Annotated in this window: 40 protein-coding genes, 1 tRNA gene and 4 pseudogenes; 25 read left to right on the top strand and 20 right to left on the bottom strand. The window is 67.2% G+C overall.

Translation table 11 applies throughout. The features are described 5' to 3' along the window. The first annotated feature begins 753 nt into the window (after positions 1–753). The 3 genes and pseudogenes from WS69_RS32965 to WS69_RS32960 all read left to right on the top strand — a co-directional run bounded on the left by WS69_RS32965 (position 754) and on the right by WS69_RS32960 (position 1,914). A complete protein-coding gene (locus tag WS69_RS32965) occupies positions 754–1,113 on the top strand; it encodes a hypothetical protein (protein ID WP_156437945.1) in 360 nt (119 codons plus the stop codon). A 335-nt stretch (positions 1,114–1,448) separates the two neighbouring features. Then, positions 1,449–1,763 (top strand): annotated as a pseudogene (locus WS69_RS05110) (helix-turn-helix domain-containing protein); the annotation flags it as partial. A gap of 65 nt (positions 1,764–1,828) precedes the next feature. Beyond that, a tRNA-OTHER gene (locus WS69_RS32960) sits at positions 1,829–1,914 on the top strand. A 183-nt stretch (positions 1,915–2,097) separates the two neighbouring features. On the opposite strand, the gene WS69_RS05105 is transcribed toward WS69_RS32960, so the two are convergent. Further along, positions 2,098–2,634, bottom strand: coding sequence for a GNAT family N-acetyltransferase (locus WS69_RS05105; protein ID WP_059469726.1), 537 nt, complete (start codon positions 2,632–2,634; stop codon positions 2,098–2,100). A gap of 345 nt (positions 2,635–2,979) precedes the next feature. On the opposite strand from WS69_RS05105, the gene WS69_RS05095 reads away from it, so the two are divergent. Next, entirely contained in the window at positions 2,980–3,396 is a 417-nt protein-coding gene (locus WS69_RS05095; protein ID WP_059469709.1) for a DUF1801 domain-containing protein, read from the top strand. 50 nt (positions 3,397–3,446) lie between these two features. Here the strand turns inward: WS69_RS05095 and WS69_RS05090 are convergent, their stop codons facing one another. The 3 genes from WS69_RS05090 to WS69_RS32955 all read right to left on the bottom strand — a co-directional run bounded on the left by WS69_RS05090 (position 3,447) and on the right by WS69_RS32955 (position 6,210). Further along, a complete protein-coding gene (locus WS69_RS05090) occupies positions 3,447–3,863 on the bottom strand; it encodes a cupin domain-containing protein (RefSeq protein WP_059469708.1) in 417 nt (138 codons plus the stop codon). A 554-nt stretch (positions 3,864–4,417) separates the two neighbouring features. Then, positions 4,418–5,422 carry an SMP-30/gluconolactonase/LRE family protein gene (locus WS69_RS05085; RefSeq protein WP_082715950.1) on the bottom strand — a complete coding sequence of 335 codons (1,005 nt, stop codon included), beginning with the start codon at positions 5,420–5,422 and terminating at the stop codon, positions 4,418–4,420. Positions 5,423–5,601: 179 nt separating this feature from the next. After that, positions 5,602–6,210, bottom strand: a complete 609-nt coding sequence (locus WS69_RS32955; protein ID WP_156437944.1) for a hypothetical protein — start codon at positions 6,208–6,210, stop codon at positions 5,602–5,604. A 306-nt stretch (positions 6,211–6,516) separates the two neighbouring features. On the opposite strand from WS69_RS32955, the gene WS69_RS05075 reads away from it, so the two are divergent. Then, complete coding sequence (locus WS69_RS05075) at positions 6,517–7,413, top strand: helix-hairpin-helix domain-containing protein (RefSeq protein ID WP_059469706.1); 897 nt, start codon at positions 6,517–6,519, stop codon at positions 7,411–7,413. On the opposite strand, the gene WS69_RS05070 is transcribed toward WS69_RS05075, so the two are convergent. Both WS69_RS05070 and WS69_RS05065 read right to left on the bottom strand, forming a co-directional pair. Further along, positions 7,383–10,220, bottom strand: coding sequence for an AMP-binding protein (locus tag WS69_RS05070; protein WP_059469724.1), 2,838 nt, complete (start codon positions 10,218–10,220; stop codon positions 7,383–7,385). The genes WS69_RS05075 and WS69_RS05070 overlap by 31 nt on opposite strands. A gap of 371 nt (positions 10,221–10,591) precedes the next feature. Beyond that, the gene (locus WS69_RS05065; RefSeq protein ID WP_059469723.1) at positions 10,592–10,813 is read right to left on the bottom strand and encodes a hypothetical protein; all 222 of its coding nucleotides are present in this window, start codon (positions 10,811–10,813) and stop codon (positions 10,592–10,594) included. A gap of 167 nt (positions 10,814–10,980) precedes the next feature. On the opposite strand from WS69_RS05065, the gene WS69_RS05060 reads away from it, so the two are divergent. Then, the gene (locus tag WS69_RS05060) at positions 10,981–11,289 is read left to right on the top strand and encodes a hypothetical protein (protein WP_059469705.1); all 309 of its coding nucleotides are present in this window, start codon (positions 10,981–10,983) and stop codon (positions 11,287–11,289) included. A gap of 587 nt (positions 11,290–11,876) precedes the next feature. Further along, a complete protein-coding gene (locus WS69_RS05055; RefSeq protein ID WP_059469704.1) occupies positions 11,877–12,515 on the top strand; it encodes a response regulator in 639 nt (212 codons plus the stop codon). A gap of 2 nt (positions 12,516–12,517) precedes the next feature. On the opposite strand, the pseudogene WS69_RS30140 reads toward WS69_RS05055, so the two are convergent. Beyond that, a pseudogene (locus WS69_RS30140) lies at positions 12,518–12,715 on the bottom strand (UxaA family hydrolase); the annotation flags it as partial. Between WS69_RS30140 and WS69_RS05050 the strand changes: the two are divergent. After that, positions 12,666–13,054 (top strand): annotated as a pseudogene (locus WS69_RS05050) (alpha/beta hydrolase); the annotation flags it as partial. The pseudogenes WS69_RS30140 and WS69_RS05050 sit on opposite strands and share 50 nt — an antisense overlap. Before the next feature lie 374 nt (positions 13,055–13,428). Then, the gene (locus WS69_RS05045) at positions 13,429–15,096 is read left to right on the top strand and encodes a phospholipase C (RefSeq protein ID WP_059469703.1); all 1,668 of its coding nucleotides are present in this window, start codon (positions 13,429–13,431) and stop codon (positions 15,094–15,096) included. A 4-nt stretch (positions 15,097–15,100) separates the two neighbouring features. Here WS69_RS05045 and WS69_RS05040 read toward each other — a convergent pair whose 3' ends face one another. Continuing rightward, positions 15,101–15,310: a hypothetical protein gene (locus tag WS69_RS05040; RefSeq protein WP_059469702.1), complete on the bottom strand. Its 210-nt coding sequence runs from the start codon at positions 15,308–15,310 to the stop codon at positions 15,101–15,103. Positions 15,311–15,383: 73 nt separating this feature from the next. Here WS69_RS05040 and WS69_RS05035 point away from each other — a divergent pair, with 73 nt between their 5' ends. Together WS69_RS05035 and WS69_RS05030 are read left to right on the top strand one after the other, a co-directional pair. Next, complete coding sequence (locus WS69_RS05035; protein WP_059469701.1) at positions 15,384–16,727, top strand: cytochrome-c peroxidase; 1,344 nt, start codon at positions 15,384–15,386, stop codon at positions 16,725–16,727. 336 nt (positions 16,728–17,063) lie between these two features. Further along, positions 17,064–17,387 carry an H-type lectin domain protein gene (locus WS69_RS05030; RefSeq protein ID WP_059469700.1) on the top strand — a complete coding sequence of 108 codons (324 nt, stop codon included), beginning with the start codon at positions 17,064–17,066 and terminating at the stop codon, positions 17,385–17,387. A 334-nt stretch (positions 17,388–17,721) separates the two neighbouring features. On the opposite strand, the pseudogene WS69_RS05025 reads toward WS69_RS05030, so the two are convergent. Together WS69_RS05025 and WS69_RS32950 are read right to left on the bottom strand one after the other, a co-directional pair. Next, positions 17,722–18,331 (bottom strand): annotated as a pseudogene (locus tag WS69_RS05025) (chloride channel protein); the annotation flags it as partial. Between the two features lie 86 nt (positions 18,332–18,417). Next, positions 18,418–18,648, bottom strand: coding sequence for a hypothetical protein (locus tag WS69_RS32950; RefSeq protein WP_156437942.1), 231 nt, complete (start codon positions 18,646–18,648; stop codon positions 18,418–18,420). Between the two features lie 31 nt (positions 18,649–18,679). Here WS69_RS32950 and WS69_RS05020 point away from each other — a divergent pair, with 31 nt between their 5' ends. The 4 genes from WS69_RS05020 to WS69_RS05005 all read left to right on the top strand — a co-directional run bounded on the left by WS69_RS05020 (position 18,680) and on the right by WS69_RS05005 (position 22,831). Beyond that, a complete protein-coding gene (locus WS69_RS05020; protein ID WP_059469699.1) occupies positions 18,680–19,396 on the top strand; it encodes a GntR family transcriptional regulator in 717 nt (238 codons plus the stop codon). A 155-nt stretch (positions 19,397–19,551) separates the two neighbouring features. Beyond that, positions 19,552–20,349: an SDR family oxidoreductase gene (locus WS69_RS05015; protein WP_059469698.1), complete on the top strand. Its 798-nt coding sequence runs from the start codon at positions 19,552–19,554 to the stop codon at positions 20,347–20,349. A 51-nt stretch (positions 20,350–20,400) separates the two neighbouring features. Further along, the gene (locus WS69_RS05010; protein WP_059469697.1) at positions 20,401–21,333 is read left to right on the top strand and encodes a 3-keto-5-aminohexanoate cleavage protein; all 933 of its coding nucleotides are present in this window, start codon (positions 20,401–20,403) and stop codon (positions 21,331–21,333) included. A 193-nt stretch (positions 21,334–21,526) separates the two neighbouring features. Continuing rightward, positions 21,527–22,831: an MFS transporter gene (locus WS69_RS05005; RefSeq protein WP_059469696.1), complete on the top strand. Its 1,305-nt coding sequence runs from the start codon at positions 21,527–21,529 to the stop codon at positions 22,829–22,831. Between the two features lie 44 nt (positions 22,832–22,875). Here WS69_RS05005 and codA read toward each other — a convergent pair whose 3' ends face one another. The 5 genes from codA to WS69_RS04975 form a co-directional block, all read right to left on the bottom strand. Then, a complete protein-coding gene (gene codA, locus WS69_RS05000; RefSeq protein ID WP_059469695.1) occupies positions 22,876–24,123 on the bottom strand; it encodes a cytosine deaminase in 1,248 nt (415 codons plus the stop codon). Beyond that, a complete protein-coding gene (locus tag WS69_RS04995; protein ID WP_059469694.1) occupies positions 24,123–25,355 on the bottom strand; it encodes a PucR family transcriptional regulator in 1,233 nt (410 codons plus the stop codon). Before WS69_RS04995 ends, codA begins: the two co-directional genes overlap by 1 nt. A 4-nt stretch (positions 25,356–25,359) precedes the next feature. Continuing rightward, positions 25,360–26,622: a cytosine permease gene (codB, locus tag WS69_RS04990; RefSeq protein WP_059469693.1), complete on the bottom strand. Its 1,263-nt coding sequence runs from the start codon at positions 26,620–26,622 to the stop codon at positions 25,360–25,362. Positions 26,623–27,151: 529 nt separating this feature from the next. Beyond that, positions 27,152–27,616, bottom strand: coding sequence for a VOC family protein (locus tag WS69_RS04980; RefSeq protein WP_059469691.1), 465 nt, complete (start codon positions 27,614–27,616; stop codon positions 27,152–27,154). Positions 27,617–27,735: 119 nt separating this feature from the next. After that, positions 27,736–28,890 carry a porin gene (locus WS69_RS04975; protein WP_059469690.1) on the bottom strand — a complete coding sequence of 385 codons (1,155 nt, stop codon included), beginning with the start codon at positions 28,888–28,890 and terminating at the stop codon, positions 27,736–27,738. 17 nt (positions 28,891–28,907) lie between these two features. On the opposite strand from WS69_RS04975, the gene WS69_RS35450 reads away from it, so the two are divergent. The 3 genes from WS69_RS35450 to WS69_RS32945 all read left to right on the top strand — a co-directional run bounded on the left by WS69_RS35450 (position 28,908) and on the right by WS69_RS32945 (position 29,911). Next, the gene (locus tag WS69_RS35450) at positions 28,908–29,141 is read left to right on the top strand and encodes a hypothetical protein (protein WP_059469689.1); all 234 of its coding nucleotides are present in this window, start codon (positions 28,908–28,910) and stop codon (positions 29,139–29,141) included. Positions 29,142–29,208: 67 nt separating this feature from the next. Next, on the top strand, positions 29,209–29,511 hold the full coding sequence (locus WS69_RS04965) for a DUF4148 domain-containing protein (protein WP_059469688.1): 303 nt from the start codon (positions 29,209–29,211) through the stop codon (positions 29,509–29,511). 232 nt (positions 29,512–29,743) lie between these two features. Further along, entirely contained in the window at positions 29,744–29,911 is a 168-nt protein-coding gene (locus WS69_RS32945) for a hypothetical protein (protein WP_156437940.1), read from the top strand. Here the strand turns inward: WS69_RS32945 and WS69_RS04960 are convergent. Next, the gene (locus tag WS69_RS04960) at positions 29,901–30,911 is read right to left on the bottom strand and encodes a LysR family transcriptional regulator (protein WP_059469687.1); all 1,011 of its coding nucleotides are present in this window, start codon (positions 30,909–30,911) and stop codon (positions 29,901–29,903) included. The genes WS69_RS32945 and WS69_RS04960 overlap by 11 nt on opposite strands. Positions 30,912–31,117: 206 nt before the next feature. Between WS69_RS04960 and WS69_RS04955 the strand changes: the two genes are divergently transcribed. The 3 genes from WS69_RS04955 to WS69_RS04945 all read left to right on the top strand — a co-directional run bounded on the left by WS69_RS04955 (position 31,118) and on the right by WS69_RS04945 (position 35,508). Next, positions 31,118–33,343, top strand: a complete 2,226-nt coding sequence (locus tag WS69_RS04955) for an FUSC family protein (RefSeq protein ID WP_059469686.1) — start codon at positions 31,118–31,120, stop codon at positions 33,341–33,343. 126 nt (positions 33,344–33,469) lie between these two features. Continuing rightward, positions 33,470–33,685 (top strand): hypothetical protein, encoded by a 216-nt coding sequence (locus tag WS69_RS04950; protein ID WP_059469685.1) that lies wholly within the window; start codon positions 33,470–33,472, stop codon positions 33,683–33,685. 173 nt (positions 33,686–33,858) lie between these two features. Beyond that, positions 33,859–35,508, top strand: coding sequence for a histidine-type phosphatase (locus tag WS69_RS04945; RefSeq protein WP_059469684.1), 1,650 nt, complete (start codon positions 33,859–33,861; stop codon positions 35,506–35,508). On the opposite strand, the gene WS69_RS04940 is transcribed toward WS69_RS04945, so the two are convergent. Further along, on the bottom strand, positions 35,499–36,629 hold the full coding sequence (locus WS69_RS04940; protein WP_059469683.1) for a DmpA family aminopeptidase: 1,131 nt from the start codon (positions 36,627–36,629) through the stop codon (positions 35,499–35,501). The genes WS69_RS04945 and WS69_RS04940 overlap by 10 nt on opposite strands. 29 nt (positions 36,630–36,658) lie before the next feature. Then, the gene (locus WS69_RS04935; RefSeq protein ID WP_059469682.1) at positions 36,659–38,065 is read right to left on the bottom strand and encodes an APC family permease; all 1,407 of its coding nucleotides are present in this window, start codon (positions 38,063–38,065) and stop codon (positions 36,659–36,661) included. A 149-nt stretch (positions 38,066–38,214) separates the two neighbouring features. On the opposite strand from WS69_RS04935, the gene WS69_RS04930 reads away from it, so the two are divergent. Together WS69_RS04930 and WS69_RS04925 are read left to right on the top strand one after the other, a co-directional pair. Then, the gene (locus WS69_RS04930) at positions 38,215–38,988 is read left to right on the top strand and encodes a helix-turn-helix transcriptional regulator (RefSeq protein WP_226382943.1); all 774 of its coding nucleotides are present in this window, start codon (positions 38,215–38,217) and stop codon (positions 38,986–38,988) included. Between the two features lie 194 nt (positions 38,989–39,182). Next, the gene (locus WS69_RS04925; protein WP_059469680.1) at positions 39,183–39,563 is read left to right on the top strand and encodes a COG4315 family predicted lipoprotein; all 381 of its coding nucleotides are present in this window, start codon (positions 39,183–39,185) and stop codon (positions 39,561–39,563) included. 773 nt (positions 39,564–40,336) lie between these two features. On the opposite strand, the gene WS69_RS04915 is transcribed toward WS69_RS04925, so the two are convergent. After that, entirely contained in the window at positions 40,337–41,854 is a 1,518-nt protein-coding gene (locus tag WS69_RS04915; RefSeq protein WP_059469678.1) for a CoA-acylating methylmalonate-semialdehyde dehydrogenase, read from the bottom strand. A gap of 219 nt (positions 41,855–42,073) precedes the next feature. Continuing rightward, positions 42,074–43,474: an aspartate aminotransferase family protein gene (locus WS69_RS04910; RefSeq protein ID WP_197419204.1), complete on the bottom strand. Its 1,401-nt coding sequence runs from the start codon at positions 43,472–43,474 to the stop codon at positions 42,074–42,076. Between the two features lie 58 nt (positions 43,475–43,532). Here WS69_RS04910 and WS69_RS04905 point away from each other — a divergent pair, with 58 nt between their 5' ends. Together WS69_RS04905 and WS69_RS04900 are read left to right on the top strand one after the other, a co-directional pair. After that, a complete protein-coding gene (locus WS69_RS04905; RefSeq protein ID WP_059469677.1) occupies positions 43,533–44,483 on the top strand; it encodes a LysR family transcriptional regulator in 951 nt (316 codons plus the stop codon). 721 nt (positions 44,484–45,204) lie between these two features. Continuing rightward, the gene (locus WS69_RS04900) at positions 45,205–45,699 is read left to right on the top strand and encodes a 2,4'-dihydroxyacetophenone dioxygenase family protein (protein ID WP_059469676.1); all 495 of its coding nucleotides are present in this window, start codon (positions 45,205–45,207) and stop codon (positions 45,697–45,699) included. Positions 45,700–46,469 lie beyond the last annotated feature (770 nt).

Here is a 46,469-nt window from a genome sequence, read left to right as displayed (position 1 = left end):
CGGTTGTTCCGATGCCTGAGGTTAACAGCTCGCCGCGAAAGTTAACAGCCCCACCGGGCCTTTTTGAAACCGTCTCTAAATGTGTCTATTGAATCCTGGAAATCCCGGCTCTGCCGCGGCTTTTCGTGACACCTCAATTCGGCCTATCGCAGAGGACGCGCCATTGTTGCGGGTGCGCTTGGTTCACGTGACAGCGCTTGAACGGTTAGGCGACGCCGACAATCTCGACGAAGCGCGATCCCGCTTACGATGCCGCCCGGGCGGCTCGACGGCGCACCCTCGCCCATTCTCATCCGAGACAGTCCAATCGAAATCGCCGTTCAGTGCCTTCGGCGCATCTCGAAGATCGGGCACCAGCCGTTCGCCGCGGCATCGCGACACGCACGGCATCATGCATTCGTTGCGGGCTTTTTCCGCCGCGCTCAGAAACGCGTCGCGATGATCTGGGGTGCCCTCGAGCCCCCCCCGTCCGGCATGCGCCGCAGATGCCCGCTTCTCACGAGGCGGCAATCGGAACGTCGTGGTCGAACAGCACGTCGGCGAGCGATTGCCCCGGCGGCACGAGCAACACGCGTTGCGAGCGCGCGAGCTCGATCCGGAACGCGCCGGCCTCGCCCGAGGCATCGCCGGCATCGGATTCGTCGCCCGCGATCGGCGCGCAAAAGTACTCGCGATGCAGCCGCGCATCGCCGAACGCCGGGCGCGCGATCGCGTCGACGCCGCCATGAATGGCGCCGGCCCGCAGAAGTGCAGATGCGCACGCGCGTTCATCGCGCCGACGATCGCCGCGATCGCGTCGTCCGTTGCGTCCGGCGTCAGTCCCGTGTGCGCCGTCGCGACGTCCGCCAGCCGCGACGCGAGCGTCAGCCGATACGCGGCCGCGCCGTCCGAGCGCACGAAGTAGTGGAATGCGAGCGGCCGCCCCGCGCGAATCAGGCTGTGCACCATCGCGAGCAGCGGCGTCATGCCGATCCCGGCGGCGAGCAGCACGGCCGGGCCGCCGTCCGGCGCAAGCGGGAAATAATTCAGCGGCGCGCCGATCCGCAGCACGTCGCCGACGCGAACCACGTCGTGCATGCGCGGAGCCGCCGCGCGACGCCGGCTCACGCTTGATCGCGATCTCGTACCCGCCGCGCTCGAACGGGTCGTTGCACAGCGAATACTTGCGTGTGAGCCCGTCGCGCAGATGCAGGTCGATATGCACGCCGGCCTCGAACGCCGGCAGCGGAAGGTCCGGCGCGTCGCTGACCGTCGCTGACGAGCCGCAGCAAAATCACGTCGCACGCGACGCGCTCGCGCGCGATCACGCGCACCGCAATCAGATCGTTGCCGATCATCGGAATCACCGTTCAGGAAAACCTACAGCAGCCCGATCAACCGCCATCACAGCGCATTGATCGGAATCACGAACACCACGCCCAGCAGCGCTGGTCGCGATGCAGTATCGGAGCGCCGCGCGTCGGGAGGTGATGCGGATCGTCGGGATGCTCTGGGACGATACCGAAGGCGTGCGGATCGGGATCGTCAACGACAACCAGCCGAACGAGACCTTCCAGATCTTCGAGGACGACGACAGCGCGCATGTCGCGGCATCGCCATTCCGGCTGGGCGAACTGCCGAACATCCGCACCGGAATCGCGACGATCACGACGTCGGCCGATGCGGTCGCGATGTATCGGAAGATGATAGACAGGCTATGGGCGGATGCGGCGAAAGGGGCCGACGGGGCGAAGGTGCTGCGCGACCTGCTTGATCGGGTGTAGCGGCCGGCTTCCGGGATACGCTGCGTTCACAAACGCGCATTCAATCGTTACAGCGGCGCCCCTTTGCCCAGGCGGCGGAATGGGCAGACGCACTATCTTGAGGGGGAGTGCCGACAGGCGTGCGGGTTCAAATCCCGCCCTGTGGGCACCAGGCTTTTTCTCGCGGCCGTCGCTTCGCGATTTTCCTGAAGGCGGCGATGCGCCCTCGTATCAGTCGCCGTCAAACCGGATAACGAACGAATTCCAGGCGAGGTAAGCCGCCCGATCCGCTACGGCTTTCCGGGCATCGGCAGGCGATGCCGGACGTCCGAAATTCGCCGATCCCGGATGCGCGTTAGTCAGTCGCCAATCGCGAATAGAGCGCAAAGTCTCCGGGTACGCCTCGCACCATGCGGTAGGACCGAAGCAAGCCTTCGTATCGGTAACCGCAATTGTGGAGCACGCGGCCCGAACGCGAGTGGGTCTTCAACACCGTGCCTTGAACACGAACAAAACCATACGCGCCGAACGACCAGGCGGTGACGGCGGCGCATACAGCGCTAGCGATCCCTCTTCCCCAATGCGAAGGAGAAAGGTCGTAGGCGATCTCTGCCGTGCGGTTCACATCGGAGACGGTATGGAACCCGATCGTGCCGATCAGTTTCCGGTCGTCATCTCCGATGATCGCCAGGCGCCGGACTGATTGAGCAGACGTCGATTCGAATCCGTCAAACATCGGCATGAGGTCTTCCCGGGATCGCAAGTCCCAGCTCGTATGCTCGAAGACGTGCGGGAGCTTCAGGTACGAATACCAGGCGTCCACATCCGAGCGTTCGAGTTGCCGAAGGGATACCCCTGAGTATCCTGATGGAGGAGCGGCGTCAATTCTCATCATGGAACCTCGGAGAGTCGGCGACTGCGTATTCTATCAGGCCAACCCGTCTCAATCGCGACGCTCGTGTCCGTGCGTCAACGATTGGGGTATCGAGCCGAACGACCGCCCTCGGCCGAAAGGCGAAGCGCGCGCGAGCGCAGCGGGAATCGAGTATTGTGCGAGGAGCGCAGCCAGCTGCCGAGGCCCCGCCCGCTCCGTCGTGCCCGCCGCGACGGCGTCAAAGTCCATGTAGGTGTCCGCCAAGCAGCCGACAGCAGCGAACACGAAGACATCCGACGCCCCCGAGCGCAGCGAAAAGCCTCCCCGAAATCTGAACGAGTCTGGAAGTCTCAGGAGGAGAACATGGAAAAGCCGAATTCGACCGAGGGCCGGTCGGCCTCTGAGCTGATCGACAAAAGAATCGCCGAGCTCGGAGACTGGCGCGGAAAAACCTTGAGCCGAATGCGCAAGCTCATTCGGGAGGCGGCCCCGGACGTCGTGGAGGAATGGAAATGGATGGGCACGCCCGTATGGTCGCACGGCGGAATCATCTGCACCGGCGAGTCTTACAAGTCGATCGTGAAGCTGACCTTCGCCAAGGGGGCATCGCTGGAGGATCCGGCCAAGCTCTTCAACTCAAGCCTCGACGGAAACGTAAGGCGCGCAATCGACATCCATGAGGGCGAGGCGCTGGATGAGCACGCGTTCAAGGCCCTCATCCATGCCGCGATCGCGCTCAATACATCCGGCGGAAAAGCAAAGTCAAAGCGAGCAAAGTAGGCCGCGGGATTCGCGCCCTCTCCGGACCGGGCAGACTCTCCGCGCGCGTCTCATCTCAGCGTGCTGCTCAACTTGCGGACGACCTTGTGAACGAACAGCACCGGCCTGGAGATAGGCGGACGCAGAATCGCATGCTTGCGGACGTACTCGGGCACGTGCCATTCGGCGCGGCTGCCGGCGTGGAACAGCGCGGCGTCGCCCGCCCGCAACGTGCGCGGCTCGTGGCCTTCCGACGTGACGATCACTTCGCCTTCGATCACATGTATGGTTTCGTCGCAGTCGAAGTGCCAGTTGAAACGCCCCGCGGTGCAATCCCAGACCCACATGGATGTCGTCGAGTCGGGACTGCAGGACCACTGACCGCTGCGCGCGACAGGATTCCCTTCGAGAATCCAAGCCGGGTCGATCGGAGAAGGTTGCAATACGACGTCGTCCAATCGTACGGCCTCGAAAACGGGACGGGACATGATCTACCTCTGCTGCGGTTCAATGCGGGAATCAGAAGAAAACACGGCTTTCAGGTACGGCGAGACTATCGCCGGTCGATATCCCTGAACGAACCGGAGGCAGCCATTGTGTAAGAAATCGTCACGCAATCGCAAGAAATAATTGACCGACTTGTAATAAATTAACAAGGCGGGGTTCGAACATGCACGCCGAGCGCCTGCGCGCGAATGTTCTCGTCTGCTAACGATCCGTCTCCGAGCCGGTGTCACGCGGTGCAAAGGCGTCGCAATAGCGGCGGCGCGCGCTCAATGACAGCGGGACGCCCGTTCGTGGCGGAAAGGAGAAGATCCCGCTCGAGCAGCGTGGCCGCCGGAAAACGCCGGCAGCCGAAGCAACTTGATGCTTGGCTTGTGAGCGCCCCTGCCGGCAGACGCCCGCACCGATCACACGCCAGCCGCGCCAAAACAGCAAAAGACGTGAAACGCCGTGCGCGCACGTTGTGCGGGCGGCGTATCGCACGCGATGCCGGAGATCGCGCCGCCGCAGCCGGCGCGCCGTTGCCCCGTCTTTCGCTTCAGCGCGAACCGCGATACGCAAACCTCGATGCCGGCAAGCCTGCATGTCGGGTGTCCGCGACGAACACGCCGCCCGCATGCGGATCGCTCGCCAGCGCGTCGTCGCTGAGACCGACGCGCGCGCTCGTCACGTACAGCCGCCCGCCGCCGTCGAGCGTCACACAGCTCGGCTGCGGCGTCGGTACGGCGATGCGGTCGGTCACGACGCCGCGCGAGTCGTAACGCACGACTCGCGCGCCGCCCCACTGCGCGTTCCACAGGCCGCCGTTCGCATCGATGGTCGAGCCGTCGGGCTCGCCATCCGCGTCGCCCAGTCGCACGAACGATCGCACGCGATCGACGCCGCCGCCCGGCCGGTAGTCGCAGACGTGGATTTCCCGCGTCGGCGAATCGCAGAAGTACATCCTCGATCCGTCCGGAGAAAACGCGATGCCGTTCGCGATCGCGACGGGCGGCAGCGCGAGCCGCTGCACGCTCAAATCCGCATTCAGACGATAGTAGCCGCCGATCGCGCGCGGCGCCCCGCCGCCCTCGTCCTTCGTCCCGAACACGAACGCGCCCGCGCGGTCGCAGCGGCCGTCGTTGAGCCGCGTCGGCAGATCGGGCTCGACGTCGACGATCCGCGTAAACGTACGACGGCGGACGTCGAAGAACGCGAGATGCGACGCGAGGCCGACGAGCAGCACGTCCGGATCGTCGGTGAACGCGAAGCATGCAAGGCGCTCGGGCATCTCCCAGGTTTCGGTCGCCGCGCTGCCGTGCGCGTCGTCTGCGCGGTATCGCCATAGCCGCGCGCCTTCGATGTCGGTCCAATACAGCGCGCGCGTCGCGTCGCACCACGTCGCACCCTCGCCGAGCGCGTTCCGGCAGTCGACCAGCAGCGTGGCGGCGGATTCCGCGTTCTCCGCGTTCTCCGCGTTCTCCGCGTTCTCCGCGTTCTCCGCGTTCTCCGCGTTCTCCGCGTTCTCCGCGTTCGGACGCGACGGTCGATTCGATTGTTCCATGCTGCCTCCAGATATCGTCGTCGTTCTCCGCAGCCGGATGGCTGCAGGCGTCGAGCGCGCGCGAGGCGGGATTTGTCGTTTCCGCTCGGCTGCTCGACTGCTCGCGCCGCCATCCGGCCAGGCGGCAACCGAACGAACCCCACTTGCGTCCTTTCATCCCGGGCGCAGCCGAGCGGCCGTCAGCCCCTCATCGCGCGCCGCTGATTGCGACGATACGGGTCGAACAGCACCGTGAGCAACAGAATGCCGCCGCGTACCAGATATTGGTAAAACACGAGGCGAATGCGCCTGCGCGAACGTGACGATCGGTGCGATTCGCGACGCCGCGCGAGAGATTGACGGCGCGGCGGTCTGACTACGCGTGCGCGGCGCGTGCCGCTGCGAACGGCTCCGGGCGCGCGCGGCAGACGGATGCGACATCGCAGACGTTCGCTCGACTCGCATGCGAGCGCCGCACGCGCACGAACGCGACGATCGGAAGCGGAAGCACCGTTCGATCCCGCGCGCGTCGCGCCGTTCGCCCGACACGGCGTCAGTGATTTCGTCATATCGCCGCCAGCGCGCGCCGGCCCGACCTCACGCGGCGCAAACCGCAAGCCATGCATGGCGACCGCTGTCGTTTCGGCCTCGGCAGGCCCATGCACGGCGACATGCCGATCGACGACATGCGGGACCGCGTTTCCGGATCGCGCTCCGTCGTGCCGGCCCCGCATCGCACGGCGGGAAACGTCGCGCACCGACAAGCGTCGCCACACGCATCCCAATCGCACACCGTTGACGATCGTCAATTTCCCGTGCATTCGTTCGATGAGAATTTTCCAGAGGATCGGTCGATCGCGGCGTGATGCAATGCAATGCGATGCGATGCGATGCGGATACGGATACGGCGCCGGCGCTCATGAGCCCGTGCCGTCCTCGACGCTCCGACTCGCAGCCGCGCGCGCAGCGGATTCGGCGGCTTCGAACGGCGCGCGCCGTTCGCCGTGCGCGCCGGAACCGCGTCGCTCGATCGCCCCACGCAACACGCAACACGCATTCGCATCGCTCGCCGACGCGAACCCCGGCCTCGCCGCGCAATCAACCGCCTTCGAACGATGCAGACTGCCCTACCTACCGCCGCGCCGGACAACCGGCGCATCGCGGACCGACTGCTCGAGGCGGCGCAGCTCCTCGACGCGCAGGGCGCGAATCCGTATCGGGCCGGCGCGTATCGCTCGGCCGCCGATACGATCGCGAGCCTCGGTCGCGACGTCCGTGAGCTATTCGACGCGGGCGGCATCGAAGCGCTCGACGCGCTGCCGCACATCGGCCTCGGCATCGCGCGCGCGATCGCCGAGATGCTGATCACCGACCGCTGGCGCCAACTCGATCGCCTGCGCGGCTCGGCAAGCCCGACGCTGTCGTTCCGAATGGTGCCCGGAGTCGGCCAGGCGCTCGCCGAGCGCATCCACGATGCGCTCCACATCGACACGCTCGAAGACCTCGAACTCGCCGTGCACGACGGCCGGCTCGCGACGGTCGAAGGGCTCGGTCCGCGACGGATCGCGGGCATCCGCGCAGCGCTCGAGGACTTGCTGAGTCGCCGGCGCGGCAGGCAGGCGCTGGTGCGTGGCGCGACGCCCGCGCAGGAGCCGCCCGTATCCGTGCTGCTCGACGTCGACCGCCTCTATCGCGAGAAGGCCGCGGCCGGCACGTTGCCGATGATCGCGCCGAAGCGGCTGAACCCGCGGCACGAAGCGTGGCTGCCGGTGTTGCACGCGACGCGCGACGACTGGCATTTCACGGCGTTCTATTCGCACACCGGACGCGCGCACGAGCTTGGCCGCACCGCGGACTGGGTGATCCTGTACTTCTACGACCCCGAACACGACGAGCATCAGCGCACCGTCGTCACCGAAACGCGCGGCGCGCTGATCGGCAGGCGCGTGGTGCGCGGGCGCGAGGCGGAATGCCGCGCGCATTATGCGGCCGGCGCGAACTCCACGCGCTGACCGCCGCCGTCGCGCAAGTCCGGCTCGCCGCAGTGCGCGAGAATCGCGCCGCGCGCGCGGTCGCGCAGCCGCGCCATCGCGCCGAAATCCGTGCCGTCGGGCCGGATCGGCGCGAGCATCGTCACGGTGATCTCCCCGCGGCGCGGCAGCCAATCGCCGTCGCGCAGCACGGCGCGCGCGCCGCTCACCACGACGGGCACCACCGGCCGCTGCGCGACGCACGCCGCGCGAAACGCGCCGAGACGGAACGCGGCGAGCCCCGCCGCGCGCGTGAACGTGCCTTCCGGGAAGAACAGCAGCGTATCGTCGGCGGCCGCCTGCGCGACGAGCCGCGCCTCGTCCTCGACGCTGCGGCTGTATTCGCGCCGCTCGACGAACCGCGTGCCGAGCGCGCGCAGGAAACGGCCGACGAACGGTCGCGTCGCGAGTTCGCGCTTCGCGACGAAGTGCACGGGGTGCGGCAGCAGCGCGAGCAGCGCAACGACGTCCATATAGCTCGTATGATTCGCGACGACGATCGACGGTCCGGCCGCGAGCGCGTCGGGATCGGCGATCAGGTTCGTGCGCACGCCGGCGAAACGCAGGAACGTATGGCACGCGTATGCCGCGAGAGTCCAATTGTCCTGAAGATCCTTCCGGTACGCGACGAGCACCCACAGCGCGGGCGCGAGCAGCGCCGCGAGCGCCCAGCAGTACAGCCCCCGGAGCACGTGTGCCGCGCGCCGCGATGCGCGCCGGCCGAACGGCGCGACGCTGCCGGCCGCCAGGTCGGCGAACTGCCGCCACGACGCGGGCGCCTGCGGCAGCCGTCCGGCATGGCGCTCGAACTGCTCGAGCGTCGCCGCGTGGCGAATCTTGCCGCTCGGCGTCTTCAGGATGCCGTGCGGCGCGACGACGCTCACCTGCTCGGCCGGCATTCCCCAGAGCGCGGCCGTCACGTCGTTGACGCTCGCGCGCAGACGCTCGCACGCGGCGTCATCGGTTGCGTCGCTCTCGACGAGAATCACGACGCGCTCGGTTCCGCTCACCGGATCGGCGCCGCCGCACACCGCGACGCCGCCCGTCACGACGCCCGGCAGCCGCTCGATCGCCTTCTCCAGCTCGTATGGAAAGAAATGCCGGCCGCCGCGGATGATCATGTCCTTCGCGCGTCCGGTAACGTACAGCTCGCCGTTGGCGACGTAGCCGAGATCGCCGGTATCGCGCCAGCTATCGTGGAACAGGCGCGCGGTCTGCGCGGGATTGCGGTAATAGCCGCGCGTCGCCGACGTGCCGCGAAACTCGATGCGCCCGACCTGCCGCTCGGCAACCTCGCGCTCGCCGTCATCGACGATCCGCAGCTCGGTGCCGTCGAGCGGATAGCCGCAGCTCGGCACGTCGAGCGCATTCGCGTCGCCGGGCGCGGGCGTCGCGCGGCCGCTCGCGTTGAGCGGTTCGCGCGCGATGCGATCGACCCACAGTCCGCGCGCCGGCGTCGGAAACGTCAATCCGAGCGTGTTTTCCGCGAGCCCGTAGACAGGCGCCAGCGCGCGCGCATCGAAGCCGCACGACGCGAAGCGCGCGGCGAACGCGCGCAGCGTGTCCGGATTGACGGGCTCGGCGCCGCAGAACGCAAAGCGCAGCGACGACAGATCGAATTCGGTCGGTTCGAGCGCGGCGAGACGCCGCGCGCAGCGCTCGTACGCGAAGTTCGGCGCAGCGGTGATCGTGCCGCGATACCGCGAGATCGCACGCAGCCAGAGCGCCGGCCGCGCGAGGAACGCGACGGGCGACATCACGATCGCCGGGATGCCGAAGTAAAGCGGCGCGAGCCACGCGCCGATCAGCCCCATGTCGTGATACAGCGGCAGCCAGCTCACGAGCACGTCCGTCGCGTCGACGCGCATCCGGTCGCCCATCGCGCGGATGTTCGCGAGCAGATTCGCATGACTGAGCATCACGCCCTTCGGCGTGCCGGTGCTGCCCGACGTGTACTGGAGCAATGCGACGTCGTCGGCGGCCGCGCGAAACGGCGGCAGATGCTCGCGGCCCGCGATCTGCTCGGGCGTGAACACGTGCTGCAGCGTGCTCACGCGCAGCTTCAGCAACTGCGCGATCGAGACGGCCGGGCGAAATGCGATCAGCGCCTTGATCTGCGCGTTTTCGAGGATCGGCGTGTGGCGCTCGACGTGCGCGTCGAGCTGCGCCAGATTGGCGGGCGGATAGATCGGCACCGGAATCGCGCCGCAGAACAGGATCGCGGCGAACGACACGAAGTAGTCGAGCCCCGTCGGCAGCATCAGCGCGACCGTGTCGCCGGGATCGATTCCGCGCTCGCGCAGGCCGTTCGCCATGCTCGACGCGCGCCAATACAGCTCGCCATACGTGAGCGGCGTCGCCGTCAGGCCGTCTTCGAGCAGCCGCAGATGGACGCGATCCGGATGACGCTCGGCATGCCAGCGCAGCGCGTCGATCAGCGTGTCGACGTCGACGGGCCATGCGGCGGCGGGCGACATCGACACGGCTTCGTCATCGGCGAAGGCCTGCGGTTGCGCGTGCGCGTGTGCGTCGGCCAGCACGCGCACGACGTCCGCGGGCGTCGCGGCGGATGCGAACACGTCGACCGGCAGGCGTACGCCGAACGCACGCTCGATTCGGTCGAACAGCTCCGCACGCGTCAGGCTGTCGAAGCCGAGATCGCGCTCGAACTGCGCGTCGAGCGTCGCGTGGCGATGGCCGTTCCGCTCGCCGTACAACTCCGCGAGCAACGCATCGAGCAACGCGAGCAATCGCGTTGCGTTCTCGGATAGGCGGTGCGTGTGTTCCATACTTGTCGCCCGTTGATTGATGAGGCTCAACGCACGCATCGGCGCGCGCCGGCTCGCTTCGCTTGCCTGACGCCGCGCTTTTCTGCGTTGCGTCGAATGCGCCGAACGCCGCGCGCGAGGCGGTCGGCGTGCGATGCCCCGCGTGAACGGCTGGCTGACGATGAGCGTGCGCCATCGCGCGACGCATGGCTTGCGTTGCATCAACAATGGGACGGAAACGCATGCGTTCCGTGCCGCATGCGAGATCGATCCGCCAAACAATGTGACGGTCGACAAAGGCATCATTCGTCGATCGCCCGACGACGTCATCACACGCTGCAATCGTCGTCCGACCACGCGCGAATCGCGCATGCGCCGCGACTCGCCGACGGTCACATCCGCTGTACGGCGGCCGACTTCGCGCACACGATCCGTTCGAGCAATTCACGGCCGCGCGACGTCAAGAGCGGCTCCCGTGCGACCGGCAGTCCGCGCGCCGTCGTCATCGCGAGTCCCATTTCGACGAGAGAAACGAATTCCGGGTCCGCCACGTCGACGTCTTCGGGCGAGCGAGCGATGCACAACAACGTCGAGAATTCATGCGGCGTCAACATGGTCATGTCTCCGACATCGAGCGGCGTCAGCCTGCGCCGGCCACACCGCCCTCGTTTCAACTGCGATGGGAAACTGCGTTCCATCGCACTGTGCAGGTCGGGACCGCGAAAGCAAATCGGCAATTGCGAGATAAGCACACAGCCGCTGTGCACCGACATGTAGGAATTTGCCGAATCCGCAGTCGATTCGATCGCGCAATGCGCTGCAGTTGTGCCACGGTTCGATCGATGCCATGCGCATGCCGATGCCAAACATCGACGTTTCAGAAACGCTTTCCTCGTTCCGACCCGCACCCGCCTGCGCGCACATGTCGCATCGTGCGCCGCGAGGCGATGAAAGCATGCGTTCCGTCGCGGCGCGATCGATTCACACGACCGAACCGGCCGGAACGCGTCGGCATGCCATTCGCGTCGACACGGCGTATCGCAATTCGTGGATCGCGTCGCCGGTACACATGCAAACGCGCGAGCAATGAGCGGATGCGGGAACTTGCGTGATCGTCGAGCACCGTGCATCGCATGCTTCGGATCACGAAGAACGGAAAGCGGCCTCGGCCTGTCTTCGCATTGCGCGAAAGCGCAGTCGTCCTACGGTATGAACAATTCGCAAAACAGCGCGCCGGCACGCCATTCGCGATTTCACCGATGCGATTGCGCGCGCAACGATCAGGATTGCGTAAGCATTCCGGCATAAAATTGAAACGTGGCGCTCGCATTTTGGCCACACGTCCGCCACCGGCGGGCGACGATCCCGATGATACGAACGAGAACCTGGAAGGCACGCGTCGCATCGCATGCCGCCGGGTATCGTCAGCGCCGCGCGGCTCGCTCGAAGCGGCGGTTTCGACTTTGCTTTTCAAGCCGTGGCGACCTGTCGCGACGCGTGCGACGCGCTCGGGGAAACCCGCTCGCCGCTTGGCGCGACGCAACGGCCCGGGGAACAAGCGTCCGGAGTTCGGCCGGCTCGCCAGATGCGTTCGCGCTTCGTCGCGACGCGGCGCGAACGCGTGCCGACTACCGAGACACGACGGCCATGGGATATTGGAGCTGCGAGACTTCACTGATGATCAAGCTGTTGATGGTCGACCGTCACGTCGTGCTGCGCGACGGCCTGCGACATATTCTCGAAAAATCGGGTGATTTCGAAATCGACGGGGAAGCGGGCGACGCGGCATCCGCATTCGAGCTCGTCAAGCACGGTCATGCCGATATCGCGATACTCGATCAGACCACCCTCGGCCGGGAATGCGCCGACGTGATCCATCGCATCCGCCAGGCGGCGCCGTCGATGCGCATCCTGTTGATGACCGCACAGACGAATCAGCGGCACGCGGCCGATGCGTTCCGGGCCGGCGCATCGGGCTACCTCACGAAGCAAAGCGGCTGCGAGGAATTGATCGCCGCGCTTCGCAAGATCGCCTCGGGCGGCGTGTACGTCAGCATGCATGTCGCCGAGCAACTCGCGGAGAACCTTCATTCGCAGTCGGACGCGCCGCTGCACGAGCGGCTGTCGAAGCGCGAATTCGAAGTGTTCCGCCACCTGGCGTCCGGCGACACGCCCGCCGAGATCGCGCAAGCGCTCGGGATCAGCGCGAAGACCGTCCGGATCTACAAGGCGCACGTGCTCGACAAGCTGGAACTGCCGAACGAATCGGCGCTCGTCCGCTACGCGATCGCGCATCAGATCGGCGAACCGTTGTGAGGGCGATCGACTCGAAAGCCGCGCGGCGGCCGCGCGACGATGCACGGCTGCGCGAACGCGACGACGCCATCGACGTTCGGAAACGCCGCGAGCCGTGCCGGCGCGAACCATGCGGCGATCTGCTTGATCACGGTCGCCGAGCAGTTCACCGACGCGAGGATGCCGATGAAGTTGCGCGACGCGACGCGTCCATCCGGACGACGCACGATGATGCCGTCGTTCGATCGCACGCGCACGCGTCTGCACGTCGTCGGCGCACATCCGGCGCAGACCGACAGCGAAGCGCTGTCGGTCAATCTGCACGTGAGCGCGCGCACGCCGCCGACGTTTCTCGCGCAAGCATTCGACGATCCAATCGCGCCGGACGACAACAGCCTGCCGATGGCGAGCGCGCTGCGCGCCGCGCAGGTACCCGGCGAGCTGCACGCGTGCCAGAGACGGGCGGCCATGGCTGGGGAATGGGCAAGCCGGGCAGCGTCGTGCACGCGTGGCCGGCGCTCTTCGAACAGCGGGCGCGGCTGAATCGACTTCTGCCATGACGCGATCGCGGGCGGCGCGCGACATGCCGCACGCCATCGCTCGCAGCAAGGCGAAGTAACGCCGCGTCGCACGTCGCGCGCCGTCACGTGCGCGACGCGCAACGACGCGGCGCAAGCCGCACGCATGCTCGGCTTGGCGCATGGCCCGCTTCCCCACGCCCCCGCCCGTAATGCCGCCGACATCCGCCTGTAATTTTATCGAAGGCACATCGCCTCCATAGCTTCATACCAAACTGGTCCAATGCAGCCGTTTCGTTTCCGGCGCACGGCGCGGCGCGCTCGTGACGCTAGCCCTTCCCGCGCAGCCGATTTCCGTCGCGAGATCCGCCACGGATTCGCGTCGCTCGAGCGGTCTTTCATTGGAGTCCTACCAGATGCTTCGTCGAGCCTTGATCGCCACCGCGTGCGTCGGATCAGCCATCGCCCTCTATGCGTGCGGCGACACCGACAGCGCGGCGCCCGTCACATCGCAAAACGCGTTGCAGACCGCGACGCCGATCAAGCATCTCGTCGTGATCTACGGCGAGAACGTGTCGTTCGACCACTACTTCGGCACCTATCCGAACGCCGCGAACCCGTCGGGCGAGCCGGCGTTCAGCGCCGCGTCGGGCACGCCGTCGATCAACGGCCTGTCGGGCCTGCTGCTGACCGCGAACCCGAACGCGACGAATCCGGCGAACGGCACGGGCGCGACGAATCCGTTCCGCCTCGACCGCACGCAGGCCGCGACGGCCGACCAGAACCACGCGTACACCGCCGAAGAGCAGGCGTACGATAACGGCCTCGCCGACCTCTTCCCGAAATACACCGGCAACGGCTCGAGCGGCGGCGCCGGCGCGTTCGGCACGACGGGCCAGGTGATGGGCTACTTCGACGGCAACACGGTGACTGCGCTGTGGAACTACGCGCAGCGCTTCGCGATGAGCGACAACGCATACACGTCGACCTACGGTCCGTCGACGCCGGGCGCGCTCAACGTGATCGCCGGCCAGACCGACGGGATGCAGATCGTGAAGACGTCGAAGGCCGTGTCGACGCTCGCGAAGACGTCGTACTACATCAACGACGGCCAGGGCGGCCTCACGATGATCAACGACGTCGACCCGGGCTTTGACGCATGCTCGAGCACGACCGACCAGGCGATGATGTCCGGCAAGAACATCGGCGATCTGCTGAACGCGCGGAACATCACGTGGGGCGGCTTCATGGGCGGCTTCAACCTGTCGACGACGAACGCGAACGGCACGACGGGCTGCAAGCGCAGCACGATCGCGACCGCGGTGAACGCGGCGACGTCCGACTACATCCCGCACCACAACTGGTTCCAGTACTACGCGTCGACCGCCAACCCGCAGCACACGCGCCCGAGCTCGGTCGCCGCGATCGGCGCGAGCGTCGAGACGGACGGCAAGACGGCCGAGCCCGCGAACCACCAGTACGATTCGGACGACTTCTTCGCGGCTGTGAAGGCGGGCAACTTCCCGTCGGTCAGCTTCCTGAAGGCGCCCGCCGCGCAGGATGCGCACGCCGGCTACTCGGATCCGCTCGACGAGCAACAGTTCGTGACGAAAGTCATCAACTTCCTTCAGCAGCAGCCCGACTGGCAGAACACCGCGGTGATCGTCACGTACGACGACTCGGACGGCTGGTATGACCATGCGTACACGAAGCCGACGCGCGCGTCGTTCGACGCGGTCGATCAGCTGAACGGCAACGGTGTGTGCGGCTCCGGCGCGGCGACGACGGGCGTAGGCGGCGGCGCCGTCAACGGCCGCTGCGGCCCCGGCACGCGGATTCCGTTCGTCGTCGTGTCGCCGTGGGCGAAGCAGAACTACGTGAGCCACGCGCTGATCGATCAGGCGTCGATCGTCCGCTTCATCGAGGACAACTGGCTGGGCGGCCAGCGGATCGGCGGCGGCTCGTTCGATGCGACGGCAGGCGACATCCGCGATCTGTTCGACTTCTCGGGCACGGTGAACACGACGCCGCTGTATCTCGATCCGACGCTCGGCACGAAGGTCGCGACGCCGCCCTCGATCTGACCGATCATCGGGCGTCGCGCGGCGCGCAACCGCTCGACGCGTCCGACCCGCAACCGGCCGGCGCGCACAGCGCCGGCCGCCGTCGTTCCGGCGGCGCATGCGCCGGATTTTTCATTCGCACGATGACGACCGAACGTTCCAGCATGGCCGAGCCGCTTTCCGCCCAGCCCGCCTCTTCTTCCCGCTCCAGCTCCGCCGGATCCGACCGGTCCACTCCGTTCGCCGAATCCGCCGCGTCGGCGCGTGCCGCCGCATCAGTCGACGCACCCCGCCGCAATGCGCGCGCCGTGCGTCACGCGCTGTCGCTCGCCGCGTTCGGCGCATTCGCATTCGCCGCATTCGCGCTCGCATTTCCCGAGCATGCGCCGGACGCGGTCGGCGCGATCGTCGAAGACCTGACGGGTGCGAATCCGCATCCGGTCGTGCTGCGCCGCCCGGCCGCCGAGCCGTTGAGCGTGGTCGCGCAGCTCGGCAAAACACTGTTCTTCGATCCGTCGCTGTCCGCGTCGGGCCGTCAGTCGTGCGCGTCGTGCCACAGCCCAGACCATGCATACGGGCCGCCGAACGATCTCGACGTGCAACTGGGCGGCGCCGCGCTGTCGCAGCCCGGCTACCGGCCGCCGCCGTCGCTGATGTATCTGTACCGTCAGCCGAACTTCAGCATCGGTCCCGACGCATCCGAGAACGACGACGCGGCGAGCGTCGCGCAGCAGGCCGCGTCGGCAGCGGGCGTCGTCCGCGCGCAGAAGACGGCGGGCGCCGACGCCGCGCCGCAACTCGTGCCGCAAGGCGGAATGTTCTGGGACGGCCGCGCGGATACGCTGCAGCAGCAGGCATTCGGTCCGCTGCTGAATCCTGTCGAGATGGCGAACGCGAGCATCGACGACGTCGCGCGCAAGCTCGCGAACGCGCGGTACGCGCAGCAGTTCCGGCAACTGTTCGGCCCGCGCATCTTCGACGACGCGCGTCTTGCGGTGTCCGAAGCGATGTTCGCGATCGCGCGCTACCAGGTCGAGGATCGGTCGTTCCATCCGTATTCGAGCAAATACGACCGCTGGCTCGAAGGCGACGCGCGCCTCACGCAGGCCGAGTTGCGCGGGCTGCGGCTCTTCGACGATCCGCACAAGGCCAATTGCGCGGGCTGCCATCTGTCGAAGCCGAGCGTCGACGGGCTGCCGCCGATGTTCACCGATTACCAGTACGAAGCGCTCGGCGTGCCGCGCAACCGCGCGCTCGCGCAGAACCGCAATCCGGCGTTCCACGATCTCGGCATCTGCGGGCCGTTCCGCGACGACCTCAAGACGCAGACGCAATACTGCGGGATGTTCGCGACGCCGTCGCTGCGCAACGTCGCGACGCGCCGCGTATTCTTTCACAACGGCGTCTATCACTCGCTCGATCAGGTGCTCGCGTTCTACAACGTGCGCAATACCGATCCGGGCAAGATCTATCCGCGCGACGCAAGCGGTCGCGTGCTGCAATACGACGACATCCCGCCCGCATACCGCGCGAACGTCGACGTCGCCGACGCGCCGTTCGACCGCAAGCCCGGCGATCGACCGGCGATGACGGAGCAGGACATGCGCGACATCGTCGCGTTTCTGAAGACGCTGACCGACGGGAAGCGCTGACCTTCACACGAAGCGCGGCGACGGAAATCGCGAACGATCGATTGCATTCACGATTTCCGTCTCGGCCGGCTCGAGAACCTGGGCCGCGTGCGACACGCTTCGGGCCCGCCGCATCGCACTCGCTTTCGTGCGCCGGATCGATCGCGGAACGGGGGCGTCTCCCGCTCGCCCCGCTCCGCGTTCGCGGCTTCCGCTCATCGACAGTCGACATGCGCAACCTACAAGACTTCCTGGTTGTTCCGCGCTTCGTACGGTTTCTATAACGTGCCTACGGTCGCCCGTCGCTCGACGCGTCCGTGCATCGCTCCACATCAATAAAACCATGGAGAATTCGACATGACGCAAAAATTCGTCGGTACGCACGTGGTCGGTCCGCGCGAGAAACTGCCGGCCAGCAAGCCGTGGACCAACACGCCGCTGACCGTCAAGATTCCGTTCCCGGCCCCGTTCACCACCAGGCCGATCGTCATCGCAAGTACGTTGCAGGATCCGAATCACACGCCCGCTTACCCCGACACGTTCGCGGTCACCGTGATCAGCGTCACCAACACCGATTTCACGGTCAACATCTGTCGCACCGATTATGTCGGCGCCGACTATACGACGAGCGGCTGGGGGCAGAATCTCCATCTGTCGTACATCGCCGAGACACCCGCCTGACGTGTCATCGCGCGCCGTGCTCGCGCCAAGCGATGCATAGCGCGTCGCTGCGCGGAATTCGGCGGTGCCCGTCGCATGCTCGATGCAACGGGCATTGCCGATCGTCACTGCGCGCCTCACGCTGTCGCCATATATGCGCGGCGCACCGTTCCTTCGATCCGTTTCCGCTTCATGCCTGACGTGCGAGAGGCGAAGCCGTCTTGCGCTCGGCGGATCATGCCTGCCTTCCGCGATCCGCATGCGGCATTCGGCCTGATACGCGGCGCGTCGTCGCACCGTCGGCGAGGACGATGCTATCGTCCGGTTCGATTCGGCGGATGCATGAGCAACTCGCTTCGAGCACGAAGAGCGTGCCGCCGAGCGGCACGTTGTAGACGGCGGCAAGCCCGGCGCCCGCGCCGCACGCGACCATCGCGCGCGCATCGCGTCGGGCTGCCTGCAGGCGATGCGCGAGCCACCCGGCCCACATCGCGCCGGTCTCGCGCGGCGCGACTTCGCGGCCGAGCGGCGAGCCGAGCGCAACCGTGACGATCCGCAGCAGCGCATGCACCATCGTGCTGACGACCGGCATCCGCGGATCGTCGGCGCGCACCGCGCGGCGGATGCTGACGAGCGGCGCGCCGAACCGGTACAGCGCCCACCAGCCTCCCCCTCGCGACGACGCCGCAGCCGATCAGCACGAGCATGCACCGCAGCGGCGGCGCGGCCGTCATGTCCTGCAGGAAGCGCTCGTCGCCGACGACTTGCGCGACGTCGTATCCGTACGCGACGTGCCGGATCGCATGCAGCAGCGGCGCGAGCAGCATCCCGCCGAGGCCCGCGCCGACGCCCGTCAGCAGCGTGACGGCCGCGAACTCGACGCGCGAACCGCGAGCAGCGGCGGGCGCGGCCGGAGCGGCCGGAGCGGCGGGAACGGACGAAGCGGATGCGATCGGGGTGGACATGAGCGATGACGAATCGAATGAGCGCGCGCATGCATCGACAAGCAAGCGCGACGGGAACGAATGGCACCATCGTATGCGCCGCCAGATCATGAAACGAATGGCTTTTTCTGATCCAGTGATGATTTCAGCGCATTCATTCCGGCGCGATGCGCCGCGGGCGCCTCACCGCACGCATGCGACGCGATCTCCCGCACCGCGCCGAAGCGACGTCTCGCTCGATGCGTCGGCACGACGACCCCCGCGTTTTCCCTGATCGCCGCGCGCTTGACTCCTCGCATCGCATCGACAACACTGCGTGACATGACAAGTGTGATCACGGATCACATATCAAACCCTGAGGAGTCCGTTTTGGCGCCGCGCATCGTCCCCCCCGCCCTCAAGGCCATCGAACAGGAAACGATGGCCGACAAGGTCTATCAGCAACTCCGCCAGGCGCTGATGAGCGGCCGCTTCGCTCCCGGCCAGGCGCTCAGCCTGCGCAGCGTCGCCGAGGCGGTCGGCTCGTCGACGATGCCGGTCCGCGCCGCGCTCACGCGTCTGCGCGCGGAGCGTGCGCTCGTCGACGGCCCGAACCGCGCGCTCGTCGTGCCGCCGATGACGGTCGAGATGCTGGGCGAGCTGCGCGACGTGCGGATCGCGCTCGAAGGCTGCGTCGCCGAGCGCGCGGCGACGCGGATGACCGACGCGCAGATCGCCGAAGTGCGGCGCATCTGCGAGACGATGAATGCGCACGTCGAAGCCGGCCGAAGCCGCGCGTACCTGCAAAGCAACTTCGCGTTCCACAGCGCGATCTACGCGCACGGCGCGAGCGAGAGCACGCGCGCGATCATCCAGAACCTCTGGATGCGAATCGGCCCGTTCCTGAACATGGTCGCGCTCGACGTCCCGCACATGCGGCGCTCGATGGACGCGCACCGCGCGATCGTCGACGCGCTCGAGCGCCGCGACGGCGCGGGCGTGCGCGCGGGCATCGCGCTCGACATCGGCGGCGCCGCGCACGATCTCGCCGCGACGCTCGCGGCCGAACGCGAACGACTCGGGCCGCGCCGGCTCGCGAACGAATAAGCGGTGCAGCCTTCGAGGCAAGCCGCGCGGCGCGCCGCCCGTCGCACATCCGGGCCGTCATCGGCGGCGCGGCGAGCGATCGACGATTGCAGATCGCCGAGAAAACCACGGCGACGTCACAAAAAAACCACAGACATCACTGGAGACAGACACTCATGGCCGCACTCGATCTACTGAAGCCATACGCCGGTCTGCGCGTACTCGTGACGGGCGGCGCGTCCGGCATCGGGCTCGCGATCGCCGACGCGTTCGCCGAATGCGGCGGCAAGGTTCACGTCTGCGACGCATCCGAGAAGGCGCTCGCCGGGCTTGCGGACCGCCCGTCGCGCGCCGCGCTCGGCACGACGCTCGCCGACGTCGCCGATCCGGCCGCCGTCGAGCGCGTGTTCGCCGACGTCGTGCAAACGCTCGGCGGGCTCGATGTGCTCGTCAACAACGCCGGCATCGCCGGACCGACGGGCGGCATCGACGAAATCGATCCCGCGCAATGGGAGCAGACGGTCGCGATCAACCTGAACGCGCAGTTCCAGTTCGCGCGGCGCGCGGTGCCGCTGTTGCGCGACGCGCCGCACGGCGGCGCGATCATCGCGCTGTCGTCGGTCGCGGGACGCCTGGGCTATGCGTTCCGCACGCCGTACTCGGCGACCAAATGGGCGGTCGTCGGCCTCGTGAAAAGCCTCGCGATCGAACTCGGCCCGCTCGGCATCCGCGTGAACGCGATCCAGCCGGGCATCGTCCGCAGCCCGCGGATGCGCCGCGTGATCGAAGCGCGGGCCGCGCAGCTCGGCATCGACTACGATCGGATGGAAGCGCGCTATCTCGAGAAGATCTCGCTGCGGCGAATGACCGACCCGGACGAGATCGCCGCGACGGCGCTGTTCCTCTGCTCGCCGGGCGGCCACGGGATTTCCGGGCAGGCGATTTCCGTCTGCGGCAACGTCGAGGCGCTCTGACGCGCCATCAACCATCGCCATTCACGGTCGAGCATCGAAAGGAGCCCTAACGTGGCCAGCACCCGCAAAGTCATCATCACCTGCGCGCCGACGGGCGCGATCCACACGCCGTCGATGTCGCCGCACTTGCCCGTGACGCCGCGCGAGATCGAGGAAGCGGCGGTCGCGGCCGCCGAAGCCGGCGCGGCGATCCTGCACCTGCACGCGCGCGATCCGGCCGACGGCCGGCCGACGCAAGACCCGGCCGTGTTCGCCGAATTCCTGCCGCGCATCAAGGCGCGCACCGGCGCGGTGATCAACATCACGACGGGCGGCAGCCCGCACATGACGGTCGCGGAGCGGCTGCGTCCCGCGCATCATTTCCAGCCCGAGGTCGCGTCGCTGAACATGGGCTCGATGAACTTCGGCCTCTATCCGATGCTCGAGCGGTTCCGCGAATTCAGACATCCGTGGGAACGCGAGCATCTGGAGAAAAGCCGCGACCTCGTGTTCAAGAACACCTTTGCGGACATCGAGACGATCCTGACGAGCTGCGGCGCGAACGGCACGCGCTTCGAATTCGAGTGCTACGACCTCTCGCACCTGTACAACCTCGCGCACTTCGTCGATCGCGGACTCGCGAAGCCGCCGTTCTTCATCCAGAGCGTGTTCGGCCTCCTCGGCGGCATCGGCGCGCATCCGGAAGATCTCGCGCACATGCGCCGCACGGCCGACCGCCTGTTCGGCGGCGACTACGTGTGGTCGATCCTCGGCGCGGGCAAGAACCAGATTCCGCTCGCGACGATCGGCGCCGCGCAGGGCGCGAACGTGCGCGTCGGCCTCGAGGATTCGCTGTGGATCGCGCCGGGCAAGCTCGCCGAATCGAGCGCCGCCCAGGTGCGCAAGATTCGTCAGGTGCTCGAAGGATTGTCGCTCGAGATCGCGACGCCCGCCGACGCGCGCGCGATGCTCGCGCTCAAGGGCGGCGACGCGGTCAATTTCTGACGACGCGCCGCCCGACCATTCGACACGCAAGCGCAGAAACGCGGCATCGGCGCAGGCCGATGCCCGGCAGGCCGCCTTTCGCCCCGCTCCCGACGAGCGCCGCCGGCGCGCGACCTGCGCATCTGCCCGTCATCTGAACGCGGAGCGCCGTGCTTGCCGTGCGCTCCGGCTCGTTCCCACCGGAGTCGCACCCATGTCCGCTCACCACGCCGAAGCCCTTTGTCCACCCGCCGGCGACGCCCGCACGTCGCTGAACCGCCTGCTGTTCCGCAAGCTGATGCCGCTCCTCATCACCGCATACGTGATCAGCTTCCTCGATCGCACGAACATCGCGTTCGCGAAGCATTCGATGGGCGTCGATCTCGGCATTTCGTCGGCCGCCTACGGCCTCGGCGCGGGACTCTTCTTTCTCACGTACGCGCTCTTCGAGATCCCGAGCAATCTGATCATGCATCGCGTCGGCGCGCGGTTCTGGATCACACGAATCATGATCACGTGGGGCGCGCTGTCGGTCGCGATGGCGCTCGTGCGCGGCGAAACGTCGTTCTATGCGATGCGCGTCATGCTCGGCGCCGCCGAGGCCGGGCTCTTTCCCGGCGTGATGCTGTATCTGACCTACTGGTTCGGCCGCGAGGAACGCGCACGCGCGACCGGCTATTTTCTGCTCGGCGTGTGCATCGCGAACATCGTCGGTGGCCCGCTCGCGGGCGCGCTGCTCGAACTCGACGGCGCGCTCGGGCTGCACGGCTGGCAATGGTTGTTCATGATCGAAGGCATTCCGGCGATCGCGCTTGCATTCGTCGTCTGGACCCGCCTGCCGGACCGGCCGAGCGACGCGCGCTGGCTCGCGCCCGAAGTCGGCCGCGCGCTCGAACGCACGCTCGCGAGCGAACAGGCGGAGGGCGCGTCCGCGCACGGGACGCATACGTTCGGCATCGCGCTGCGCGATCCGCAGATCTGGCTCGCGATCTTCGTGTATTTCTGCCATCAACTGACGATCTACACGATGATCTTCTTCCTGCCCGGCATCATCGGCGAATCGGGGCGCTTCACGCCCATCGTCATCGGCCTGCTGGCCGCGATGCCGTGGATCGCCGCGGCGCTCGGCGCGGCGACGCTGCCGCGCTTCGCACGCGACTCGTCGCAGTCGCGGCGGATGCTGTGCGCGGGGCTCGTCGTGATGGCGGCGGGACTCGTCTGCGCGGCGTATGCGCAGCCCGCGGCCGCGCTCCTCAGCGTGTGCGTCGCCGCGTCGATGTTCTTCGTCGTGCAGTCGATCGTGTTCACGTTCCCCGCGTCACGGCTGTCCGGCAGCGCACTCGCGGGCGGGCTCGGCCTCGTCAACACATGCGGCCTGCTCGGCGGCTTCGTCGGCCCGACCGTCGTCGGCACGATCGAGCAGGCGACCGGCAACGCGAAGAACGGCCTCGCGTTCCTCGCGATCGCGCTCGTCGTCGCCGCATTCGCGAGCCTGCGGCTCAAGCACGGGCACGAATGACGGCGCACGGCGGCGACGGAACGCATATGCCCCGCCGCCGTGCGTCAGCGTACGACCGGATAGTCGATGCGCTCGGGCACCCGGCGCATGATCACGTCGCCGCCGCGAATCGACAGCAGCGCCTTCGCCTGCCGCCGCAGCACTTCGTAGTCGTCGCTCGCGTCGAGCACGACGAGATTCGCGGGCCGTCCCGGCTCGATCCCGTAGCGCTCGCCGAGATGCATCGTCCGCGCGCTGTGGTCGGTGACGAAGTCGAGGCTGCGCGCGAGATCCTGATAGCCCATCAGGTGGCAGATGTGCAGCCCCGCGTCGAGCACGCGCAGGATGTTGCCGTTGCCGAGCGGATACCAAGGATCCCGAATCGAATCCTGCCCGAAGCACACGTTCATCCCCGCATGGTCGAGCTCGGCGACGCGCGTGACGCCGCGGCGCTTCGGGAACGTGTCGAAGCGGCCCTGCAAATGGATGCTCTCGGTCGGACACGAGATGAAGTTGATGTCCGAGCGCTTCAGCAAGCGGAACAGCTTCGAGCAATACGCGTTGTCGTACGAGCCCATCGCGGTCGTGTGGCTCGCCGTCACGCGCGCGCCGAGCCCGCGCACGCGCGCTTCCTCGGCGAGCACTTCGAGAAAGCGCGAGTTCGGATCGTCGGTCTCGTCGCAATGCACGTCGACGAGGCAGCCGGTGCGCTCGGCGAGATCCATCAGGAACCGGATCGAGCTCACGCCCTGTTCGCGCGTGTTCTCGAAGTGCGGGATGCCGCCGACGACGTCCGCGCCGATCTCGATCGCCTGCTCCATCAGCCTGCGGCCGCCGTCGAACGATTCGATCCCTTCTTGCGGAAACGCGACGATCTGCAGATCGATCAGGCCGCGCGCCTCGTCCTTCACTTCGAGCATCGCCTTCAGCGCGGCGAGCGTCGGATCGGTGACGTCGACGTGCGTGCGCACGTGCTGGATCCCGTGATCGCGCAGCATCGCGATCGCCGCGTGCGCGCGCGTCTTCGTGTCCTCGTGCGTGATCGTCGCCTTGCGCTGCGACCATCGCTCGATGCCTTCGAACAGCGTGCCGCTCATGTTCCATTCGGGCTCGCCCGCCGTCAGCACCGCGTCGAGATGGATGTGCGGCTCGACGAGCGGCGCAATCACGAGCCGGCCTTCGACGTCGATATCGTCCGCGCCCTGCGCGGCGACGCGCGCCGACTGCGGCGTGACGCTCGCGATCGCGCCGCCGTCGAGCGCGATGCTGAAAAGACCGCTGCGCTTGCGCAGCGTCGCGTTGATGAGCTTCATCAGAACTCCTGTCGTTGCGTGTCCGACATCCGCCACGCGAGCAGCGCGACGGACGCGTTCAACCGAAAATACGGATCGGCGAGCGATTGCCCCGACTGCGTCTCGATCCTGCGCAGCCGGTGATTGAGCGTGTTGCGATGGATCGCCAATTGCTCGGCCGTCTTGATCGCATTGCCGTTTTCCTGAAGCAGCGCCTCGAGCGTCTCGATCAGCATCGTCGGGTGCTTGCGGTTGCTGTCGAGCAGATTACCGAGCGTTTCCTTCACGAAGCTGTCGATCAGCGTCGGATCGGGAATCGCCGCAAGCAGCTTCAGCACGCCGAGCTCGCTGTAATCGCACAGGCCCTGCCCCGGCCGCATCCCTTCGGCGACGCCGAGCGCCTGCCGCGCCTCGGCGAGCCCGCGGCAGTAATGGCGCGCGGCGCCGACCGTCGACGAAATCCCGATGAACAGCGCGAGCGGGCCGATTTGCCGGCTCAGCGCGTCGCGCAGCGCGCCGAGCGCGAGCTTGCTCTTCCGAAAGCGCGGATCGTCGCACGGCAGCAGCAGCACGAACAGTTCGCCCTGCTCGACGACGGGCAGCGCGCCGTTCTCGTCGCGCAGCCAGTCGTCGAGACCGCGCTGGACGGTCCGCCGCGCATCCTGCAGCAGCGTCTCGGCCGCGGCCGGATCGCGGCCGTCGAAGAGCGCGGGCACGCCCGCGAGCCTGAGCGCGACGACGCGGCGCGGCCGGTCGAGCGCGAGCTGCAGGTTGCGCGCGCGATGGGCCGCGATGTCGATGCTCGGGTAATCGCCCGTCAGCAGCTGGTTGACGATGTCGCGCTGCGAGCGCAGCGTATTCTCGTGTCGCACGAGCGCTGTGCCGATCAGCTGCGTGACGATCACCATCTTCAGCAGATACGGCTGCTCGATCAGCGGAATCCCGAGCTGCTCGGCGAGCGCGACGACCGAATCGGGAATGCGGCGGATGAACGCCTCGCCCGTGAGGATCACCATCCCGGCGATGCCGCTCTTCGCGCCTTCGCGAATCAATTGCAGCAGGTTCGCCTCGTCGCGCGGATGATTGATCCCGGTGACGAACACGAGCTCGCCGCCCATCACCCAGTCGGCGATGCCTTCGTTCTCGGCGACGTAGTACCAGCGCACCGGCCGCTGCACGCCGCGCTCACCCGCGCGCAGCTCGAGCTCTTCGAGGCCGGGCAGTTGCAGGATCTCGCTGACGGTCAGACTCATCGCTTCACTCCCCCTGGATCGACGGCGCACGCGCGATGCGGCTCGCGACCTGCACGAACACGATGTAGCAGAGCGACGACGCGGCAATGCCGACGAGCGGCGCGATCCACGGCGACGCATACGCGAGCGCCGCGCCGATCGCATACGCGGCGAGCCCCGCGACGTTGAAGCGCGGCAGCGGCGCGGTCGCGATCGCCGGATAGCGGCCGCGGTGGCGATACCAGAAGTCCGCGAGGATCACGCCGCCGACGGGCGGGATGATCGAGCCGAGCAGGATCAGGAACGGAATCAACAGTTCGTACATGCCGCCGATCGCGAGCACGATGCCGACCGCCGCGCCGACGAGCGTCAGCGCGCGGCGACGCTCGGTGCGCAGCAAATGGCACGCGGCCGCCGACACGTTGTAGATCGTCGGCCCCTGGATCGTCCACAGGTTCATGCAGAGCATCACGACGGCCGCGATCGACAGCCCTTGCAGCATCATCACTTCGACGATGTCCGGCTGCTGATAGACGATCGCGCAATACGCGCCCGCGACGATCATCAGGCCGTTGCCGACGAAAAAGCCGATCATGCTCGCGGCGACGGCCGCGCGGCCGCTCTTCGCGAGCCGCGTCCAGTTGGTCGCCTGGGTCGCGCCGCTCGCGAACGTGCCGAACACCATCGTGACCGCGGCGGCGAAGCTCATCGGCTGCGTCGGCACGATCTTCGCGAGGCCGGGCCAGCCGCCGACGTCGCGCGTCGCGATCCACATCGACACGACGAGCAGCACGAACATCAGCGGCACCGACACGCGCGACAGCGCGTCCATCCCGCGATAGCCGACGATCGCGGTGATCGCGAAGCCGAACCCGAACAGCACCATCAGCGGCGTCGTGACCGACGCGGGCCAGCCGAGCAGCTTGACGAGCACGATTGCGACGGTCGCGGTGCCCCATGCATACCAGCCGAGCTCGGCAAAGCCGAGCAGGAAGTCGGACAGCTTGCTGCCGACCTCGCCGAAGCAGAAGCGCCCCATCAGCACCGAGTTCAGACCGCTGCGCGACGCGACGAACGCGAGCGCCGCCGCGTAGACAGCGAGCAGCAGGTTGCCGACAACCGCGACCCACAACATGTCGACGACGCGAAACGCGACGCCGATCTTGCCGCCCGCGAACATCGTGCCCGTGAAAAACGTGAAGCTGAGCAGCACCATCGTGATCGACAGCACGCCTTTGCGCTCGTGCGCCGGCACTTCGCTCAATGAGAATTCGCCCCGTGTCGCCATCGTTTATTGGTCTCCAGCATTCCAGCGTGAACGGATGATGCACGGTCAATAAGGCCGCCGCATCCCGATTCGGACAATCCATCCCGAAATCGAACTCGAATATTGCAAAGCGGACAATCTTCGTCATTCACCTTGCACAAGCGACGTGCATCATACCGCCACTCGGCCGCCATTCTACTGTGCAAATCGCTTAACGCGATAATGCGATTAAATGGAAGTATTTCGGGCCGCAATAACCGATTCACCTCTACGTTTAAAAATTGCCGATTATGTCTGAATTTTGACGGACATATTCCGTTGAAATCGGGCATGGCGTGCGTGCTGAAAAGCCCGCCGATAAACGTGGAGACGACGCCGGGCGGCGAACGTGCCGGGCCGCCGCGCGCGGCCGATTGCCCGCGAGACGGACATCGATTTGAAGACGAGGAACGACGCCGCGTTCTCGCGGCGACGCAACGGCGTGACGGTTTGACGCGGATAGACGAAACGATGCGCCGTGCGAACTGCACGCCGCATCGTCACGCCGCTTTCACTTCCAGCCTTCGATCGTCAGCCCGCTGCGCTGCTCGGCTTCTTCTCGCGAAACGCGGCGCACCGTCTGGCCGAACGTCCAGACATGTCGCTCAGGATCGCGAGCGCGGTACGTGCGGTCGCCGTAGAACTGATCGGCGGGCTCTTGCAGGATGACGGCGCCCGCCGCGCGGGCCCGCTCGCAATGCGCGTCGATGCCGGACTCGAGCTGTACGTGCACGCATTGCGTGTTCTTGCCGTCGAGCAACGACGGGCTGACGGCGAAGTCGCTCCAACCGCCGGCGCCGATCATCACGACGCTTTCGCCGAACGACATCTCGGCGTGCGCGATGCGTCCCTCCGCATCGTTGACGACCAGGCTGCGCGTAAAGCCGAACGCGCGTTCGAGCCATTCGAGCGCGACGCGCGGATCGCGGTAGAACACCGCACTGCTGAACGACGGACGACGGAATGTGGCATGCATTTGAACGGCTCCTTCGGCGTTGACGGGAAATCACTTTCGTCAAAGCCGCATGCCCTGTCAAGCCATAGATTCGGGCTCTGTCGCTCGACTGCGCACGCCGCGCCGCGCCGCCGGAATCGTTAGAAGCGCGTACGAAAACCGACTGCCGCGACGACCTGATTCCCCGTCGACGACGCGCCGCCCGCGGTGTTGATCATCGCCACGTAGTTGCGTCCCGATGCGTGCTGATACATTCCTTCGAGATAAACGTCGGTGCGCAGCGACAAACGGTACACGGCCTGCAGATCGACCTGATGCCATTTCGGATCGGAACCGTACTTGACGGTGTCGTCGACGTGGCCATCCGTATACGTGTACGCGGCGCCGACGCTGAACGCGGGCGTCACCTGGTACTTTCCGTTCAGCTCGTAGTTGTCGAAGCGGACCGTGCCGCCCGTCGAGCCGAACGACGCGGTGTTCTCGTATTCGGCGCGCGTGTATACGAAGCCGACCGTCGCCGGGCCGAACGCGTAGTCGACGCCGCCGCCGTACGAGCGCATCCGGTCCGCGCCGAGCGAGAAGCCGCCCTTGCCGTTCGCCGCCGGTTCGACGACGTCGACCGCGCCCGGGCTGCTCGCGGTCGCGCCCTTCGAGCCGTTGATCTGCAAGTAGCCGGCTGCGACGTTCAGCGGGCCGCGCGTGTAGCTTGCGCCGAAGCTGTATGCGCGGTTCGTCGCGAAATCGGTGCTGTTCGACATCGCGTACATGCCGCCGAACTTGAAGCCCGCGTACGTGTTGCTCGTGTACTTCAGCGCGTTGCTGATTCGCAGCGAGTGGTTCAGGTTGTCGTTGTCGAACGGATGCGCGAAGCTCGCGTCGCCGAACGTGCCCGCCGTCGCCGACAGCGGCGCGACGAAATCGACGAGCGAATCGTACTGCCGGCCGATCGTCAGGGTGCCGAAACGATTGTCCGACAGCCCGACGTACGCGAAGCGGCCGAACAGCCGGCCGTCCTGGCCGAGCTTGCCGTTTTCGTCGTTGAAGCCGTTCTCCAGCACGAACAGCGCCTTCAGGCCGCCGCCGAGATCCTCGGCGCCGCGCACGCCGAAGCGGCTGCCGTTGACGGCGCCCGTCGTCGCCTGCACGAGGCCGCCGTGCGCGTTGCCGCTCGCGACGTTGTTCGTATACATGATCCCCGCGTCGATCAGCCCGTACAGCGTGACCGAGCTCTGTGCGTGTGCGGCCGTCGCGGCCAGGACCCCTGCGGTCGCGCATGCAAACCGGATGTTTTTCACAACGAAACTCCTTGTTGATGGAAATGAAACGACTCGATCCGACGACGATCGAGTGTAGGGATTCGTCCGTCCCGGATCAGCGGCCCGGCGCGCAGCGCTTCTTTGCGCAGGCCGGAACGAACGGACACATTTCCGTCACGCAACCGCACCCCGATTGGCTGCGTGACGCGCCCTTCTGCTTTTCAGTGTTGTGCGATCTGGAAGGCTGCGTACCGGCGCCGCCGGTTTTTCCACGCGCGGCCGCTGCGTAGACTTTGCTTCGTCAGTTCGGATCGTCCATCGCGAACTGCATCGAATCGAATCACACTGGAGGTCATCTTGAAATCGATCGTCGTCACCGTTGCCACCGCACTCGTGCTCGCCGCACCGGTCGTCTCGTTTGCCCAATCAGCGAACGGCTCGCTCACGCGCGCGCAAGTCATTCAGGAGCTCGCCGATCTGGAATCGGTCGGCTATCAGCCGTCGCGCGGCAACGAGACGACCTATCCGGACGACATCCAGGCTGCGCAGCGCCGTCTCGAAGCGAAACGTCTCGCCGCGCGCAAGGCCGCCGAGTCCGCGCACGGTCCGGCTGTCGCGGGCGCCACGCAGGCCGGCAAGCCGGCGGCGAACGCGCAATAAGCGAGCGTCGCTCGGGAGACGTCGGGCAAGGAGACATCACGGAAGAAGAGGCGATGCGCGATGCATCGTCTCTTTGCTGTTTGCTGTTTGCTGTTTGCTGTTTGCTGTTTGCTGTTTGCTGTTTGCTGTTTGCCGCTTCATTATTTCGCTGCCTCGCCGTTGCATTGCGCAACCGGTCCACTCGCACATCGTTTCATCGCCTGGTCAATGACGATGCAATGACGACGCGAACATGCAGCGAATCCAACCCACCCTCGACCGCGCCGCGCAACGTCCCGCTCTCGACACGACAATGCAACACGCCAAGCCCGCAAGCGACACGATACGCGACGCGCCGCCGTCCATCCGGAACGGCGAGGCAGCGCGTCCCGCCGCCACCGAAAGCTCGATCAATGACTGAGCGCGTGCGTCGATTCGAGGCCGACGTCGAGCGCCACGGCGATCGTGCTTTGCGTCGCGTCGGACGCCTCCGCGCCGATCGCCGCCAGCATCGCTTCGTCGCGCGCAATCATCTTCGGCATGTGGAAGCGCAGCGCGTCGACCCAGGTCCGCACCTTTGCATCGATGAAACGGCGCGACGGATAGAGCGCATAGACGTTCATCTTCTGCAGCCGATGCGCGGGCAGCACGCGCACGAGATTGCCGCAGCGCAGGTCTTCGATCGCCGCATAGAGCGGCAGCATGCCTATGCCGATCCCCGCGCGGATCGCGACCGCGAGCGATTCGGCGGTATTGGTCTGCACCGGGCCGTCGACCTTGATCTCCTCGGTGCCGTTCGGCCCTTCGAGCAGCCATTCGTGCGTCGGGAACGCGGGCGTGCGCAGCGTCAGGCACGCGCCCCGCGCGAGATCGCGCGGGGCGCGCGGCGCGCCGTGCGCGCGCAGATACGCGGGCGTCGCGCACAGAATGCTGAACGTCGAGCCGAGCAGATGCGACACGAGCTCGGAATCGGGCAGCGACGACGCGGTCACGACCGCCATGTCGCTCGATCCGTCGAACAGGTCCGGCATCCGCTGCGACAGCGTGAGCTCGATCGACACGTCCGGATGCTGGCCGCGGTATGCGGTCAGCGCGGGCAATACGTAATGCTGGCCGATGCTCGCGAAGCTATGCATCCGCAGCACGCCGGCGGGTCGCTCGTGCGCGCAGCTCGCATCTTCTTCCGCCTGATCGACGTCCGCGAGAATCTGCCGGCAACGCAGCAGATAGCGCTCGCCGGCGGGCGTCAACGCGAGACGCCGCGTCGAGCGGTTCATCAGGCGCGTGCGCAGCCGGGCCTCGAGCTCGGACACCGCGCGCGACATCGCGCCCGTCGTCGAATTCAGCGATTGCGCGGCTGCCGTGAAGCTGCCTGCCTCCACCACGCGAGCGAACACCCGCATGTTCTGTAACGTATCCATTCGTGTCCGAAACATTCCGAAGAGTCGATATTGTCCTCCAGCGGGACACGCGCATTGTTGCCGCCACGGCAACTAAGGTTTCCCCGCAGTTGCGTTAATGCGCGGGCGCGCGGCTCCTACAATCGGCGCCTCTCCGGCCGGGACTGGCATCGTCGCGCAGGCCGGAGGCCCTCGATATGCGTCTGCCAGAAGCACTGCCACAAGCCATGAAGCACGAGCCCACGCTACAGCGAATCCTCATCGACCCGCAACGATGGCAGGAGCGGCTGCGAAGCGTCGGCAGGCTCGCGTGCGACTGGGCGGGCCGCGACGGCCTCGTCTGGCTGCATCTCGCGAAGACGGTCACAGCCGCGCTGCTCGCGATGGGCATCGCGATGCTGCTCGACCTGTCGCAGCCGCGAATCGCGATGACGACTGTGTTCGTGCTGATGCAGCCGATGAGCGGGATGGTGTTCGCGAAGAGCTTCTATCGCATCGTCGGCACGGGCGTCGGGCTCGCCGCCGCGCTCGCGCTGGGCGGCCTGTTCGCGCAGCAGCCGGAGCTCTACATGGCGGGCATCACGCTGTGGGTCGCGGGCTGCATCGCGGCCGCCGTGCGCAACCGGCACTTCCGCTGGTACGGCTACGTGCTCGCCGGCTATACCGCCGCGCTGATCGGCCTGCCCGCGGTGATGGCGCCGAACACGCTGTTCCTGTCCGCGCTCACGCGCGCGGCCGAAGTCGCGGTCGGCATCTTCTGCTCGGGCGCGGTCAGCGCGCTCGTGTTTCCCGTCAGCTCGAGCGACGCGCTGATGCGCTCGCTGAACGGCCGGCACGCCGATTTCGTCGCGTTCGCCGCGAGCACGCTGGCCGGCTCCGTCGAACGCAGCGATTTCGAGCGGCGCTTCGCCGATTTCGTCGACGGCATCGTCGGCTTCGAGGCGACGCGCGCGTTCGCATCGTTTGAGGATCCGCACATCCGCGCGCGCAGCCGGCGGCTCGCGCGACTGAACAGCGAGTTCATGAACGCGTGCGCACGGCTCCATGCATTCCATCAGTTGCTCAGGCGGCTGCGCGCGAACCGTGCGGTCGAAGTGCTCGCGGCGATCGCCCCGCACGTCGATGCGCTGCCGGCCGTGCTGTCCGCGCTGCGTGACGATCTCGCGCGGCAGCGCGCGGCGCAAGCGAGCGCGCCCGCGCCGGCGCTCGTCGAGCTGAGCGCGTATCTCGCCGCGCTGCCGAAGCGCGCGCGCGCGTCGCGGCGCGCGGTCGAGACGCTCGCGAGCGCCGGCGTGCTCGACTTCGACACCGCGATCGAGCTGCTCTACCGCTTCGTCGACGATTTCCTCGGCTATGCGGAGACACATGCGTCGCTCGCGCTCGACAGCCACGTGCTCGAGCGCTCGGTCACGCGCTACGCGGTGAAGACCAACCGCTACTTCGTCGGCTTCACGTTCCTGCGCACGCTCGCCGCGATGGGCGCGATGAGCGCGTTCTGGATCGCATCCGAATGGTCGAGCGGCGGGCTCGCGGTGATCGGCACCGCGATCGCGTGCGCGCTCAGCTCGACCGCGCCGCGCGCGAGCCGCTTCGTCGCGCAGATGGCCGCGGGCGCGGCGCTCGCGACGATCGCGGGCTATCTGTACATCTGCTACGTGTATCCGAACATCGATGGCTTTCCGCTGCTGTGCGTGACGCTCGCCCCCACGCTCGCGGCGGGCGCGTATCTCGCGACACGCCCCGGCAAGTCCGGCTACGGGATCGGCTTCGTCGTGTTCTTCTGCCTGCTCGCGGGGCCCGACAATGTAATCGCCTACGCTCCCGACGCGCTGATGAACAACGGGCTTGCGCTCGTCGCGTCGATGCTCGCCGCGTCGCTCGCGTTCGCGGTGATCTTCCCCGCAGAGATGCCGTGGCTCACCGGCCGGATCACGCGCGACTTGCGCCGCCAGGTCACGCTCGCGTGCGACGGCCCGCTGCAAGGCCTCGACCAGCGCTTCCAGTCGAGCTCGCACGATCTGATGTCGCAGCTGCGCAACCTGCTGATGAAGCGCTCGCGACGACATCGCGACGCGCTGCACTGGATGCTCGCGACGCTCGAAGTCGGCCACGCGGTGATCGACCTGCGCCGCGAGATGCAGTCGTTCACGGCCGCGCAGCCCGCGCAGGCGCTGCGCTGGACCGTCCTGATCGACGCGGTGCGCGAGGCGCTGCCGCCGCTCTTCGAGACGCCCGACGCGCATCGGCTCGCGCGCGCGCTGAAGTCGGTCAATCTCGCGATCCGCGCGGTCCAGCACACGCAGCACCTGTGGTATGCGGTGCCCGACGAGCGCCGGCAGATGCAGCGCATCGTGAGCTGCCTGCACTTCATCCGCTGCGCGCTGATCGACCAGGACGCGCCATTCAATCGCGGCGCGCGCGCCCGCGAGCGCGAGCGCGCAAGGCGCGGCTGACGCACCGAACGATCGTTGTGCGAAATGGAAAGAAGCTCCCCAGGCCGGCCGATTAATCCAATCCGATCCGAGTCATATAGTTTCATCACCGTCACGCAAGACGGAAAACCTCAAGGAGAAATTCAAATGAAGTCGCTGCAAATCGCCGTCGTCGCGCTGTCGCTGTCTGCCGTCATGGCCGCTGCTCACGCGCAACCCGCCGCCGACGCGGGCCGGCAACCGGCGAACCGCACCGAGACCGTGCAATCCGCCGGCCGCGTCCCCGCCGCCCATCAAGACCGCAAAGACCCGAACGAATGCGTCGGCCCGGTCAGCTTCTGCAACATCTACTTCGGCAGTTGAGCGTCGTGCGCGCCGCGCTCCCGCCTGCACGGAAAGCTCGCGAAGAGCTTTCCGTTTCATGACTTCAAGCTGTCAAATTCCTTTGCGAGACTGCGCGCTCGATTCACCGTCCGCGCAACGTCTCGACGAGCGGCGGTGCCTTCAAGCCGATCAGCCTTCGCTCCTCCGTGTCGATGAAACGTCGCCTCTCCCGCCTTCTCGCTCCAACCCTGCTGTGCGCCGCGCTCGCCGCTTGCGGCGCCGATGACGCGAACGACGACGGCTCGCCGCCGTCCGCGCAGCCGAACCCGACGCCTGATGCACCCGCGTCGGCACCGTCCCCGGCATCGGCGACACCCGCCTACTATCAGACGAAGACGCCTTATCGTCCGCAGCAAGACGCATCGACCTACGAAGCGCCGCCCGCGGGTTACGCACCCGTCTATACGGAGATGGTCGCGCGCCACGGCTCGCGCGGGCTGTCCGGCTTCAAGTACGACGGCGCGATTTACGAGATGCTGCAAAAAGCCGACGCCGACGGTGCGCTGACGCCGCTCGGCCAGCAGTTGAAGGCCGACACGTTCACGATGATGAAGGCGAACGCGCTGCTCGGCTACGGCGTCGCGGGCATCTCGACGCCCGGTTACGGCAATCTCACGCAAGCCGGCATTCGAGAGCATCGGCAACTCGCCGCGCGGCTGCTGCAGCGGCTGCCCGCGCTGTTCGACACGGTTGCGGGCGCGGCGGCCGGCAGCGCGCCGCGCAGGATCGTCGTCGTCAATTCCGGCCAGGATCGCGCAGTCGACAGCTCGACGTACTTCTCCGGCGCGCTCGTCGCCGCGCGCCCCGCGCTCGCGCAGTCGATCACGCTGCCGCCCGCGCCGGCCGGCTACCCGGAAGGCGCGCCCGTCGCGCAAGCCGCGGGCGTCAACCGCTTTCTCCTGTACTTCCACTCGCTGAAGCCCGCAACCGATCTCGTCACGTCGATGACCGATCCGTATTACGCGACCTATCGCGACAGCATCGCGTATCAGGCGTACGGGAGCAATTCCGTCGTCACCGCGAAGCTCGATGCGATCGCACAGTCGCCGCAGACGACACAGGTCGCGCAGACGGTGCTCGCCGGCCTCGTGACGCCCGATTTCGTCGCGAAGCTCGGCACGACGGGCTACACGTTCTCGAACACGGGCACGTATACGTTCGCGTCGGCGGACGGCAAGTTCGGCAACACGATCAAGGGCGACGGCAAGACGAAGATCAAGTCGGCCGCCGACGCCGCTAACGTGCTGTACAACCTGCTGCAGGTCGCGCCCGCGATGACGACCGAGACAGGCGGCGTCGCGATGGAGCGCTACATCGCCGCGCCGCAGGCCGAGTACCTCGCCTATCTTCAGGACGCCGAGGATTTCTACGAGAAAGGCCCAGGCATCGCCGAAGCGAATCCGGTCACGTACCGGATGGCGCAGGGGCTCGTCGACGACTTCTTCGGCGAGATCGATGCGATCGCGCGCGGCGACCTGACGAACGCGGCGAAGCTGCGCTTCACGCATGCCGAAGTCGTGATTCCGTTCGCGTCGATCCTGAAGCTCAAAAGTGTATTCGCGCCCGTGCCGCAGGCGCAGACCTACACATACGCGAGCAACCCGTGGCGCGGCGAGACGGTGTCGCCGATGGCCGCGAACCTGCAGTGGGACGTTTACCGCAACGGTTCACGGCTCATCGTGAAGATGCTGTACAACGAGCGCGAGACCGATTTCCAGGCCGCATGCGACGACGCGCGCATCGCGCCCGGCAGCCGCTTCTACGACTACGCGGGCCTGAAGCGTTGCCACGGCTACGGCTGAGCGTCGCCCGTGCGCGGCCGCCATCCGGTCTCGCGCATCGCATCGACGAGCCGCGCCGCACCGAGCGCGTCGACGCGCACGCCGCGCGCCGCGAGACCGGTCGCCGCCACGAGCGCGTTGACGATCGCCTCCTCGACCGCTTCCGCCGCCGCGTCGAATAGCGCCGAGATGTGCGCGTCGGCGACCATCCGCACGCCGATCGTCGTCGGCCCCGAGCGTCCGTAGCTCGCGACCGGCAAGCCGGTGTTGCCGGTCGCGAACGCGACGAAGATGTCGCCGCTCGAGTTGTCAGTGCCGCCGCCGACGCGCGCAAGGCCGACGCTCGCGCGCTGCGCGAGCCGCGTGCATTGATGCGGCAGCAGCGGCGCATCGGTCGCGAGCGTCACGACGATCGAGCCCATTCCGGGCTCGCCCGCCGCGGCAGGCTCGCTGAACGGCGAATGCGCGTCGCGCAGCACTTCTCCGACCGGGTAGCCCGCGACGCGCAGCGCGGCGCGCTGCCCGTAATTCGCCTGCACGAGCGCGCCGACCGTCCAGCCGCCCGACGCATCGGCGACGACACGCGACGCGGTGCCGATGCCGCCCTTGAACTCGTGGCAGATCATCCCGGTGCCGCCGCCGACGCAGCCCTCCTCGACGGGCCCCGAACACGCGACGGCGAGCGCCTGCGCAACATGTTCGGCTTGCACGTGCTGCCCCCAGATGTCGTTCAGGAGTCCGTCGAAGGTCTCCATCACGACCGGCATGCACCAGTACACATGATCGCGATCGCGCGCGCCGCCCTGCGCGCGCTCGATCGCGATCAGCGCGTCGCGCACGACGCCGACGCCATGCGTGTTCGTATAAGCGATCGGCGTCGTCAAGAGCCCCGCCTCGCGGATCCATTCGAGCCCGGTCGCGTCGCCATTGCCGTTCAGCACGTGAACGCCTGCGAAGCAAGGCTCGTCGCGCGCTCGGCCGGCGCGCGGCTCGATCACCGTCACGCCCGTGTGCGCCGACGCGTCGCCCGCATCGACGTGCAGCGTGTGATGCCCGACCCGCACGCCCGCGACGTCGGTGATCGCGTTGAAGCGTCCCGGCTTGCCGCGGCCGATGCGGATGCCCAGATCTCGTGTGCGCATGCTGATGGTCCTCTCTCTCGGTTCGTTGGTCAGAGTTCGCGGAACGCCGTGCTGCGGCGCGCCCAGAGCGCGTAGGTCGCGAGCGAGACGACGGCGAGTCCGGCGATGATGTATAGGTCGGTCGGCTTCGTCGCGGCGGCGATCGTCGTATACAACGTATACCCGGCGCCCGCGATCGCGACGACCGGCGGCAGCGGCCACCATGGCATCCGGTAATGATGATCGACGTCGCGCCGCATCACGCGGCTCGCGAGCGCCGCGACGCCGACGGCGAGGTAGATGAGCAGCAGCAGATCGACGGTGAACGCAGTCAGCTCGTCGAGGCTCGACACGAACACGAGGAGCGTCGACGGCACCGCGAGCGTCAGCGTCGCAATCCACGGCGACTCGAAGCGCGGATGGATGCGCGTGAACGCGCCGTTGCACGAGCGCGCCCACAACGCATGGCGTCCGCTGCTGTACAGGAAGCGCCCGACCATGATGACGATCGCGATGATCGCATTGAACACCGACAGGAAGATGCCGCCGCTCACGACGCGCGACACGCCGGGATTGCTGAGCGCGCTGACGACATAGCCGATCGGATCGGCGCTCTTCGCGAGCTCGACGAACGACGGCGCGCCGAGCACGATCGCGGTCAGCGGCACGAGTTCGACGACGAGGATCACCGCGAGCGAGCAGATCACCGCCTTCGCGATGTCGCGGTTGCCGCCTTCGAGATCCTCGGCGAGAAACACGGCCGCGCCGAAGCCGTTGTAGCAGAAGATCGCCGTGCCGACGGCCGGCATGATCGCGGCGAGCGTCGCGGGCACGAGCGCGGCGCCGTTCGCGACGACCGGGTGCACGAGCGCGAGCGCCGATCGATGCGGCTCGGAGAAGCCGAGATACGCGATCAACGCGAGCACGAGGATCTCGATCACGAGAAACGCGCCGGTGATCCACGCATTGGTCCGGATGTTCAGGATGCCGAGAACATAGCTCGCGAGCACGATCGCGAGCGCGACCGACTGATTGCCGAAATGCGTGCCGAGCGCGGCGTTCAGGTAAGGCGCGGCGCCGCTCGCGAGCACGGCTGGGATGAACACGTTGACGGCGAGCACCGCGACGAACGTCAGATAGCCGGGCAGCGCGCCGAACACGCGCTTGACCATCACGTACTCGCCGCCCGCGCTGCGGTGCGCGGCGCTCAGTTCTGCGTAGCAAAGCGCGAACGCGAACGCGAGCAGCCCGCCCAGCACGAACGACATCACCGCGCCGCTGCCCGCCTGCTGGATCGCGAACGGCGCGATCACGAAGATCGAGCTCGCGGGCGTCACGCCCGACACCGTGATCATCACGACGTCGCGCACGCTGAGCGACCGCACGAGCGCATCCGGTGCGCGCACTTCAGCCGGCGCGGCGGACGCCACGCTCGAAGACTCCGATATCATCGCCATCTTGCACTCCTTTGCCGCGGGATTTTTGAACGCCCATACTCGGGCCACGCATGGGGCGCAGTCTAGGAAGCCAAATTGCGCGCCGCCATTCCCCCTTGGGGTTACGCCAAACCGGGTCGCACATGGACCGACTGTTCAGCGAAGTAGCGATGCATCAAGCGTTCGGACGCGCGCTCGATCACCTCGGCGAGCCGCGTTTCTGGCGCTTTCTGATCCTGTTTCTCAACGAGATCGTGCCGTTCGACAACGCGCTCGCGACCGCGCTCGGCCGCGACGGCGCGCCCGTCGTGCTCGACGAATACGACACGGGCGGCGCAAGCGGGCCGTCGCCCGTGCCGCTCTATCTCGACGGACTCTATCTGCTCGATCCGTTCCTGCAGGCCGCGCACGACGGCCTCGCGGACGGCTGCTATCGGCTCGAGGAAATCGCGCCCGACCTGTTCCGGCAAAGCGAGTATTTCCTCAGCTATTTCCGCGACGCGGTCGGCGAGGACGAGTTGCAGATCATCGTGCGCACGCGGCCCGACGAGACGCTGTCGCTGTCGCTCGGTGCGCACACGCGCTTTGGCACCGACGCGATCGGCCGGCTCGCCACGTGCGCGCCGTGGCTTTTCGCGGCGATCCGCCAGCAGCGCAAGCTGCAAGGCGACGCGGCGCGCGGACGCGCCGACGACGATCTCGCAGCGCGCGTCGAGCGCGCGCTCGCGAGCTTCGGCGCGGAGCTGCTGACCGAGCGCGAGATGGCGATCGCGCGGCTCGTGCTGCGCGGCAACTCGTCGAAGGCGATCGCCGAGCGGCTCGCGATCTCGCCCGAAACCGTCAAGGTGCATCGGCGGCACTTGTATTCGAAGCTCGGGATTTCGTCGCAGCCGGAGCTGTTCTCGCTGTTCCTGCAGGCGCTCGGGCACGACGTCCCGCGTTGATGCGACGGTGCACGCGAGCCGCGCGGCCGGCGGTTTTCCCGGCCGCGCGCGCGACGATCGCCTTTCCTCCTACCGGAAAACCGCCTATGGTTTGAAAGGGCTCGGAACGCATGCGGCACGGCCGCGACGCAATAGCGCCGTCGCGTCGGCGCCGCCCGTGCGTTCGCCGCGCCCGCCAGGACAAGGAGACAGCCATGAGAACCGCTTATGTCGCTTATGTCGCTTACGCGCTCGCGATCGGGTTCGCGCCGGTCGCCGCGCTCGCCGATGCGCCCGCGATGCCGAGCGGCGGCACGCTGGTCGCGGCCAACGGCATGACGCTTTACACGTTCGACAAGGACGCCCCGAACTCAGGGAAGAGCATGTGCAACGGCCCGTGCACGACGAACTGGCCGCCGTACAAGGCGAGCGCAACCGATCAGCCGACGGGCGGCTACACGATCATCAAGCGCGACGACGGCACGCTGCAATGGGCGTACCGGGGCAAGCCGCTCTATTTCTTCGCGAAGGACGCCGCGAAAGGCGACATGAAAGGCGACGGCTTCAAGGACGTCTGGCACGCACTGAAGGAGTAAACGCGCCGAGGGGGCGACGCGGCGAGATGACGTAAGCGGTGCGGTGCTGCGCGGGTGCAAGTGCAAGGCGAGTGCGAGCGCGGACATCGCAGCATAGCGCTTCTCTCGCACTCGCCTGGCGCCGCGCGCCGCACCTTCGATCGCGACGGTCGGTCGCGCGAGCGCCAAGCCTATCGAGAGCGGCACGCGCGTTCCATTGACGCGGAAGGTGCCGACGAGCAGCACCGTCAGCACACACGCGCAGTGCGGACCGCATGCGCGCCGCCATCGCGGACGCCAAATTCGACAGCATGCCTCGCGATACTTGCGCATTCCAGAACCTATCCCGGTCGACGCTGTAGCGCTGCGTCGCAAGTCGCACGTCTCGGCCCGCAACTCAAGGCCCGCGTATCGCCGCAATCGCGTGGCGCGCAAGTGCCTCGATGCGCGACGATCGGCCGTCTTCCGCCCGGACGCCGATGCCACCACAGCGCTCGATACACACGCGATATCGCGCCGCGACGCACCGCGAGCGTATCCGCCCGCGCATCGGAAAACCGCAGCCGCGCCGCCGAAGCCGCCCATCAGCGAACGGCGAACGGCGAACGTCGACACGACGATCGACAGCGAACGAAGAACGACGCGATGCCGCCCGCTCCGCACGCGACGCCCGCGACGCACGCCGCGGGCCGCGCACGCCCGAAAAGAAAAAACCCGCGTTTCCGCGGGCTTCGAACAAGCCGTCGACGGAACGCACCGCCGAACGACCTGGATGGGCCAAACTTGAAAGCTGCTCAGCGGCTCGACGGAAAGCTGAACACCGTCCCCTCACGCACGCCGGCCGACGGCCAGCGCTGCGTGATCGTCTTGCGCTTCGTGTAGAAGCGCACCGCGTCCGGGCCGTATGCGTGCAGATCGCCGAACAGCGACCGCTTCCAGCCGCCGAACGAGTGATAGGCGACGGGCACCGGCAGCGGCACGTTGATGCCGACCATCCCGACCTGGATGTTGTCGCTGAAGAAGCGCGCGGCTTCGCCGTCGCGCGTGAAGAGACACGTGCCGTTGCCGTACTCGTGCGCATCGACGAGCGCCATCGCGTCGCCGAGCGACGCGACGCGCACGACGCCGAGCACCGGCCCGAAAATCTCGTGCTGATAGATCGGCATGCCGGGCTTCACGTGATCGAACAGGCACGGGCCGAGGTAGTAGCCGCCGTCGTGGCCGTCGATCTTCACGCCGCGCCCGTCGACGACGAGCGACGCGCCCGCGGCGACGCCCGCGTCGACGAAACCCGTCACCTTCTCGAAATGCTGCTGCGTGACGAGCGGGCCCATGTCGACGCCGTCGCCCGTGCCCGGGCCGACCTTCATCTTCGCGATCTCGGCCGTGAGGCCTTCGACGATCTTGTCCGCCGTCTCGTCGCCGATCGCGACGACAAGCGGAATCGCCATGCAGCGCTCGCCGCACGAGCCGTACGCGGCGCCCATCAGCGCATTGACCGCGTTGCCGATGTCGGCGTCCGGCATCACGACCGCGAAGTTCTTCGCGCCGCCCAGCGCCTGCACGCGCTTGCCGTGCGCGCAGCCCGTCGTGTAGATGTACTCGGCGATCGGCGTCGAGCCGACGAAGCTCACCGCCTTCACGCGCGGATCGGTCAGGATCGTGTCGACCGCTTCCTTGTCGCCGTTGACGACGTTCAGCACGCCGGGCGGCAGGCCCGCTTCGAGCGCGAGCTCGGCCATCCTGAGCGTCGACGACGGCGTGCGCTCCGAAGGCTTCAGCACGAACGTGTTGCCGCATGCGACCGCCATCGGCCACATCCACAGCGGCACCATCACCGGGAAGTTGAACGGCGTGACCCCCGCGACGACGCCGAGCGCCTGGAACTCGCTCCACGAATCGATCGCCGGACCGACGTTCTTGCTGTGCTCGCCCTTCAGCAGCTCGGGCGCGTAGCTCGCGTATTCGACGTTCTCGATTCCGCGCTGCAGCTCGCCCATCGCATCGCCGAGCACTTTGCCGTGCTCGGCCGTGATCAGCGCGCACAGCTCGTCCGCGTGCGCCTCGAGCAGCGTCCTCAGGCGGCTCATCACGCGCGCGCGCTTCAACGGCGGCGTGTTGCGCCACGCCGGATACGCGGCCTGCGCGGCGGCGATCGCCGCTTCGACGGTCGGCTTGTCGGCGAGCTGCACGCTTTTCGCCGACGCGCCCGTCGCCGGGTCGAACACCGGCTGGATGCGGTCGCCGCCGTCGACGCGCTTGCCGCCGATCAGGTGGCCGAGGGTGGAGGTGACGTTGCTGTCGTGTTTCATCGCGATGTTTCCTGCAATCGTGTGTGTCGTTGAATCCGCGTCCGCGCGGCCGGGCGAACAAGCGCCGCGCCAACGTGCGCCGCGCGAGCCGGGCCGCAACCAGCCGGGCCCAGTCGAACCGTGCCGAACAGCGACCGCCGGATCGGGCGAACGCCGTCGCGCCGCCCGAGCGCGGCCGAAAACCGTCCGGCCGCCGTCCGAAGCGCGCGGCCCTGCGCGTCAGGCCGTCGCGATCAGCGCATCGTTCAGCGCGCTGATCAGGCTGTCGATCTCGCGCCTCTCGGCGATGAACGGCGGCGCGAGCTGAATCGTGTCGCCGCCGTAGCGCACGTAGAAGCCGTTCTTCCAGCAATGCATCGCGATCTCGTACGGACGGCGCGCGGGTTCGCCCGGCGCGTGCTCGATCGTCAGGCCCGCGGCGAGCCCGCAGTTGCGGATGTCGGCGACGTGGCGCACGCCCTTCAGGCCGTGCACGGCCGCCTCGAAATGCGGCGCGAGTTCGCGCACGCGGCCGATCGCGTCTTCCTTCTCGAGCAGGTCGAGCGCCGCGACGCCCGCCGCGCACGCGACCGGATGCGCCGAGTACGTATAGCCGTGCGGGAACTCGAGCATGTAGTCGAGGCCGCCCGCGGCCATGAACGTGTCGTAGATGTCCTGCTTCGCGATCACCGCGCCGAGCGGCTGCGCGCCGTTCGTCACCTGCTTCGCGACGTTCATGATGTCCGGCACGACGCCGAACGCCTCCGCGCCCGTCATTGCGCCCGCGCGGCCGAAGCCCGTGATGACTTCGTCGAAGATCAGCAGGATGCCGTGCGCGGTGCAGATCTCGCGCAGCCGCTGCAGATAGCCCTTCGGCGGCACCACGACGCCCGCCGAGCCGGAGAACGGCTCGACGATCACCGCCGCGATGTTCGACGCGTCGTGCAGCGCGATCAGGTCGAGCAGCCGGTCGGCCAGTTCGGCGCCGTGCTCGGGCAGCCCGCGCGAGAACGTGTTCTCGGGCAGTTGCGTGTGCGGCAAGAAATCGGCGTCGATGCCCTGGCCGAACAGCTTGCGGTTCGGCCCGATCCCGCCGACCGAGATGCCGCCGAAGTTCACGCCGTGATAGCCCTTCTCGCGGCCGATCAGGCGCGTCTTCGTGCCCTTGCCCTTCGCGCGCCAGTACGCGCGCGCCATCTTCAGCGACGTGTCGGCCGCTTCCGAGCCCGAGCCCGTGAAGAACACGTAGTCGAGGCCGGCGGGCGTCAGCGCCTTGATCCTGTTGGCCAGCGCGAAAGATTGCGGATGGCCGAACTGGAACGCCGGCGAATAGTCGAGCCGCGCGACCTGGCGGGCGACCGCGTCCGAGATCTCGGCGCGGCCGTGGCCGAGGCCGCAGCACCAGAGGCCGGACAGGCCGTCGAAGATCTTGCGGCCGTCGGCGTCCGTGTAGTACGCGCCCCTGCCTTCGACGATGATCCGCGGGTCCTGCTTGAACTGGCGGTTCGCGGTAAACGGCATCCAGTGGGCGTCGAGCCACGCGGCGTCGGTGCGCAGGGGCGTGTCGGGGGTCGTCGGTTCGGTCAGAGCGTTCATGTCGGTCGGCATCGCGGCGCGCGGATGAATGAAGATGTTGCGCATTGTCGAGTCGACGAATAGTCTTTTGAATATCGCAATATCAATGTTTACTTGAGCATTCATGCAAGCAAGAAAACCGAAGAGCCGCGCGCTCCTCGGCCAGCTCACCGACATGGACCTGCGCCTGCTGCGCGTGTTCAGGAGCGTCGTTCAGTGCGGCGGGATGGCGGCTGCCGAACTGGAGCTGAACATCGGAATCTCGACGATCAGCCGGCACGTAAAGGATCTCGAAACGCGCCTCGGCCTCGTGCTGTGCCGGCGCGGCCGCGCGGGCTTCACGCTGACGCCCGAGGGCCAGACCGTCTACGAGGAGACGCTGCGGCTGATGGCGTCGGTCGAGGCGTTCAGGAGCCGCGTCGACGGGATTCACGACCGGATGGGCGGCGAGCTGCACATCGCCGTGTTCGACAAGACCGCGACGAACCCGAAGGCGCGGCTCGGCGACGCGATCGGGCGCTTTCACGACGAAGCGCCGGACGTCGCGCTGAACCTGCACGTCGCGTCGATCAACGAGGTCGAGCGGGGGATCATCGACGGCAGTTATCAGGTCGGGATCATTCCCGCGCACCGAAGCTCGGGCAGCCTCGTCTATGCGGATCTCTTCGACGAACGGATGCTGCTCTACTGCGGCAAGCGCCATCCGCTGTTCGACGCGCCGCACGGCAAGCTGACATGGAGCCAGGTGCGCGGCTTCGCGTTCGCGGGGCTCGGCTACCATTCGCCGAACATGGAGCTGAGCCACCGCGCGAAGCTGACGCGCAGCGCGACGGCGTCCGATCAGGAATCGATCGCGACGCTGATTCTGTCGGGACGGTATCTCGGGTTCCTGCCCGATCACTATGCGGAGAGCTTCGAGGCGAAGGGGCTGATGCGGCCGGTCGCGCCGCAGCGGTTTCATTATTCGTGCCGGTTCGTGAGCCTGCTGCGGCGCTCGCCGCAGCCGTCGCGGGCAGCGCTGCTGTTCCAGGCCTGCCTGGAGGCCGCGCATGCGGCGGCGCCGGCGAAAGCATGAGCGCGAGGCCCGAATCCTCCGACATTCGGTCGATGAAGCCGGCAGCTTCCATGCGGCCGCCGCGGTCGACCGGTGCCAAGCGTGAAGACCGACGATTTCTTCATAGCCGTCCGAACGCCGCGCTCGGCTTGCACCGCGACCGTCCGCTCGCTCGCGGTGTGCGCCCCCTTTCCGCATTCTGATGCGAATGGCTCGTTCGGATTTGCGGCGAGGTCTTCGCCGCTTGCACGAACAGGCACGCGGGCACGCCGGATACTGCGGACAGCCGGGCGAAAACCGTTCGAATCGGATGAGCTTCGATGGTGAAAACGTAATCGAGCTTTCCGACGACACGTCACGTCACCGCCATATGCCCGAAGACCGGCGAGCCGACGTGCCTTTTCCGGACGATTTCCGCTCGAAAGGACTACGCCATCACCAGACCGGCGCGAATGCGATCGCGCGTGTTGCGTAGAAGACCACTTTCACTACAGGATGAGTCGTCGAAAGGGTGCGCACGCGCCAAGATCGTTCAAGGGAAGCCCGGCGGCATGCTCGGATTGTCTTCCCTTGCGAAGAAAACGTGACTGACGATGCGAAAGAACATGTTCGACGTGCCCGACGGGCGACGATCTTGAACGGCTCCGCGGGCCGTGCGCGCCAGCCGTCCACTACCGCCTCCCGCTCTGCGATAATTCCGCTTCCCGCATTCCTCCGCGCGCATGATGCGCCGCGCCAAGCCATGAACCCATCGTTGCCGCCCGCCTCCGCCGCGCTCCTGCCGCCGATCTCGTGCCTGCAGGACGGCGACCGCCCATGGCTGCCGATGGACGCGCGCCTGCCCGGGCTCGCGATCAAGTACCTGCACATCAACGTCGACGACGACGAGATGACCGTGCTGCTCAAGATGCCGGTCGGGCTCGCGCTGCCGCGGCATCGGCACGACGGCGCGGTATTCGTCTACACGTTGCAGGGAGAGTGGCGCTATCGCGAATACGACTGGATCGCGCGGCCCGGCAGCACGGTGCTCGAGCCGGCGGGCTCGCACCATACGCCGGAGGCGATCGCGTCGGAGACGGGCGAAGTCGTGACGTTCAACGTGATGCGCGGCGATCTCGTGTTGCTCGACGAAGCGGGCAACGAGACGGCGCGCGAGAACGGCCGGGTCGCGCTGCTGCGCGAACGCAAGTTCGCTCGCGCGACGCCGGATGTCGCGCCGCCTTTCGTCACGCGCTGAACGCGCGCAGCGCGGCTTGCCGCACCGGATCGCCGCGCCGCGACTGATCGCAACCGGTCGACTGCAGTCGGTGACGAAACGCTGCCGGCCCGGCGCAGCCGCACGCGCGGAAGGCCGCGCATTCCCGGAGGCCGGCCCTGAGCGGTCTTGAACACGAAGCCGAATCATCACGCCGGTCGTCCCGCTTGGCTTGAACGGAGCGTGGGCACAACGGGGCGTCCAGTACCGCAGCCCGGTCGAATCGCGGCATCGGGGCCGTCCGTACCGACGGGCCGCAATTCATCGTCCGTCGATCGCGCGCAGCCGTTCTTACCGCGCGTAGCCCACGCGATCGCTCCGGCGATCCGCCGATGCCGTGTCGCCGTCGCCTACCGCGCCCAAATTGATCGTGTGCGATCAACGAATGACTTCTCTCTATCCGACATCCCGGCGCGCCGCCTTGGATCGCGACGGGCTTGTCGCAGCGATGGGCGGAACCGCCGCAGTCAACCGAACTGCGTCGCCGCCATGAACGAGACGCAGGCCGTCATCCAACGACACCTTGCGCATTGACATTCGCATGGGGAGCCGATGCGACCGGCAGATGCCGGATGACGCGAAGCTGTTCAGGGATCGCGCCGAGCCGTTCGCTCGCTTCGGCGTCGATCGCGCGTGTCCCTGCGCCTCCTCAACACCATCGTCGTTCTCCGAATTCAATACCAATATCCGCCATTTACGAAACCGTCACAATCAATCGACAAAAAACTGAACAATAAGGATTGAGATTTTTT

This window comes from Burkholderia sp. BDU5, assembly GCF_001522845.1.
Lineage (GTDB): Bacteria > Pseudomonadota > Gammaproteobacteria > Burkholderiales > Burkholderiaceae > Burkholderia > Burkholderia mayonis.
The sequence above is the reverse complement of the archived record's forward strand: the minus strand, read 5'-3'. Positions and strand labels throughout refer to the sequence as shown.

Excerpts from the sequence above, each read along its gene's own strand:
- WS69_RS05105 (WP_059469726.1), bottom strand. The coding sequence starts at position 2,634 with ATGAGAATTGACGCCGCTCCTCCATCAGGATACTCAGGGGTATCCCTT.
- WS69_RS05045 (WP_059469703.1), top strand. The coding sequence starts at position 13,429 with ATGCTTCGTCGAGCCTTGATCGCCACCGCGTGCGTCGGATCAGCCATC.
- WS69_RS04945 (WP_059469684.1), top strand. The coding sequence starts at position 33,859 with ATGAAACGTCGCCTCTCCCGCCTTCTCGCTCCAACCCTGCTGTGCGCC.
- codB (WP_059469693.1), bottom strand. The coding sequence starts at position 26,622 with ATGGCGACACGGGGCGAATTCTCATTGAGCGAAGTGCCGGCGCACGAG.
- WS69_RS05065 (WP_059469723.1), bottom strand. The coding sequence starts at position 10,813 with ATGTTGACGCCGCATGAATTCTCGACGTTGTTGTGCATCGCTCGCTCG.
- WS69_RS32965 (WP_156437945.1), top strand. The coding sequence starts at position 754 with ATGCGCACGCGCGTTCATCGCGCCGACGATCGCCGCGATCGCGTCGTC.
- WS69_RS04955 (WP_059469686.1), top strand. The coding sequence starts at position 31,118 with ATGAAGCACGAGCCCACGCTACAGCGAATCCTCATCGACCCGCAACGA.
- WS69_RS04940 (WP_059469683.1), bottom strand. The coding sequence starts at position 36,629 with ATGCGCACACGAGATCTGGGCATCCGCATCGGCCGCGGCAAGCCGGGA.
- WS69_RS04995 (WP_059469694.1), bottom strand. The coding sequence starts at position 25,355 with ATGAGTCTGACCGTCAGCGAGATCCTGCAACTGCCCGGCCTCGAAGAG.
- WS69_RS05095 (WP_059469709.1), top strand. The coding sequence starts at position 2,980 with ATGGAAAAGCCGAATTCGACCGAGGGCCGGTCGGCCTCTGAGCTGATC.
- WS69_RS04915 (WP_059469678.1), bottom strand. The coding sequence starts at position 41,854 with ATGAAACACGACAGCAACGTCACCTCCACCCTCGGCCACCTGATCGGC.
- WS69_RS04900 (WP_059469676.1), top strand. The coding sequence starts at position 45,205 with ATGAACCCATCGTTGCCGCCCGCCTCCGCCGCGCTCCTGCCGCCGATC.
- codA (WP_059469695.1), bottom strand. The coding sequence starts at position 24,123 with ATGAAGCTCATCAACGCGACGCTGCGCAAGCGCAGCGGTCTTTTCAGC.
- WS69_RS05005 (WP_059469696.1), top strand. The coding sequence starts at position 21,527 with ATGTCCGCTCACCACGCCGAAGCCCTTTGTCCACCCGCCGGCGACGCC.
- WS69_RS04930 (WP_226382943.1), top strand. The coding sequence starts at position 38,215 with ATGCATCAAGCGTTCGGACGCGCGCTCGATCACCTCGGCGAGCCGCGT.
- WS69_RS35450 (WP_059469689.1), top strand. The coding sequence starts at position 28,908 with ATGGAAATGAAACGACTCGATCCGACGACGATCGAGTGTAGGGATTCG.
- WS69_RS05015 (WP_059469698.1), top strand. The coding sequence starts at position 19,552 with ATGGCCGCACTCGATCTACTGAAGCCATACGCCGGTCTGCGCGTACTC.
- WS69_RS05070 (WP_059469724.1), bottom strand. The coding sequence starts at position 10,220 with ATGGAACACACGCACCGCCTATCCGAGAACGCAACGCGATTGCTCGCG.
- WS69_RS04980 (WP_059469691.1), bottom strand. The coding sequence starts at position 27,616 with ATGCATGCCACATTCCGTCGTCCGTCGTTCAGCAGTGCGGTGTTCTAC.
- WS69_RS05090 (WP_059469708.1), bottom strand. The coding sequence starts at position 3,863 with ATGTCCCGTCCCGTTTTCGAGGCCGTACGATTGGACGACGTCGTATTG.
- WS69_RS04960 (WP_059469687.1), bottom strand. The coding sequence starts at position 30,911 with ATGGATACGTTACAGAACATGCGGGTGTTCGCTCGCGTGGTGGAGGCA.
- WS69_RS05075 (WP_059469706.1), top strand. The coding sequence starts at position 6,517 with ATGCAGACTGCCCTACCTACCGCCGCGCCGGACAACCGGCGCATCGCG.
- WS69_RS05055 (WP_059469704.1), top strand. The coding sequence starts at position 11,877 with ATGATCAAGCTGTTGATGGTCGACCGTCACGTCGTGCTGCGCGACGGC.
- WS69_RS04905 (WP_059469677.1), top strand. The coding sequence starts at position 43,533 with ATGCAAGCAAGAAAACCGAAGAGCCGCGCGCTCCTCGGCCAGCTCACC.
- WS69_RS04910 (WP_197419204.1), bottom strand. The coding sequence starts at position 43,474 with ATGCGCAACATCTTCATTCATCCGCGCGCCGCGATGCCGACCGACATG.
- WS69_RS32945 (WP_156437940.1), top strand. The coding sequence starts at position 29,744 with ATGCAGCGAATCCAACCCACCCTCGACCGCGCCGCGCAACGTCCCGCT.
- WS69_RS05085 (WP_082715950.1), bottom strand. The coding sequence starts at position 5,422 with ATGGAACAATCGAATCGACCGTCGCGTCCGAACGCGGAGAACGCGGAG.
- WS69_RS05030 (WP_059469700.1), top strand. The coding sequence starts at position 17,064 with ATGACGCAAAAATTCGTCGGTACGCACGTGGTCGGTCCGCGCGAGAAA.
- WS69_RS04950 (WP_059469685.1), top strand. The coding sequence starts at position 33,470 with ATGAAGTCGCTGCAAATCGCCGTCGTCGCGCTGTCGCTGTCTGCCGTC.
- WS69_RS04925 (WP_059469680.1), top strand. The coding sequence starts at position 39,183 with ATGAGAACCGCTTATGTCGCTTATGTCGCTTACGCGCTCGCGATCGGG.
- WS69_RS04935 (WP_059469682.1), bottom strand. The coding sequence starts at position 38,065 with ATGGCGATGATATCGGAGTCTTCGAGCGTGGCGTCCGCCGCGCCGGCT.